Source organism: Clostridium tertium (genome assembly GCF_902652255.1).
Taxonomy (GTDB): domain Bacteria; phylum Bacillota; class Clostridia; order Clostridiales; family Clostridiaceae; genus Clostridium; species Clostridium tertium_A.
The window spans coordinates 1-57671 of sequence record NZ_CACRTO010000047.1 but is presented as its reverse complement, the minus strand read 5'-3'; the positions used below and the strand labels follow the sequence as shown (position 1 = coordinate 57671).

Sequence of the window (57671 nt, the reverse complement as noted above, 5' to 3'; positions counted from 1 at the left end):
TCATCTGTAGATTCTATATGAATTTCTATAATTCTATCACCATTTAATTGAACTATATCAGTTATTTTACCACCAATTAAGTATTTTCTCATTACCATTGCAAACATGGGTGCTTGAAGTGGGTTTGGTTTACTTATATTAGTAATATGAATTCTAGGGAATTTTGAAGATGCAGAGATTAGAAGCTTAATATTCTCTCTTCCCTTTCTTAATGTTAAAATTATTTCATCTTTTTCTGGTTGATTTATTTTATCTATTTTTGAATTTAATATTGATTTTTTAAAATCATATACTAAACTATATAAGTAGATACCATCTAATGCCATAAGTATCATCCTTTCTTTGGTAATAACATAATGATAGTATAACATTTAGTAATTAGATTTTTCAATGGCATATAAAGCTAATAGGAGGGGTTTTATGAATTTTATAAAGATGCAAGGCTTAGGAAATGATTTTATTTTTATAATGGATAAAGAAGAAAATTACCTAAAAGATGAACTAGAAATAGCTAAAAAGGTCTGCGATAGAAGATTTGGAATAGGTGCAGATGGTCTAGTTATTATCAGAAACTCTGAAATAGCTGATGCCAAGATGATAATTATAAATAGTGATGGTTCAAGAGCTAATATGTGTGGAAATGCTATTAGATGTTTTGCTAAATATTTATATGAGCGAGGAATTATTAAAAAGGATAATATAAGCATTGAAACTGGTGATGGAGTTAAGATTGCTGAGTTATTTATAAATGAAGATGATAAAGTTGATTTAGTAAGAGTTAATATGGGAAAACCTAGTTTTAAAGGTGAAGACGTTAAGTTAGATAATAAAGAGCAGTTAATTAATGAAGTTGTAAAGATTAATGATAAAGAATATAAATTAACTTCCTTACTAATGGGAGTACCTCATACAATATTAATTAATAATAATGATGAATATTCTATGGACGATGGAAAAATAATAGAAAAGTCTAGTTTATTTAGAGAAAATACTAATGTCAATTTAGTTAAAATAAATAATAAGGAAAGCATAGAAGTAAAGACGTGGGAAAGAGGGGCTGGAGCTACTCTTGCTTGTGGAACTGGCTGTTGTGCATCTTTAGTAGCTTTAAATAGACTTGGGCTATGTGAATCTAAAGCTAAAATAACTACATTAGGTGGAAATCTGATAGTAGAAATAATAAATGGCTATGTTTTTATGACTGGTGAAGCAACATTTATTTGTAGTGGGATAGTATTAATTTAAAGAGGGATAAAATGAATAAAAGAAGGAGAAAAAAAGTTTTCCTTAGTGGGTTTATTATTTTAATGAATATTTCTATTTTAGGTTGTAAGAACAGTACTGTGGTTGAGGAACCTACGATAGAGATTTCTAAAGGTGCAATTGCTATAGAAAACTCTGGTGAGTATAAGATATATAATTTAAAGGATAATAAGTATGAGATTTTAGAAACAGATTATATTATAACTTATTTTGATGAAATCTCTGGTACTTTTGTTTTTAATGACAATGGCGTTGTGAAGGTTCATAGTTCATCAAAAGAATATGCTATTGAAGAAGGTGAAGCTATTGTATCATCCAAGATATCTGTAGGAGGGAAATATCTTTCTTACTTTATAAAAGATGGATATTTAGATTTAAAAATAAAAGATATAGAAAGTGGTAGCTATGTTGATTTTAATAGTAATGTTGTAATATCTGGAGAGTTACTAGATTGGCTAGATGAAGATACATTAGTATACTATGGGATAGATGATAATAAAAATAATGGGATTTTTACATATAATATATCTGAAAAAAAAGAAAGCTTATTATTTAAATTAGACCTAGGTTATGTAGAGTACCTAAAAGCTATTGAGGAGAATTTAATTATAGTTCAAGAAAAAGATAATAAGGAAAGATATTTAAAAGTAATAAACAATCAAGGTGAATTAGTAGAAACAATTGATAAGATAGTTGAAGTAAGTGATGTTGAAGTTAGTAAATATGGTATATATATTTTAGGAAAACTTGAAAACAATAATTACTCCTTGTACAAATATAGTAATAATTCTATTAAAAGATTAATTTATGATTTTCCTAAATTAATTAATCTTGAAAAAGGATTATCAAGAGATAATGATGGAAATATAATATTTGTAGGAGGAGATGATGGTGATACAGAAAAACTATATGTTTCTGTAGATGAAACTATATCATCACTTGAAGCTAGTGAAGGAAAATATTATTTTATAGATTTTAATTAATTGATTAAAAGAGCTGCATTAATGCAGCTCTTTTATTTATATAGAATTTAATATAAATAGATATAAACTAGAAACTAAAATAATTATTAAAATTCTTTTAGATAATTTATTTAAGATATGTAAGCTAGATATTTGTATTAGAGTCCTATATTTTAATATAAATATTTATATAAATAATTGGATTTAAATTATAAAGACCTGTTTAAAAGCCTTAATAATGGACAGAATTTTAATGGTGATGTAATGAAAAAATTGGATATAAATAAAATTGATTTAAGTGTAACTAGAAAAATTAATAAACTTAAGGCTATGGAAAACTGTATTCTTCCTCTGTATATAGAAGGAGATGAAGTAATAGTATTAGTAGCTTCAAGTGAAGATAGTAAATTAAATAAAAACGAACTGGAGTTTCTATATAATAAAAAGATTAAAGCAATTATTAGTGATAAAGACTATGTTGTTAACCTAATAAATAATGTTTTTCTAGGTGAAGATGAAAATTTATTAGATAAGATAGTGGAAGAAGCAATAATGACTAATGCCTCTGATATTCATTTTGAGCCTCAAAAGAATGATATTCTAATTAGAATAAGAATTGATGGGATTTTAATTTCATATGGAAAGATAACAGAATTAGAATATCAAAGGCTTTTATCTAGGATTAAAGTGCTAGGTAATATGGATATAACAGAAAGAAGGCGTCCTCAAGATGGAAAATCAACAATTACAATAATAAGTAAGGTGTATGACTTAAGAATATCAACAATACCTATAACTTATGGAGAAAAGCTAGTAATAAGGATATTATATGGAGAAGTGTTTTGTCATGACTTAAAAACTTTAAATATGACTATGGACCAAAGAGAAAGGCTTAATAAAATTATAGCTTTAAAAAATGGCTTAGTATTGGTTAATGGTCCAACTGGAAGTGGTAAATCAACAACTTTGTATTCTATTTTGAAGGAAATTAATCGAGGTGAAGTAAATATCACAACTTTAGAGGATCCAGTTGAAGTTTTGATTAAAGGAGTTAATCAAGTAAGTTTAAATAGGAAGGCTAATATTACTTTTGCTAATGGACTTAGAAGTATATTAAGACAAGATCCAGATATTTTGATGATAGGTGAAATAAGGGATGAAGAAACGGCAAGTTTGGTAGTTACAGCTTCGTTAACAGGGCATAAAGTTTACTCAACTATTCATACTAAAACGCCTAGGGAAGTTTATTATAGGCTAGAAGATATGGGAATAAAGCAATATTTAATAAAGGACTCTATAGTCGGTATAATTTCTCAGAGATTAATTAGAGTATTATGTAATGAGTGTAAGGAAGTAGATAAAGAATTAATATTTAGGAATAGGAAAGTAAAGGCTTTTAAGAAAAAGGGTTGTAAGTTATGTAACTATACTGGCTATAAAGGAAGGACTGTTGTAAGTTCTGTAGTTTATATAGATGATAAAATTAAGAAAATAATTTCAAATATTTACCAGGAAATAATCGAGCTTAGTAATTATGAAATGATAAGCAATTTAGAGGACTTATTTATAAAAGGAGATATTACCTATCTGGATTATAATAATTTTTTATTAGAAGAAGGACTAAACTATGAGGAAAATAAAATTATCATTTAATAAAGTAAGCTATAGTAATTTATGTTTAATAGCTAGCAATATGGCTCTTTTACATAAAGAAGGTATTTCTTTGATTTTAATATTTGATTTGCTTAAAGAGCTTCCTTTAAATAAAAATTACTTGAAGAGTTTAGATAAAATTAAAGTTTCAGTATTAGAGGGCAAATCATTAAGTGATGCATTTAAAGATTATAGTGAATTGTATCCAGAGTTCTTTATAGGAATGATAGCATTGGGAGAAAAGAGTGGCAATCTCTATGAAGTATTAATAGGATTAGAAAAGTACTATGATAAAATTAGTTTTATAAGAAATACTACGAAGAATACTTTATCATATCCCACTTTTCTATTTGTAGCTACTATTTTAGTAGTTATCTTTATGATTCTATATACTATTCCAAGTCTTCATGAATTTTATATAAGCTTAAATATAGTTGAGCCTTTAATATCTAAGTTGTGTTATGATTTTTCTAATTTTATAAAGAGGGAGCCTCTTATATTTATAATATATTTTCTGTGTTGGGGAATAATAATACCTTATTTAATTTATAAATCATTACTTAAAAATAAGATAATTATTTTATTAAATAGTATTGGAATATATAAGGAGTTTATCGAATTTGTCTTTATATCTATTTTATCAATAATTATAAAAAGTGGAGTAAATTTATCTAATGGGTTAGTTTATTCATCTACAAGTTTTAAGAATAGAGATTTAAAAGATAGATTCATCTTTCTGAATTCAAGTATTTTAAAAGGTGAAAGTATATCAGATACTATCAAAAGGAAAGGAGAGTATTCAAACTATACTAAATCTATAATTAAACTTGGGGAAGAGGGTGGATCTATGGACGAAAGACTTGAATCTTTAAGTATGTACCTAGAGAAAAGATTGATTTCAAGGATTAATAGGTATATGGCTATACTGCAACCAGTTTCTGTAATTATCATGGGCGGTTTTGTAGTTATCTTCATGCTCATTTTTATAATGCCTTTATTTGGAGCCTTACTTGATGGAGGGTTTCAATGAAGAAGGGGTACACCTTAGTTGAATTAATAGTTGTATTATCTATAATTATAGTTTTAACTAGTTTATCTACTTTAGGATATAAATTTTATAAGAGTTCATTAGAAGAGATGAAGTTAAATAGCACGGTCTTAGAAGTAAGGGATTTATTAAGCTTTAGTAAGGCTTATTGTAGGAAAAATAAGATATATGGGAATCTTATAGTTGCTAGTGATAGAAAAAGTATAACTTTTACAGTAGATAATAGAAAAGCTCCTATTAAAAAAGTTATTGAGCTTGAAGATAGTCTTGAAATAGGAAGCAATTTTGGAGGAAATAATACTGTCAATGAAGAGGGATTTATTACAAAAGCAGGTACTATTAATATTAGAAATAATTTTAATAATAAATTTTTTGAAATAAAGGTATCAGTAGGAAATGATATTATAAGGGTTAGTGATAAGAATGAAGGAGATATTATAGATTGAAAAAAGGTAATACTTTAGTAGAAGTTATTGTTTCACTTGCAATTATTTTGATGGCTCTAACTATTGTAAGCCAAATTATAATAATGAGTACTAAAGCGTTAAATAAAAGAAAAGTGAAAGAAGAAGCTGAAAGAATAGCTTATGCTATAGAAAATGAAGCTAAATATAATAATAATTTTAGAGATTTAGGTGAAGAGTTAACTTTTAGATATTCAAAGGATATTTTAAATATATTAATTCAGGAACCTCTTACTGCTTTAGAAAGAGGAGATGATATAATTCTTAAAAGAATAAATGATATAACTAAAGAAGATAGTGAGGATAAAACTCTAATATATAAGTACTCTATTAAGGTTAAGGATGATAATGGAGGTGTTTTAGCTGAAAGGGAATTTATTAAGTCTTATTGGATGGAGAAAAAATAAGAAGGCTATGACACTTGTTGAAGTAATGATATCTTTGTTTATCCATCTTATTATTTTAACTATAGCTTCTAATACAATAAAGGCTGCCTATAATAATTACAATAAACTAATAGAGAACATAAAATACAACAATGCCTTTGATGATGCACTTTTAAACTTAGATAGATTATTGAAAACAGATATGATTACGTCTATTGATGTAGTAGATAATGCTATTAGTGATGAAATAATAATAAAATATAAGATAAATCATTTTCAAGAAAGTACTATTGAAAAAAAGATTATGTTAAGAGGCGATAATATAGTAATTATTACTAATGGTTATTTAGGTAATGGTGTAAATGTACTTATGAGAAAAGTATCAAATTTTGAAGTCTATAAAAAAGAAAATATAAACTATTTAAAAATAACCGATGTAAAAGGTGAAGAAAGAATAATATGCATATAAAAGTAATGAAAAAGAAAAAGGGATTTTCCTTAGTAGAAACAATAATTATATTTATGCTGATAATTGTAATATCAAACATATCTTTAAAGTTTATTTTAAACAATTATTTAAGATCACAGCAATACTATACATATTCAGATGTAAAGTCTTTAAGTATTGATGATGAAGCTTATTTAGACATATTGAATGTAAAAGTAAAAAATAATTCTGAAGTATTAAATGATATACAGAATCTGAATAAAGAAATAAAGGAAATTGATTCAAGTCTTAAAAAATATGCCTTAGAAAAGGTAAATAATAAATATTACATTACAAAAACTAAAAATAGTTCAAAAATATATATAGGTTTAGATGAAAATAGAGATAAGGAATATCTTTTTTCTCCATCAACTTATAAAACTCAGTATATTTATGGAGGAAGCTAATGGTTAGCAATATTGGAATATATAAAGATAATTATATTTATAAAGGGAATGAGTATAAGAAAAATAACTGTAAAGAACTAGTAGATAAGCTTTTGAACAAAAGAAATATAGTATTTTTATCACAGATATTATTAATTAAAAAATATAGTTTGAATTCTAATAAAGTAAAGATAGAAGATTTTATCGAAAAGAAGATTGATGAAGATTTTTCTGATATAGAAAATTTTTTGTTTAATTATGAGTATAACAAAAAAGATAGGATTGTCTATTTGTATTCCATTAGAAATAATAATGTAGGGCTACTATGTAATAATACTAAAGAATTAACTGTAGATTCTATTCAGTTTTACATTAAAAATAAAGTAATAAGAAAAAATAAAAACTTAAAAAACTCTATTATAGTATTTAAGATTAACAGTATATTTCATATGATTTTATTGAAAGAAGGATATATAGAAAACTCTATAATAGTTACGAATAAAGAGGAAATCTATGAAAATATTAAGTTACTAAATGATGTGAATATATTAATAATAGATAATACAGTAAATGAAGAGTTGTCTTTAGGATTAAGCGAAAGCTTTAAAGTATATAGCATTAATTTAGTCGAGGGTATATATGAGAAGATATATAAAAAATAAAGATTTTATTCCAAGAGAATATATAAATGAAAAGAAAAATAAGGAAAGATATAGAAATAGTGCGTATATTTTACTATTATTAATTATTAATTTTATAGCTTTACCAAAATCAATAGAAACTTTAAGAGATAATCTAAATAAAAATCAGTCAGTAGAGGTTATAAGTACTAATATAGAAGTTAAAGATCAAAAAAAAGATGATATATTGAAGTTTATCGATTATTTAAATGATGACATCATATCGCTTAGTTTTAGTAATGGATCTGCTTCTATAGAAGTGAAAAATAAAGAAATAATATATTACTTAGAAGAGGATAGTAATTTTAAAATTAATTCTATTAAAAAAATTAGTGAAGAATCATATATAGTTGAGGGTAGTATATGAAAAAAAGAGAACTTATATATTCAGTAATTTTATTTTTTACAGTTATTCAATGTATTCTATTATTTAATAATAGAAAATTAACAGAAATAAATAAAAATGAAACTTTAGAAACTAGTATAACAGAAGTGAAAAATGCAAAATATATTAAAGAAATAGAGAATGAATTTAACCTAATTAAAAATATAGAAATATTAAACTATAGCAAGGAAGATAATAAATGGAGAATTAAAGCAGAAGTTTCTGGTAAGAAAGATGAGATTCAGTATGCCTTAAATAGCTTATCTAGCTATAATGTTGAAAATTATAATTTGAAATATAGTAATGAAAAAATATTTCTCGAATTGGATTTAGTAAACAAGTAAATATAGATAATATAAATTAGGATAAGTTTATATAAAGAATTGCATTTATTTGTGAATTTTGATAAAATATTTTTGTTATATCATAATCAATGTTAAGATTATGACTATTTAGGTGAATAAATGTTATCCTAAATATGGAATAAAGTTTTTGGAGGGATATTTAATGATATCAGCAGGAGATTTAAGAAAAGGTACTACATTCGAGTATGAAGGACAAGTTTTTACAGTAATAGACTTCTTACATGTTAAACCTGGAAAAGGAGCAGCATTCGTAAGAACTAAGTTAAGAAACGTAATTTCTGGTGGTGTTACTGATACTACTTTTAACCCAACTACTAAATTACAAGAAGCTGTAATAGAAAGAAAAGAAATGCAATACCTTTATTCAGATGGAGAATTATACTACTTCATGGATCAAGAAACTTTTGAACAAATTCCACTAAATTATGAGAAAGTTGAAGATGCTATTAAGTTTATTAAAGAAAATATGTTTGCCGTAATTAAGTTTTATAAGGGTGAAGCTTTCTCAGTTGAAGCTCCTAACTTTGTTGAATTATTAATTACTCAAGCTGATCCAGGAATAAAAGGAAACACAGCTACTAATGCTATGAAGCCTGCTACATTAGAAACAGGAGCAGTTGTAAATGTTCCTATGTTTGTTAATGAAGGAGATGTAATCAGAGTAGATACTAGAACTGGAGAGTACATGGAAAGAGTATAATCTTACATAATAAGATTAATTCTTAATGTTTAAAGAGTGGAAGTATTAATGCTTCCACTTATTTTATATTAAAGAACATAGTTTTAACATAGATTGATTTTATTTAATTTAATTATTAAGGTATAATTAGATAAAATAGTTCTATTTTAAGGATGTGAAGAAATGAAAGATATAAAAAATAAAATTGAATTATTAAGAAAAGAAGTTTCTAATATTGAAGACAACAAGAATAAGGAAGTTTTTAACAGTATTCTATCTTTAATAAACATACTATCCGAAGAAGTAAGTAATCTATCTGATAGACAAGATTCTTTAGAAGAAAATGTTAAGTATATTGATGAAGATATTATTGGTTTACAAGATGAACTTTTTGAAGAAGTATCTATTGAAGATTTAATGGAAATTGAAGAAGAGTATGTAGAAATTAAATGTAAAAACTGCAATAAACCTTTATTTGTAGAAGGATCTACTATAAGCAATAGCAATAGTATACCGTGTCCTTTCTGTAATAAAAATGCCATTGAGAAATAGGAGTTAAAATTAAGAATTAACAATTTTTATGTAGCAATTAGATTGAAATTGCTGAAATGATTTTTTGAGTTGTAATTGTCAGATAAGATCTGTCGGTTACAGCTCCTTTTCATTTCAAAAATAATATTAAAGATTGCTTAATAAAGCTTTGAATAATATAGTCTAATTTACTTTGAAGAGATTTAATGTAGAGTTGACTAATATTATTTGAAGCTTTTTTATTTAAATTAAAATTAAATATTTTACATATTTAAATAAATGTATGAATATTATTTGATAGATAGAAATAATCTTAAATATAACTATAGAAAAGGAAGTGATAAAGTTTGAAAAATCAGGAGGAAGTATTAAAGTTACTACCTTTAAATTTAGTAGATGAACTAAAGGATACTTTTTTAAATAACTTAGCAGTTCAAGAGATAAGGATAAAAGCAAATAAACCGGTTATAGTAAACCTATCTGATAAGGAAATAATATTAAGATTTATTCCTAGTATAGATGATTTAAAACAAATATTAGTGAGGATTTCTAATTATTCTTTATATGCATATGAAGAGGAAATTAGGCAAGGTTATATCACAATTAAGGGCGGACATAGAATAGGTATTGCTGGTGAATGTGTGTTAAATAAAGGTGAAGTAAGGACTATTAGAAATATATCTTCATTAAATATAAGGATTTGCCATGAAGTAAAAGGATGCTCTAATGAAGTAATGAGATATATTACTAAAAATAATAGTATTTTAAATACTTTAATTGTATCACCACCTAAATGTGGGAAGACAACAATTCTAAGGGATATAGCTAGAAATATATCTAATGGAATGGCTATTAACAACTTAAAGGGAAAGAAAGTTTCTATAATAGATGAGAGAAGTGAGATAGCTTCTTGTTTTAATGGGGTACCCCAATTAGATATAGGGATGAGAACAGATATATTAGACAATTGTTTTAAGAAAGATGGAATGATAATGGCTATAAGAAGTTTATCACCTGAAATAATAATATGTGATGAAATTGGAACATATGGTGAGATAGAAGCATTAAATATGGCTTTTAATTCAGGAGTAAATATTATTGTAACTATTCATGGATATAGCATTGATGATGTATATAAAAGGGCTGTATTTAAAGATTTACTTGAAAATTCTATCTTAGATAGAATAATAGTATTAAGCAACAGAAGAGGTCCAGGTACTATAGAAAATATTTATTCAGTAGAAGGAAGTGGTGATGTAAAATGCTTAAAATAATAGCCGTAATTATTATATTCTTTTGTAGTAGTTTCATTGGATATTATTATGGAGAAACCTTTAAAAAGAGAAGTAAACAACTTAAAGAAATATTAAAGGCACTTCTTTTCTTAAATAATGAAGTGATTTATGCAAATACTCCATTGCCTGAAGCCTTAAGCTATATATCTCAAAAAGTCGAAGATCCTATTAAATTAACATTAAATAATGTATCTTCTAGACTTAACAATAATGAAGTAGAGAGTGTTTACTCTGCATTTGAAAATGAGTATAGAAATAATAGACAGCAGTATTTCTTAAAGGATGAGGATAAGGCTATTATAAAGGATTTCTTTAAGGGACTAGGAGAAACAGGAGTATATGGTCAAGATAAGATTTTTAACTTAACTATAGAGAATTTAAAAATAAATTGTAATATAGCTGAAGAGCTATCAAAGAAGAATTCAAAAATGTACAGGGTTATAGGTATGTGTGTAGGAGCAATGATATCAATTTTTTTCATTTAATTAGGAGGGGAATAAATGCTAGACATAAGTATATTATTTAAGATTGGGGCTATGGGTGTTTTACTAATTGTAATTGACAAGGTTTTAAAGGCAAGTGGCAAAGATGATATAGCAGTGATAACTAATATAGCAGGAATTGTAATTATATTAATCACAGTTATTGGGCTAATAACTGATTTATTTAATTCTGTAAGAACTATGTTTATGTTTTAGGTGATGATATGGAAATAATTAAAATTGTATCTTTTGCCTTAGTTGCCTTATTTTTATTTCTTATGCTGAAGGATAGAAGACATGATGTAGCTATTCTTGTATCATTGGCAGCTGGTATTCTTTTATTTTTATTTATTACGTCAAGTATTAGTGATGTTTTAAACTTTATAAAAGATATATCAAATAAGGCAAATGTAGATATTGTATATATTGGTTTAGTCATAAAGATACTTGCTATATCATATTTAGCAACTTTTTGTAGTGAGATATGTAAAGATGCAGGGGCTAGTAGTATAGCAAGTAAGGTTGAATTTTCAGCTAAAATATTAATATTAACCTTAGCGATACCTATCTTAATGGCTGTTCTTCAATCTATATTACAAATATTATAGGAGGAGATATGTTAAAGAGGGGACAAGGTAGTAAATTAATTTGCATCTTCATTTTTACCTGTATAATTTTTATTAATATAGGATTTAAAGAAGTTTTAGCTATTGAAGGTGGAAATAATAGTGAAAATAGTCAAGGTTTAAATGATGAAAGTTTTATTCAAGATGAACAAACTACTAATAAGCTAAATAATTTATACAATTATATAAATAATATTAAGTCTGATACAGAGATAATGAACGACTTAGATCCAGTTCAATACATTAAAGAATATATAAAAAATGGTGAAAGTAGTATATCTGTAAAAGAAATAAGTAATGCATTAATAAGTTTTATGTTTAAAGAAGTAAAAACTGTACTTGCTTTATCAATAAGTATAATAGTAATAGCAATTATATGTTCACTTCTTAAAAATTTACAATCAGCTTTCTCAAATGAAAGTATATCAAATGTTGCTTTTTTTGCTTGCTATTCCATACTGATAATTATTTTGTCAAAAAGCTTTATTGTTTCTATTTCAATAGCTGTTGATATAATTAAGAGCTTATCGGACTTTATGGGAGCTATAATGCCTGTATTGGTAATGATGCTTGGCACTATAGGAGGATTTACACAAGCAGCAACGATGGATCCTATTATTTTAGGAGCAACAATTTTTGTGCCTAGAATATATATGAGTATAATTATTCCATTAATATTAATTAATTTCGTATTAGAATTTACAAATAATATTTCAACAGAACATAAAATTAGTAACTTATGCAAATTAACAAAACAAATAACTATATGGCTTCAAGGAATAATTTTAACCCTATTTATTGGATTACTTACAGTAAGAGGAATAACCTCATCGACTATAGATGTAGTTACTTTAAAGACTGCTAAATTTGCAATAGATAATTTTATACCTATAGTAGGGAAAGCCTTTTCCGATGCTATTTCTTCTGTTGCTGGTTATTCATTAATTATTAAAAATGCAATTAGTTCTATAGGGTTATTAGTGATTGTTTTGATGATGTTATATCCAGTAATAAAGCTTTTATTAATTTCCTTTGTTTATAAGTTAACAGCAGCTGTAATTGAACCTATTAGTGATAAAAGGATAACAAGTTCTATAGCATCTGCGGGAGATTCATTAGTACTTATTATGTCATGTGTACTTTCAGTAAGTCTAATGTTTTTTGTACTATTAGCAATTATGGCATCTGCAGGAAAGTTTGTAGTAGGAGGTTGATAATCATTGGAAGAAATAAAAGGTTTTGTTATAACCCTAGTTACTATGCTTATATTAATATCTGCAATAGAATTGATTTCTCCTGATAATGGTATGAAAAAATATATTAGATTTGTACTTGGAAGTATTTTAATAGCTGTTATGATTTCTCCATTAATAAAATTAATAGGAAAAGGAGAAGAAGAGCTTACAAGTACAATAAATAACTATATTTCAATGCCAAAAGAAGATGTAAGTGTTTCTAGTACTTTTGAAAGTAATAAAGATAATAGAAATAAGGTTGTAATGAAAAATATAGAAGATAATTTAAATAGACTATTAAAGGAAAAATATAGTGATTCTGAATTTAAGGTTAAAATTCAAGGTGAAGTAGATATGGATAATATAGAATACTCCATTTATAAGATTGATGTTGGTGTAAAAGATAAAGGAATACTTAAGGTAGAGCAGATAATAATTAATGAAGAAGAAAGCACAGAGGTTTCTTCAAATAGTGAAAATGTTAAAAATAAGAAAGAAATAATTGAATATTTAAAAGAAACACTTAAAATTTCTGAAGATAAGATACTGGTATATAGATTAAATTAATGGGAGTGAGAAAATGGGTAATGGTGATCTTAAAAAAGATATAGCTAAAATAGTTAATGATAAAAAATTCTTAAATATTGTAGTTATAGTTTTAATTTTAGCTTTTGTATTACTAGCTATTAGTTTTTTAACTAATACAAGAAAGAAGCAATCAGCTGAAGATACAAGTACTAAGGTAAGCAGTAATGCTAGTAATGAACTAGAGAAAAAAGCAGAGTCAACAATCAATAGCTATGAAGAAAATGAAAAAGATGAACTTAAGAAACTACTTTCTAATATAGATAATGTTGGTGAAGTAGATGTAATGATTTATTTCAAAAGTGGAGATGTAAAAGTACCTGCGACAGAAAAAACTACACAAGAAACTATTACAGAAGAAACAGATAGTCAAGGCGGAAAAAGAACTAATGAAACACAGAATGGAGGAAGTAAAGTAGTAATGGCTGGTGATGGCTCTAAAAATGAACCATATATTCTTCAAGTTAATAAACCTGAAATTACAGGGGTATTAATAGTTGCAGATGGTGCTAGTAGTGCTAAGGTTAAGTATGATATACAAGTTGCAGTATCTAGTCTTTATGGAATATCTATAGATAAAGTGAATGTATATCCAATGAAAAGCTAGCATATAATAAAATGTAAAATAGATGGAGGGAAGATTTTATGACAAAAAAACAATTTGGAATTATTTTTACACTTATGGCTCTTATAGTTTGTGTAGGGGTTATAGCAGCAAGAATAAATAAGACTGGACTAAATGATCCAACAGATTTCAGTCAAGTAATTTCTCAGCAAGGAACTGAAGAAGAAAAGGATAAAGATAAGGACAAGGATAAGGAAACTTTAGGTAGCCAAGATTATTTCTTTGGATTAAGAAGTGAAAAAGATCAAAAGGATGCAATCACTATACAAAATTTAGATGCATTAATTGGAGATGAAAAAACTTCACAAGAAGCAAAAGATCTTGCAACTAATGAAAGATTAGAAAAGACAATGTCAATGGACAAAGAAGGAAGAATAGAAGTAAGTGTTAAAAATAAGGGCTATGAAGATGTATTATGTTCAATAGAAGGTAATAATGTAAGAATAGTAGTAAAAGCAGAAGAACTTACAGATTCAGATACAGCTTCAATCCAAGAAATTGCTGAAAATATATCAGGAATAAGTGACGTAATAATAGAATCTAAAAAATAAATACATTGTAATATAAACTTTGCTTTGTTATAATTAACATATGAAAGAGTTTCGGTTTTGAAACACTTAGGAGGTATTAGTATGAATAATATGAACTATGATGAAAACTTAGGAATTGTTAAAATTTCTGATGAAGTTGTTAGTGTTATAGCTGGAATCGCAGCAGAAGAAATAAATGGTGTAGAAGATTTACAGCACCTAGTTGGTAGCAACATATCACAATTATTAAAAGGTAAGAAAAACCTAGGAAAAAACGTAAGAGTAACACTAAATGAAGATTATGCTATAATTGATTTAAACTTAGCAGTTGAATATGGTGTTAAGATACCTGAAGTTGTAGGAGCAGTTCAAGAAAATGTTAAGAGAACGGTTGAAACTATGACGGGATTAAAAGTTTCTTCAGTTAATATAAATGTTCAAAGCATTTTTGTACCGAAAACTGAGAAAGAAGACAGAAAAGAAAATTAATTTAACCCTCTGATTTTTCAGAGGGTATTTTCTTGTACTTTAAATAAATTTGTTGTAGTATATTTATGATTAGAAAGTTTTAAAAGGTTAATAATTAATAATACTATTATTAACAACACTTAGGAGGATATAATGAATAGAAAAAAATCTAGAGAAATAGCAATGGAATTATTATTTGGAATGACATTAAGTAAAAACACATTAGAAGAAACTATTTCTACATTTAAAGAAGACTATGAAATGAAGTTAAGCACTATAGATTTAGAATATATAAATGAAATATTATCTAAAGTAGAAGAAAATAAAGCTGTAATAGACAAGAAAATTGAAGGAGCCTTAACTAATTGGAAGTTTGAAAGAATATCAAAGGTTAATCTTTCAATATTAAGATTATCAATTGCAGAAATGTTATACTTAGATGATGTACCAGGAAGCGTTGCAATTAACGAAGCAATAGAAATTACTAAGAAATATTCAGATGAAAAGAGTGTTTCTTTTATTAATGCAGTATTAGATAAAGTACTTAAAAGTTTATAGTAAAGATAATGGGGGCGATTTTATGGGAATGATTATAGATGGGAAAAAAGTAGCCTTAGAGGTTAAAGAAGAAATAAGAAATTTTGTAAATATGAGAAAAAACAATGGACTTAGAGTTCCAAGTATAGTTTCAATTCTAGTTGGTAATGATGGTGGTTCAGTATTTTACATTAACAATCAAGAAAAGATAGCAACTTCACTTGGGGTAGATTTTAAAAAGTTATTATTAGAAGAAAATATTTCAGAAGATCATTTAATTAATGAAATAGAAAGATTAAACAATGATGATAATGTAGATGGAATAATCCTTCAATTACCTTTGCCAAAGGGAATGAATGAAAAGAAAGTAATTAACACTATATCATCTTATAAAGATATTGATTGTTTAACATATGAAAACCAAGGTAAGCTATACTGTGGTGAAAAAGTATTTTTACCTTGTACTCCTAATTCAGTAGTAACCTTATTAGATAAGTACGAAATTAAACTAGAAGGTAAGAATGTAGTGGTAATTGGTAGAAGTAATATTGTAGGTAAGCCAGTTGCTCAACTACTATTAAATAAGAATGCTACAGTAACTATTTGTCACTCTAGAACTAAGAATCTTCAAGAGATATGCAAAAATGCAGATGTAATAGTAGTGGCTATAGGAAGAGCAAATTATTTAAATGAAGACTTTGTTAATGAAAATTCTATAGTTATAGATGTAGGAACATCATCATTAAATGGAAAAATTACTGGAGATGTAAACTTTGAAAGAGTTTCTGACAAAGTGAAAATGATAACACCAGTACCAGGTGGTGTTGGAGCGTTAACTACAACATTACTTATTAAAAATTCTTGTGAGGCGTTAGAAAATAATGAAAATTAAAGCTTTAACCGTTAGTGAAGTTAATAATTATATAAAAAAGATATTAGATAATGACTTCATTTTAAGTAACCTTGTTATAAAAGGTGAAATATCTAACTTAAAGTATCATAGTAGTGGACATATTTATTTTTCTTTAAAAGATACAACAAGTAAGATAAACTGTGTGATGTTTAAGGGAAATGCTTATTCTTTAGATTTTAAATTAGAGGATGGTATGCAAGTTGTTGCTAGAGCTAGATGTTCTATTTATCAAGGTACTGGATCTCTTCAATTATATATAGATAGCTTACAAAAAGAGGGTTTAGGTGAACTTCATATTAAGTTTGAAGAATTAAAGAAGAAGCTCGAAAAAGAAGGGTACTTTGACTTAATTAATAAAAAGCCTATACCTAGGTTCCCAAATAGAATAGGTGTTGTAACTTCAGAAACTGGAGCTGTTATTAGGGATATAATTAATGTAACTAAAAGAAGAAATTCGCTAGTTGACATTGTGCTATATCCTGCAGTAGTTCAAGGAGAGGGAGCTTATAATACAATAATTGAAGGAATAAAGTATTTTAATAAAGAAAAAAATGTTGATACTATAATTATAGGTAGAGGTGGAGGTTCTTTAGAAGAACTTTGGAACTTTAATGAAGAGAAACTTGCAAAAGAGATATTTAATTCTAAGCTACCTATAATATCAGCAGTTGGTCATGAAGTAGATTATACTATTTCTGATTTTGTTAGCGATTTTAGAGCAGCTACACCTTCTCAAGCAGCAGAAGTAGCTGTACCACTTGAAAGCGATATTAGAAATTATGTTAAAGATAGCTTTGATAAAATAAATAATATAGTCAATAGTGAAATAGATTATCAAAGGGAAAAGTTATTAAATATCAAAAGAATTTTAAATTTAAATAGTCCTGAAGTTTTAATATCTAATTCCTTTTTAGAAATTGATAGAACTCATGAAAAAATGAAAAAAATAGTTAGTAATAGAATAGAGAGAGAAAAGCTTAAAATTAAGGCATTAAATGATTTATTGGAAGCTCACAATCCTTTAAATGTATTAAAAAAAGGATATACAATTGTAGAGGATGACAGAGGAAATATTATTTCATCAAAAGAAAGTGTTAACGAAAATGATGAAATTCAAATAATGTTTAAAGATGGTAAGGTAAAAGCTAAAATTACTAATAATATTTAAATAATATATGCTTTCAATTATGATATTTTAGTTTATGAGTTTTTCTTATTTTAATTTATAGAACTTACATTGATTTAATATATTTATTGAAACATATATATAAAGGGAGTAGATTATTTATGGCTAAAAAAGAAAGTTATGAAGATATGTTAATTAGTATTCAGGAAACATTAGATAAAATGGAAAAAAACGAGTTACCTCTTGAAGAGTTAATGAAGGAATACGAAAGTGGAATAAAATTAATTAATAAATTATATAAGACACTGAATTCTTTAGAAGGAAAAATCACTGTAATTAAAGAAAATATGGAAGTGGAGCTAAAGAATGAGTAATAAAGTTAAATTATATAGAGATTATATTAATGAATATTTAAATTTGTATTTTAATGACAAAGGAAGTTATAATAAGATTATATATGATTCAGCAAGTTATAGTTTAATAATAGGTGGTAAGAGAGTTAGACCATTATTATTTTTATTAACTTCAGAGTTATATAATAATAGTTATAAAGATGTAATAGAAATGGCAGCAGCAATAGAAATGATTCACACTTATTCTCTAATTCATGATGATTTGCCATGTATGGATGATGATGATTTAAGAAGAGGTATGCCAACTAATCATAAAAAATTTGGAGAAAATATAGCTGTTTTGGCTGGAGATACTTTATTAAATGAAGCAATGAGCTTACTTATGAAGTTTTCTTTAAATAATGGTGAAAGAGCTTTACTTGCTTCAAGGGAAATTGCTGAAGCAGCAGGACCTGAAGGTATGATTGGTGGTCAAATTGTAGATATAATAAATGAAGATAAAGCAATATCTAAAGAAGAGCTTTTATATATGCATAGTAAAAAAACAGGTGAATTAATTAGGGTTTCAATAGTAGCAGCAGCAATTTTTGCTAATGCTCCTAAGGAAGATATTGAAATTCTAAATAATTTTGGATTAAAGCTTGGATTAGCTTTCCAAATAAAGGATGATATTTTAGATGTTGTTGGTGACGTAGAAAAATTAGGCAAAAACATAAATTGTGATGAGAATAAGAATAAGTCAAACTTCATTTCTCTTTTTGGATTAGAATATTGTGAAAGAGAATGTGTTAATTTGACCAATGAATGTATAGAGTTGTTAGACAGCCTTTCTGTAGAAGCTTTAGAATTAAAGGAATTAACTATAGATTTATTAAATAGGGAATTTTAACAGAAAGAAAGGTTTAAGTATGGGTAGAATATTAGATAATATTACCTCTCCTTTAGGAGTAAAAGATTTAACAAACGTTGAATTAGAAGTATTAGCATCAGAGGTAAGAGAATTCTTAATTGAGAGTGTATCAAAAACTGGTGGACATTTAGCTTCTAATCTAGGAGTTGTAGAACTAACTATAAGCTTGTTTAAAAGTTTTGACTTAGATAAAGACAAAATAATATGGGATGTTGGACATCAATGTTATATTCATAAAATCTTAACTGGAAGAAAAGACAAATTTGTAAGCTTAAGAAAATATAATGGCTTAAGTGGATTCCCAAAGAGATGTGAAAGTAAGTATGATGCCTTCGATACTGGGCATAGTAGTACTTCTATATCTGCAGCCCTAGGTATGGCTAGAGCAAGAGATATACGAAAGGAAAAAAATGAAGTCATTGCTGTAATAGGTGATGGAGCCTTAACAGGTGGAATGGCTTTAGAAGCTTTAAATGACGTAGGAGATAAAAAGACTAAAGTTATAATTATTTTGAATGATAATCAAATGTCCATAGCTAATAATGTTGGGGGATTATCAACACATTTAAATAAGCTAAGGATGGAGCCTAGATATAATAAGTTAAAATCAAATATAAATGAAACTTTAAAAACATCAAAAGCAGGTGAAAAGCTTGCTGATTATATTTCAAGATTTAAAGATAGTGTTAAGCAATTTGTAGTTCCTTCAATGTTATTTGAAGATATGGGATTGAAATATATAGGTCCTATTGATGGACATAATATAGAGACAATGAACGAAGTGTTAGAAAAGGCGAAAGAAATAGATGGGCCTGTTATTATACACGTAGTTACAAGTAAAGGAAAAGGATATGAGCTTGCAGAGAAGAATCCTAATAAATACCATGGAGTAAGTCCTTTTGACTTAGAAAGTGGAGAATCCAATACATCAAGCAAGATGAATTATTCAAAAGCCTTTGGAAATGCTATGATTGAAATAGCTAAGGAAGATGAAAGAGTTGTTGCTATAACAGCAGCAATGCCAGATGGAACAGGACTTAAAGAGTTTGCAAGTATTTATAAAGATAGATTCTTTGATGTTGGAATAGCTGAGCAACATGCAACTACATTTGCAGCAGGTTTAGCAGCTGCTAATATGAAGCCTGTTTTTGCTGTATATTCAACATTTTTACAAAGAGCTTTTGACCAAGTTATACATGATGTATGTATTCAAAATATGCCAGTAGTATTTGCTATTGATAGAGCAGGATTAGTAGGAGATGATGGGGAAACTCATCAAGGAATATTTGATATATCATATTTATCACAAATTCCAAATATGACTATACTTGCACCGAAGCATACAGATGAAGTAAAGCCAATGCTAGAATTTGCATTAAAACAAAATGGACCAGTTGCTCTAAGATACCCTAGAGGTGGAGATAGCTATAATGATATTACTCCTTTAAAGGAAATAAATTATGGCAAGTGGGAAAAGATAAATTCAGGTGAAAAAATAACTATAATAGCTACAGGTAAAATGTTACAACATACTTTATTAGCTAAGGAAATTCTTCTAAAAGAAGGAATTAATCCAACTATAATAAATGCTACATTTATTAAACCATTAGACATAGAAATGTTAAAGGAAATTGCATCGAGTGATAATGCTGTAGTTACTATTGAAGATAATGTTACAAATGGTGGTTTTGGTAGCTATGTTTTAATGAATCTTTATGAAAATGGATTTAAAAATAAATTTAAGGCTATGGGGTATATAAATAAGTTTGTTCATCAAGGTGATGTTAACTTATTATATAAAGAAAATAATTTAGATCCTGAAGGGATAGCAAGAGCTATTATAGAACTGAATAAATAAAGGAGATAAAGATGTCTGGGAAAAAAGAAAGACTTGATATACTATTAGTTGAAAAAGGAATATTTACATCAAGAGAAAGAGCTAAGACTAGTATTATGGCTGGGAAAATTTTTGTTGATGGGCAAAGAGTTGATAAAGCCGGAGAAAAAGTTTCTATAGATGCAGATATAATTTTTAAAGGTCAGGAAATTCCTTATGTAAGCAGAGGTGGATTAAAGCTTGAAAAGGCAATAAAGGAATTTGGGCTATCTTTAGAAGATAAGGTGTGCATGGATATAGGAGCATCTACAGGTGGATTTACAGATTGTATGTTACAAAATCATGCTACGAAGGTATTTTCAATAGATGTAGGATATGGACAATTTGCTTGGAAACTAAGGACAGATCCAAGAGTAGTATGTATGGAAAGAACTAATATAAGATATGTTACTACTGAAGACATTGGAGAGAAAGTTGACTTTGCATCTATTGATGTTTCCTTTATTTCTTTAAAGAAAATAATGCCTGCTACACTAAATCTTTTAAAGGATGATGGAGAAGTAGTTGCTCTAATTAAGCCTCAATTTGAAGCTGGAAGAGAAAAAGTAGGTAAAAAAGGCGTAGTTAGAGATATTGCTGTTCATAAAGAAGTAGTTACAGATATAGTAGATGCTTTAATAAAAGAAAACTTAAATATACTTGCTGTAAGCTACTCGCCAATAAAGGGACCTGAAGGAAATATCGAATACTTAGTTTATTTTAGTAAAGATAAAAATAAAGAATCTAATTTCGATATTAGTGATATAGATACAATAGTAGAGCAATCTCACAATTTATTGTAGAAATAGCTTTCATACAATTAAAATTATCAATAATGCAAATATAATTCTATTAAAGTAATTTGCATAAAATATATCTACAAATTTTAATTATTAATTGTTAATTGAGCTAAGAGTTTGCGAAGATAAAGTATAGGGGGCATGATTATGAGAAGCGTTGCCATTGCAATTAACTTGGCTAAAGATAAAAATAGTAAAAATGCTATTAAGGTAAAAGAAAAGCTTATAGAATATTTTGGAAATATAGAAATATTAATGCTAGATAGTTATAACATTATGAATTATGAGTTTAAACATTTATTAGATCTTATTATAGTTCTTGGTGGGGACGGAACTATATTAAGTGTAGCCAGAGGAATTAATGGAAAACTAGATGTTCCAATTTTAGGTATTAACATAGGGAATTTGGGGTTTTTATCTAGTATAGAACTTTCAGATATTGATTTAGCTTTTAAGAAACTAAAAGCTTCAGAGTATAGTATTCAAGAGAGAATTCTATTAACATCTAATATTCCAAAGGAGATTAATAAAGGTCAATCATTAGCATTAAATGATATAGTTATATCTAGAGGAAGCTTATCACGAATGATAAGATTTCAAATTTTCATTGATGGTAAGAGATATTATAATTTTAAGGGTGATGGCTTAATAGTAGCTACTCCTACAGGATCAACTGCATATTCTTTTTCTGCTGGAGGTCCTTTTGTTTATCCTACTGTAGACGCAATTACCTTAACACCTATATGTGCTCATACTACTGGAATTCAGCCAATAGTATTAAACAGCAACTCTAATATAGAAGTTAAGGTAGAAAACAATGAAGAAGAATTTAATATAATTTTTGATGGTCAAAAAGCAATAAGATATGTCAATGAAGCAACTATATGCATTAAAAAAGCAGAAGAACATGCAAACATTATTTTATTTGATGACTATGATTATTTTAAGGTCTTAAGGGCAAAAATTATAAATAATTGGAAAGATTGTGAAGGTGATTAATTTGAAATCAAAAAGACATACAAAGATACTAGAAATTATAAGTGAAAAGGATGTAGAGACTCAAGAAGATTTAGCTGATGAATTAAAAAGAGCCGGTTTTGATGTGACCCAAGCAACCGTTTCTAGAGACATTAAGATTTTAAAGTTAATAAAGATGCAAGGGGCATCAGGTAACTATAAATATGTAGCTTCATCTAAAGAATCTAAAGACATAAATGATAAGCTATCTAGTATATTAGCTAATGCTGCAGTTTCTGTAGAAAATGTAGATAATTTTGTTGTAGTAAAAACTTTAACAGGATCTGCATCAGCTGCTGCAGAAGCAATTGATACTTTATTTGATACTGAAGTTGCAGGAACTATTGCAGGAGATAATACTATATTTATTTTAGCTAGAAGCTTAGATAAGGCAGAAGAGCTTGTTGATAAAGTAAGAAAAATGATTTTATAAATAAGGTGATATTTTATGTTATTGCAATTAAATATAAAGAATTTTGCATTAATCAGGGAATTGTCTATTGATTTTAAAGAAGGATTTAATATATTATCTGGTGAAACTGGTGCTGGTAAATCTATATTAATAGATACTATTGACTATGTTTTGGGAGGTAAATTTTCTAAAGACTTAATAAGATATGGTGAAGATAAAACTTTTGTTGAAGCAGTTTTTTCTATTGAAAATGAAGATATTTATGAAGTTCTAAATGAATTAGAAATAACAGATGATATATTAATTATATCTAGAGAAACTACTATTTCAGGCAAGAGTATAGTTAAGTTAAATGGTAAATCTATAGTTCTTTCATATTTAAAAAGAATAAGAGAGAAATTATTAGATATACATGGACAACATCAAAATCAAAATTTATTAAATAAAGCTTATCATATTTTATATTTAGATGATTTTATAGGTAATGAATTAAATCATAATTTAAAGATTTTTCAAGAGTTGCAAAGTGAGTATAACTCTATAAATGAAAAGATTAAAGAGTTAAACGGAAACACAGATAGAGAAAAATTAATAGATTATGTTAAGTTTCAAATAGATGATATTGAAAAAGCAAATTTGAAAATTGATGAAGAAGAAAATTTAAAAGAAGAATTTAATTTACTTTCTAATGCTGAAAAAATCTCTTTAGCTTTAAGTAAGTCTTATGGTATTTTAGAAAGCCCTATGGAAGGAATTTCTGTTGTAGAAGGAATAGCTAAAGTAGTAAATGAACTATCAAAGGTTGAGGAACATTTAGATAAGATAAAAGAAAAGAGAGAAAAGGTAGAAGAGTCATTATATAATTTAGAAGAAATATCAAGGGAACTTAGAGATATGTCTTCAGAAATATATTATGATGAATTTGAATTAGAAAAAATTAATTCTAGAATTTATGAGATAAGTATATATAAGAAAAAATATGGTGAGTCTATTGAAGATATACTTAAGTATTTAGATAAGTTGAAAAATCAATATGATGAGCTTATAAATTCTGAAGAAATAATTAATGAATTAAATAATAAAAAAATCAAGATAGAAGAAGAAATGAATAGCATTTCAGAAGTAATGCATAATATAAGAAAAGAGAAAGCTTTGTTCTTAGAAGAAAAGATAAAGTCAGAACTAAATTATGTAGGTATGGAAAAGGCTGAAATTAAAATTTTAATTGAAAAATCAAATTCTTTTAATCAAAGAGGTTTTGATGATGTAACATTTATGATTTCAACTAATCCTGGTGAACCATTAAAGGTATTAGAAAAAGTAGTTTCTGGCGGTGAATTATCTAGAATTATGCTTGCAATTAAGTGTGTTTTTGTGGACAAGGACAGAATTCCAACATTAATATTTGATGAAATTGACACTGGTATAAGTGGAACTATAGCAAAGCGTGTTGGAGAAAAAATGTATGAGGTTTCAGTTAAGCATCAAGTACTATGTATTACTCACTTGCCACAAATTTCAGCTCTTTCTGATTGCCATTATTTTGTATCAAAAGATGTAGAAGATGGGAAAACATATACTAAAATCAGAACTTTGAATAAGTATGAAAAAATAAAAGAAATAGCAAAGATGACTAGTGGTGATGATGTCAGTGATGTTACACTGGAAAATGCTTCAGAAATGGTAGCCTTTGCAGATTTGAAAAAAGAAGAAATTAAAAAAATGCTTATGATTAATACATAAGTTAATAAAATTATGAACAGACTAAAATCATGGTTTATTACCATGATTTTAGTCTTTTATATTTTTAAAGTTATATATATTAAAAATTAAAATCTTTAACAATGTTATAACAGCATATAAGTTTTTTGATGAGGGAAAGTTAAATACAGAAGCAAAGGAGGAGAGATAAATGAAAAAGAAAAAAACTATATTAATTGCTACTATATTAGCTCCAATGTTGATTCTGAGTTTAATAACCTACGTAAATATATTTAAACTACCTGAGAAAATTTACATAAATGAAGGTGGTAATAACTCTAGTATTAAAGTATCAAACAGCTTTTTTATAAAAGATAGCAGTTCTAATAAAGATAAATTAGAATTAAGATTATTAGGGCTTATACCAATAAAATCTATTCCAGTTTCAAAAGTTAAAGACTTAGAAGTCTATCCTGGAGGTGTAAATATTGGTATAAAAATTAATACTAAGGGAGTTTTAGTAGTCGGACACTCAGATATAGAAGAAAATAACCAAAGGATAGAAAGTCCAGCCAAAACATCAGGTATAGAGCTTGGAGATGTAATAGTAAAAATCAACGGTGAAAATATAGAGAGTTCCCAAGATCTATCTACTAAAATAAAGAAAATTGGAAAGGGAAAAATAGAAATAGAATATATCAGAAATGGTGTAATTGAAAATAAAGAAGTTAATTTATTGAAAGAAAATGATGAGTATAAATTAGGATTGTGGGTAAGAGACTCTACAGCGGGAATTGGGACTTTGACTTTCTATGACAAGAATACTATGCAATTTGGAGCATTGGGTCATCCAATTACTGATGGAGATACAGAGAGGCCATTTATTATAAGTGAAGGAGAACTTTTAAATTCTTCAGTAATTAGCGTAAGAAAAGGTGAAAAAGGTTCCCCAGGAGAACTAAAAGGTTTATTTGTTAATGAGAAAGATAGCCTTGGAAAGATAGAAAAGAATACTGAAACTGGTATATTTGGAGAAGGAAATGATAAATTAATAAATCCAGTTTATAACAAGCCTTTAAAAGTAGCTTTTAGAAATCAGATAAAGGAAGGTCCAGCAAAAATTATAACTACAATAGATGAACATGGACCCAAATTATATGATATTGAGATAATAAAATTGTTGCCTCAAGATAAACCAGGTCCTAAAAGCATGGTAATTAGAGTTACAGATGAAGAATTATTAGAAAAAACTGGAGGGATAGTTCAAGGTATGAGTGGAAGTCCTATAATTCAAGATGATATGCTAATTGGTGCGGTTACACACGTTTTGATTAATAAACCAGATGTAGGATATGGAATATATATAGAATGGATGTTAAAGGATGCTGGTATAATTAATTAAAATAAGGGATATAAAGGAGTATATGATTTATATATAAAATTTTCAAAAAAATGTAAAAAAGCTATTTTCTTTAAATAATTTGTGATATAATGATATTAAATTGATTATAAAGTCATAGTTATTTAAAGGAATGTCTATAAATAACGCATATACGTGATTTTTTAAGGATAAACATATAAAATACCAAATATTTAATTGATGTAATATGGGAAGATGGGGGAGAAAAGTATGAATGATTCAAAAATTTCTGTTTTAATCGCTGACGACAATAAAGAATTTTGCAGTATATTAAATGACTACTTGTTAAACCAACGTGATATTATAGTTACTGCTGTGGCTAAGGACGGAAGGGAAGCCTTAGAATTAATAGAGGAAAAACAACCAGATTTAGTTGTTTTAGATATTATTATGCCACATTTAGATGGATTAGGTGTTTTAGAAAAATTAAACTCTATGAATATTGAAAAAATGCCAAGAATAATAGTGTTATCAGCTGTAGGTCAAGATAAAATTACACAAAGAGCTATAACATTAGGTGCGGATTACTATGTAGTAAAGCCATTTGATATGGATGTATTTACAAAGAGAATCAGAGAAATGTTTAATGGATCATCATCAGAAGTTGTTAAGAGAACAGCATCAGTAGTCGTTGAAACAGAAAGTAAGCCACAATCAAAAGGCCCTATGGATTTAGAAACAGAAATAACTAATATAATTCATGAAATAGGTGTACCAGCACATATTAAAGGGTATATGTATTTAAGAGAAGCTATAACTATGGTAGTAAAAGATATGGAATTACTATCAGCAGTTACAAAAGAATTATATCCATCAATTGCTAAGAAATATAATACCACAGCTTCAAGAGTAGAAAGGGCAATAAGACATGCTATTGAAGTAGCTTGGGGTAGAGGACAAGTTGATGCAATAAATAGATTATTTGGGTATACTATTCATAATGAAAAAGGTAAACCAACAAATTCAGAATTTATTGCTATAATTGCTGATAAGTTAAGACTTAAGAATAAGGTGTCTTAATTAATTTATAATATAATGTAAAAGTTTAAAATGTTAATTCTTTAAAAATCTCATAAACAAAGTGCTCCTATCTATTGATTAGTCAGTAGATAGGAGTTTTTTTACATTAAAAAAAGATAGTAAAAAAGGAGCTTTCAAGCAATGAATATATAAATATATAAATATATAAATATATCACTCCTATTTCATAGGTAAAATTTATGATTAGGAGTGATTTTTATATTTAAAATTATTAAAAGTAAAACTATTAAGAGTTAAAAAGTATATTTTTTTATAATAATACAACAATAAGAATGTAGACAGAAAGGAGAGATAAATATGGATAAATCATTAATTGAAGGTAATAATATTGGAAATTTCACAAAATTAGCAGTTGAAAAGTTTGAAAGCAATATAGTAAATAAAACAAATTACTTAGAAAGTATAAAAGAAAATAGATTAGAAGGGGAATATAGTTTTAAGGAGGATAAACATGAATAATACTTATCCTAATAAATTTCCAGCTCAAAAGCAAGCTGTACAACCTGGAATTGAGAAAGATATGAAACCTAGACCAATTTATAAAAATGATACTTTATTAAATCAAGGCAAACTTAAAGATAAGGTTGCTATAATTACTGGAGGAGACAGTGGGATAGGAAGAGCTATTGCAATTGCCTATGCTAAAGAGGGAGCCAAAATAGCTATTATTTATTTAAATGAACATAATGATGCTGAAGTAACAAAAAATGAAGTAGAATCTTTGGGATCTGAATGCATTTTAATTAGTGGAGATATTGGTAATGAGCAGTTTTGTATATCTGCAATTAATACTGTTAAAAGTAAGTTTAATAAAGTTAATATTATAATTAACAACTCAGCAGAGCAACATGTATGTAATGATTTAATGGATATAACTACCGAACAATTTCAACAAACTTTTCAAACTAATGTTTTTGGTGCTTTTTATATCACAAAAGAAGCGCTTAAACATTTATCTTATGGAGATTGCATAATTAATACAACTTCTATAACAGCATATAAAGGAAATGAAAAACTTATAGATTATTCTATGACTAAAGGAGCACTAACATCATTTACTCGTTCATTAGCTTTGAATTTAATTAATAAAGGAATTAGAGTAAATGCAGTAGCACCAGGACCAGTTTGGACTCCACTTATACCATCATCTTTCGATGAATTTCAAGTTTCAATGTTTGGTCAAGATAATCCTATGAAAAGAGCAGCTCAACCTATAGAAATAGCTGAGGCTTATGTTTTTTTAGCTAGTGAAGGAGCTAGTTTTATTACTGGAGAAACCATTCATATTAATGGAGGTGAGTTAGTAAATTCATAAATAATTTAAAATTATGATAAGGAATTTTCTTATGTATTCATTAAATAATTAATTATAAGATGAATTTAGCTAATAATTTTATCCTCTAAATCTTGAATAGTAAGCAAATATAATTTAGAATATTTTGATGTATAGAATGCTAATTATATTAAATATATTTTATTAATATAATATAAATTAATATTATTTTAGAGGTAAAAATGCAAAAAGTAAGTTTGAAGAAGGTTTTACTTGTAATACAAAAAGCTTTAGCTTCTATGGATAATAGGATGCTAGGACACGGAGAAGAAGTAGCATATATAATGTATAAATTATTGAAAGCATCTAATAACTATAATGATAATGAAATAGTTAGACTAATGGAAATTGCAATGTTTCATGATATAGGAGCATATAAAGTTGAAGAAAGAGATCAGCTCTTAGATATTGATTCCATTACTCCGATGAATCACGCTATATATGGATCCTTATTTATTAAATACTTTTCACCATTATCTGATTTAGCACCAGTGATTTTAGGGCATCACATGTATCCAAAAGATTTAGAAGATGAAAAGAATAAATTTATTCCTAAAGAGGCACTATTATTACATATTGCTGATTATATTTCAATTCTAAAGATAAATTGTGAAAAAATTGATAAAAACTGGATAATTGAGAAATTTGGTGATAAGGTACTTCCAGAGCATAAGAAACTTATTGAGATAGCTTGTACAGAGTATAAGTTATTAGAAAATATTATGGATAATAGTTATTTAGAAGAGCTATATGAGATTTTTGATGAAATTTTTTTAACAAGAGAAGAAATAATAGGTTTTATAAGGATGTTAACTTATGCTATTGATTTTAGAAGTGAATCAACAGTAGTACATACAATAGCAGTAGAAGAAATAAGCGCTCAAATAGCTAAAATGCTTAATATAGATGGAGATACAACAAGAAAAATTAAAATTGCTTCTATGGTACATGATATAGGTAAAATAGTAATACCTGTAAGTATATTAGAAAAGACAGGGAAGTTAATCGATGAAGAATATGAGAAGATAAAAGATCATGCTATAATTGGATATAAAATATTAAGTGACTTAGGAGTAGATGATTTAAGGGATATTGCTACATTACATCATGAAAAATTAGATGGGTCAGGATATCCTTTTGGATTAAAGGGAGATGAGATTTCCTTAGAAGTAAGAATAGTAGCAATAGCGGATGTAGTTAGTGCTCTTGTTAATAGAAGGAGTTATAAGGATGAATACTCTAAAGAGAAAGTTATATCAATTTTATCTGATATGGCATTAAATAATAAAATTGATAGTGAAATTAGCAATTTAGTAATAAATAATTATGATTATATAATGAATAAAGTAAGAATAAATACAGAAAAAATATTAAATATATATAATAATTTAATGGAAGAATATGAAGTGCTTTTAGATAAATATAAAATAGTTCATTATTAGTAAGATAATGTTTTTAAAAATATATGAAATAAATACAATCTAATCTAATCTAATCTCCTGTTTGCTTACTGATATGTTTGTAAATGGGGATTATTTATTTAGGGTTGATAAAGAAAAATAAAAAAGGAGCTATGCCAGTAGCTCCTATCTGCAACAAATGTATTGCTTTTAAGTATCAATCCCTCTTGGAGATCTTTAACCCGTAAATAGATAATAACAAAATAGTTAATGATGTTCAAGAGAGAATAGCTAATTACAATAAATTACTAAGTTTATAAAAATGAGGTTGCAGATAGAGTTTCATTTATTGGAACTTTATGTTCATCCTTCGGATATTTTTCTATGGTATTTTGTCCAGCCTATGTTCTTGTTAAGGGGGATAAATCAGTATCTAGTATAATTTTATGTGCAATAATAACAACTATTTGTCTCTTATCTGCTCCTATGTTTAAGGGCTTGGCTGAAGTTATAGAATTGTTACAAGATTTAAAAGATAAATAGGTGTATAAAAATATTTATTATAATTATAGAATACTTATTTTTTTATATAGCAATTTTACAAGATAGACATTTTTACTTTACTGCTAGTAATATTGTTTTAGATTTTAATAAGTGATATATTTAAATTAAAACAAAAAAGAATTAGAGGGTGTAAGTATGGATTTAGAAGAAAAGGTTTTAGAAGAAAAATTAATTCATAAAGGTAATTTCTTAGAATTTGTTAATGTAGATGTAGAGCTTCCTAATAAGGAAAAAGCTAATAGAGATGTTGTTAAACATCCAGGTGCAGCAGCTGTTTTAGCTTTCTTAGATGATGAAAATATTATCTTAGTTGAGCAGTATAGATTAGCTTTAAAGCAAGTTATGATTGAAATACCAGCAGGTAAATTAGATAAAAATGAAGATCCTAAGGTATGTGCAATAAGAGAACTAGAAGAAGAGACAGGCTACAAAGCTGGGGACATAGAGTATTTAGGTAAGATTGCTACAGCTCCAGGTTTTTGCGATGAGATAATTTATATTTATAAAGCTAAGAACTTAACTCTTGGTGAAAAACATGAGGATGAAGATGAATTTACTAATGTTAAAATAGTAAATATAAATAGAGTAAAAGAAATGATAAAGAAGGGTGAAATTATAGATTGTAAAACTTTAAGTGCTTTTGCTTTCTTATAATTTATCTGTACTTATATAAAAGTGCTTCCAATAATACAAGATTAAATTCTGTTATTGGAGGTGCTTTTTATTTTATAGCATTAAATATAAGGCTATGTGTTAATTTTGAAAGGTGTAAACTCATTAGGATTCCTAAAAATTAAATTTGTATATATATGTGAGTGTAATCAATAAATTATGTATAATATTCTATAAGAGAATTATAATGTTTTGAAACAGGAAGTGAAGAGAATGAGAGATTTTTTTATGGAAACTGAGCGTGTAGGATTTTCAAATTGGACTGAAGATGATATAGAACTTGCAATTCAATTATGGGGAGATAAGGATGTAACAAAGTTTATCTGTGCTACAGGAGAATTTACAGATGAGGATATTAGTAAAAGATTAGAAACTGAAGTTAATAATAATAAAAAATATAATGTTCAATATTGGCCTATATTTGAGTTGTTATCTTATGACTTAATAGGATGTTGTGGTGTACGTCCGTTTATATCAGAATATAATACATATGAAATTGGATTTCACCTTTGCAAAAAATATTGGGGAAAAGGATATGCTTTTGAAGCTTCTAAAGCTGTAATTAATTATTGCTTAAATGAATTAAAAGTCAAAAAACTTTACGCTGGCCATCACCCTAAGAACAACGCATCAAAAAATATTTTGTTAAGATTAGGATTTCACTATATAGGTGATAATTTTTATGAACCAACTGGATTATATCATCCATCTTATGAAATAAAGAATCCGAGATTATAATTATAAGGATTCTTAGCAATAATACTACCATTATAAATTATAATAAAAATTTAAAAAATATTATAGATTTAAGGAGCATACTATTTTAGATATAGCTCCTTTTATTTTTTTATCAAAAATAAAATTTACATATATTCAATTATGAATAATGATGGAACTTTAATCATATTATGTTCTATAGCAACTATGTAGGAGGAATAATATGAACTTAATGGAAAAGCTAAACTCAAATTTTAAGGAAAATAAATTATTTTATTTACTCGTATTAACATTTTTCTTTGTAGGTATACTACTGGGTGCATACACCATAAAATATATGGATAGAGTAGATGCAAAGGATTTATCAGATTATTTTACAGGATTCTTACAAACTATTAATACTAAAGAAGTTTTAACTAAAGATTTAATTATAAATGTGCTTACGAAGAATATATTTTTTATTTTATTAATTATTGCCTTAGGATATACAACCTTTGGAGCACCAATAATTCTTTTAATCGACTTAATAAAGGGATTTACCTTGGGATATACCTTTAGCTTTCTATTAACTACATTTGAAGGAAAAGGAATCTGGGTAGCTTTAGCAACAACAATCCCACAAAATTTATTGTATATACCATTTTTTGTAGGGATAAGTATTATTTCATTAGATCTTTCTTTTTCGAAAATGAAGGAGAAATTTTTTAATGGATCTAGGATGAATAAAGTAATGCTTAAGGGGAGTTTGGTTAAATATGGAATTTTTTTAATTATATTTGTTATTGGGGTCATTATTGAATGTTATGTAAGTCCAGGATTAATTAGGTTAGTAGTCACGAAAGCTTATAAATTAACCTAATCCAATGAAAATAAAGAAGGAATAATAAGTTATTTGTCGAATAAATATTATATTAGGATAGGGGAGAATTATGAAAGAAATTGTTAATAATTATAAGGAAGCTTTATTGCAAAGTCATAAAAGCGAAAATACTGTTTATGCATATGTAACAGATGTGAACCTTTATGTTAAGTATTTGAATAATAAAAATATTAATATTGATGAAACTGATAATGTTTCAGTTCTTGGTTATATACAACACCTTTTAAGTGAAGGGAAATCTGAAAGATCTATTAATAGAATAGTTATTAGTTTAAGAAGTTTTTATAATTACTTAAAGGACCAAGATGTTGTAAGGGAAATACCTAAGATTTATTATAAGAATACTATAACTACTAAGAAGTTACCTGAGATTTTAACTATAGAAGAGGTAGACAGAATAATTAAAATTGTAGATAAAGACTGTAATAAAGGTATTAGAGATAATGCTTTGTTGGAACTTATGTATGCAACTGGAATGAAAGTTTCTGAAGTAATTAATATTAAAGTATATGATGTTAATTTAGAGCTAGATTTCGTAAAATGTCTAGATAATAAGAACCTTGAAAGATTAATTCCTATTGGAAGAAGTGCTGTAGTAGCTTTAAAAGAATACTTTGAAATTAGAGATAGAGTTGCATCTGCTGGAGTTGATAATTTATTTGTAAATTTAAATGGAAATCAACTAACAAGGCAAGGTGTATGGAGAATAGTTAAAGAGTATTCACATAAGGCTGGAATCAAAAAAGAAGTCAATTTAAACACTTTTAGACATTCATTTGCAGTTCATCTTTTACAAAATGGAGCAAATGTACGAGCTGTTCAAAAGTTATTAGGTAATCAAGTTTTAACTTATATGGACACATATTATGAAATCATAAACAATGATAAAATAAATATTGTATATAAAAACTCCCATCCTAGAGCATAATAATATAGAAGTTAATTCTAGGCTTTATAATACGAAAGGAGAAGATTAAATGAAAAGAGTTATATTAGTAGTAATGGATAGTCTAGGCGTAGGTGAATTGCCAGATGCAAATCTTTATGGTGACGTTGGTAGTCATACACTAGATAATACCTATAAAGCCTGTGGGGGATTAAAGATTGATAATCTTGAAAAATTAGGATTTGGTAACATTGAAGGGGTTAAATATTTAAATAAAGTAAATGATCATATCGGAGCATATGGAAAACTTATGGAAAGATCTAAGGGGAAAGATACAGTAACAGGACACTGGGAAATTGGGGGAGTTATATTAGATACTCCATTAAACACTTATCCGAATGGTTTTTCTAAGGAAATTATTGATGAATTCCTAAAAAGAGTAAATAAAAAGGGAGTTCTAGGTAACTGTGTTGCCTCAGGTACTGAAATAATTGAAAGACTTGGAGACGAGCATGTTAAGACTGGATATCCAATAGTTTATACTTCAGCAGATAGCGTTTTCCAAATTGCAGCTCATGAAAATGTAATTCCTCTTGATGAGTTATATAATATGTGTAGCATAGCAAGAGAAATGCTAGTTGGTGAAAATATTGTTGGAAGAGTTATAGCAAGACCTTTTATCGGTGCAAATGGTGAGTATAAGAGAACTTCAAATAGAAGAGATTATGCTTTAGATCCATTCTCAAAAACTATGCTTGAATACATGTATGAAGACGGAAAAGAAGTAGCTGCTGTTGGTAAAATAGAAGATATATATAATAAAAAAGGTGTAACTAAGGCTGTTCATACTAAAAACAATATGGATGGAGTAGATGCTACTCTTAAGTATATGGACGAAGTAAAAGAAGGATTAATATTTACTAATTTAGTAGATTTTGATATGCTTTATGGCCATAGAAATGATCCAAAGGGTTATGGAAAAGCTATAGAAGATTTTGATAATAGATTACAAGAAATCTATAACAAGATGGGTAAGGATGATATTCTTATGTTAACAGCTGACCATGGTTGTGACCCAACTACTGAAAGTACAGATCACTCAAGAGAATATATTCCACTATTAGTTTATGGGGAAAATATTAAGCCTACCAATATAGGAACAAGAAAGAGCTTTACTGATATAAGTAAGACTATTTTAGATTATTTTAATATTGATAACAGCATTGATGGAGAAAGTTTTTTAAACAATATACTACGTTAATAGGAGGTCTATAATCCAATGAGGATGTATGACATTATTCTTAAAAAGAGAAAAGGTATTGAATTGACTAAAGAGGAAATTGAATTCTTCGTACAAGGGTTTACGAAGGGGGAAATTCCTGATTATCAAGCATCAGCATTACTTATGGCAATATTTTTTAATAAAATGAACAAGAGAGAAACTGCTGATTTAACTATGGCTATGGTAAACTCAGGTGATAGAATTGATTTATCATCAATTAATGGAGTAAAGGTAGATAAACACTCTACAGGAGGCGTTGGAGATAAAACTAGTATATGTTTAACTCCATTAGTTGCTTCTTTAGGTGTTCCAGTTGCGAAAATGTCAGGAAGAGGTTTAGGACATACTGGAGGAACTATTGACAAGCTTGAAGCTTTTAAAGGCTTTTCTGTAGAATTATCTGAAGAAGATTTTATAAATAATGCAAATAATGTAGGAATTGCATTAACAGGTCAAACTGGTAACATAGCACCTGCAGATAAAAAACTTTATGCTTTAAGAGATGTTACAGCTACAGTAGATAATATGTCTCTTATAGCATCAAGTATTATGAGTAAGAAAATTGCTTCAGGAGCAGATGCAATAGTTCTAGATGTAAAAGTTGGAGATGGAGCATTTATGAAGACTCCTGAAGATGCAAAATTACTTGCAAAAGAAATGGTTGATATAGGAACATCTGTAGGAAGAAAAACTATAGGTGTAATATCAGATATGGACCAACCTTTAGGATATGCAATAGGAAATGCCCTAGAAGTAAAGGAAGCTATTGATTTACTAAAAGGAAATGGACCAAAGGACTTATTAGAATTAACTTTAACTTTAGGAAGTTATATGCTTGTTTGTAGCAATAAAGCTAAGACTTTTGAAGAAGGAAAAGAACTTCTAATGAAGAATATAGAAAATGGAAAAGGCCTAGAGAAACTTAAAGATTTTGTAAAGGCTCAAGGTGGAGATGACTCCTTTATTAATGATACTGATAAATTACCAAAAGCGAATTTTATAGAAGAAGTTAGGGCTAAAGAAAGTGGATATATAAAGAAAATTCATGCTGAAGCCTTTGGATTAATTGCTATGGAATTAGGTGCAGGAAGAGAAACTAAAGAAAGTAACATAGATCTTGCTGTTGGTATAGTATTAAATAAAAAGAGGGAAGAAAAAGTTCAAGAGGGGGATGTACTAGCTTACATTCATAGTAATGATAGAAATAATATTGAAAGAGCTAAAGAAAAAATCTTAAACAATATTGTAATTACTAAAGAACCTTCAGAAAAACTTCCTTTAATATATGATGTAGTAGAATAATTTAAATATGATAAGAAGAATTTATTTCTTTTTATCATATTTTTATTTTTTATGGAAATAATAAGCTTGAAAGGAGGAACGGTTATGAATAAAAAATCGATGTTTCAAACAATTGCACTTACTTTAAGTTTATTATTTATGATATCTATACCTACGAAAGCAAATACTTTAGATGAAGAAGAAGAGACATATCAAGAATATGAGGAATATGAAGAATGGTCAGTAGAAACCTTTAGTGAAGAGGGGATAAATGTAGATGCTAAGTCTGCACTTTTGATTGAACCTATTAGCGGTAAGGTTTTGTATGAAAAAAATCCTGATGAAAAGTTTGCACCAGCATCTGTTACTAAAATAATGACAATGTTACTTGTAATGGAGGCTATAGATAGCAATAAGATATCACTTCAAGATAAAGTAACTTGTAGTGAAAATGCAAAGAAAATGGGTGGAAGTACTATGCTCCTAGATACTGGAGAAGTTAGAACTGTAGAAGAACTTTTAAAAGGGCTAGCAATTGCTTCAGGTAATGATGCAGCAGTAGCTTTGGCAGAATATATAGCTGGTACTGAAGAGGCTTTTGTTGAACTTATGAATAAAAGAGCACAAGAGCTTGGTATGACAAATACTACTTATAAGAATAGTAATGGACTACCTAAGGATGGTCACTTATCTACAGCAAGAGATATAGCCACTATGTCACTTGAATTATTAAAACATCCAACTATTTTAAAGTATTCAGGAATATATATGGAAACTATATCTGAAGGTAGAAAATCACCAATAGAATTAGTTAACCATAATAAATTAGTAAGATTCTTTGAAGGTTGTGATGGCTTAAAAACTGGATTCACACAAGAAGCTAAATATTGTATTTCTGCAACTGCAACTAGAAATGGAGTAAGAATGCTTTCAGTTATTATGGGAGCTCCTACATATAAAGTTAGAAATAGAGATGCAGGAATGTTACTTAACTTTGGTTTCTCTAAGTACGAAGGCAAGAAAATTTTAACTAAAGATGAAGATGTAGAAAATGTGTACTTAAGTAAAAATACAGATAAATTCTTAGTAGCCAAAGCAAAAGATGATTTAGTAGCTGTAGTTCCTAAGGGAGAAAACAAGGAAATTGAAAAGAAGATAGTTATGGATGAAATTAAGAAGGAATATAAAGCAGGAGATATTGTAGGTAAATGCGAAGTTTACTCTGGTGAAGATAAGATAGGAGAAGTTCTACTATATTCAGACAGAGATATTAAACTAGGTGGTATCTTTGAAAACTTTAAGTTCAATATGAAAAATATGTTTAGAAAAGGTGTTTAGTATAAAGAGCTGCTTAAAGGCAGCTTTTTATAATTAAGAATTAAAAATGAATAATGAATAATAAAGGATTAAACTAGGTTAAGCCTAGTTTTTTATATTTATAGTAAATATATAAAATATATTGGAGGATATTTATGCTCTTTGCATCTATTTTATTAAGTATAAGTTTAGTAAATAAAAAAGTTAGAGTGAATAAAAATTAATTTTGTAATTATTGAACTTTACTATTTCATTATTAAGTTCTACTTTCCTTTTAGAGAGTATCTAACAAAAAGTGTGTACTTGCTAGTAAATATATTTTAACTTATCATAAAGATAAGAAGGAATCTAGGAGGAGATATAATGAAAAAAGAAATAGAAGTATTTGATTATGCAAATGTTATAATGAAGGCTCTAAAGAATGGAGTTTTATTAACTACAAAAGCAGATGATAAAGTTAATTCTATGACTATATCTTGGGGGTCATTAGGAATAGAGTGGGGGAAACCTATTTTTACAGTCTTTGTGAGAGAAAATAGATTTACAAAGTATCAGCTAGAAAAGAATCCAGAGTTTACTATTAATATACCAGTAGGGGACTTTAATAAAAAGATATTAGGAGTTTGTGGTACAAAGTCTGGACATTTAGTTGATAAAATAAAAGACTTAAATTTAACCCTTGAATCACCTAATGAAATTTCAGTACCAGCTATTAAGGAGCTTCCACTTACCCTTGAATGTAAAGTTATATATAAACAAATGCAAGATAAAAATGAAATTTTAGAAGAAAATAAAACTAAATATTATCCTCAAGATGTAGATGGATCATTCCATGGGGCAAATAGGGATTATCATATAGCTTATTATGGTGAAATTGTAAGTGCATATATAGTTGAATAATATAATATTAAATATAGAAAAGTGCTACTATTTATTGAATTATAGGCACTTTTTTCTTGCTTATTTTTATTATTGTTACCTTTTATTAAAATTAAGAATAATTAGTTGTATAAATTCACAAATATAATGCTGCTATTTAAAATAGAAATGAACCTTATATTAAGAGTATAAACCTTATATTAAGGGTATAATTAGATAAATATTACAAGATATTTAAGACTAATATTCATAAATGTTAAATTCATTATAAATGAGATACTTATTATGATATACTAGTGATTGAAAATTATTATCACTACATAAATGAAAAGGATGAATTTAATGGAAAATATAAATAAGTTACAAAGCTTTATAATACTAGGTATGGTTAGTTTAGGAATATTAATTGGTCAAATAGATTTTATTAGTATATATTCTGAATACTTAATAATGCCATCACTTATGATAATGTTATTTTTAGTATTTATACAAATACCTATAAAAGAAATAGGTAAGTCTTTTAAGAATTTGAAGTTTACTATAACTTCAATTACTATTAATTTTATATGGACTCCAATATTAATATTTATATTAGGAAGATTATTTTTAAAGAATAAACCTGAATTATTAATTGGCTTTATAATGCTAATGGTAACACCTTGTACTGATTGGTATTTAATTTTTACAGGAATAGCTAAGGGAAATGTTGCATTAAGTTCCTCCATATTGCCACTTAATTTAATACTTCAATTAATATTATTACCAGTATATATATTTATATTTGGTGGGACAAGTATTGAAATAGATGCTATTAGCTTAGGTAAAGGAGTTATTTATAGTTTAATAATACCACTATTTCTTGCAATTATATGTAGATTTATTATTATGAGAAGGGTAAAAAGTAATGAACTTATTGGTAAACTAATGAGCAAGGCTTGTGACTACCAAGGGTATTTCTTAAATATAGCAATTATAGCTATGTTTGCCTCACAGGGGAAGGTACTTTTAAGTAATTTAAATACATTACTTATACTATTAATTCCTATATTACTATTTTTCTTTATTAATTTTATGGTGGGTAGGTTTATAGGAGGAAAATTAAATTTAAGTTATGAAGATAGTGTATCTTTAAACTTAACAACATTAGCGAGAAATTCTCCTATAGCATTAGCTATAGCTGTTGCTACTTTTCAAGATAAACCTTTAATCGCGTTAGCACTAATAATTGGACCATTAATAGAATTACCTGTGCTATTTATAATATCTAAAGTATTATTGAAAATAAGGTATAGACACATAACACAATAAATATGTATAATTATAATACAATAAGTGGAAAAGTTAAATAATGTAAATGAAGATGATATAAAAAATATACTGAAAGTATGGGAGTCATCAGTTAGAGCAAACCCATAACTTTTTAAGTGAAGAAGATATAGTATCACTTATACCCAATGTTGTAGAAGGTGCTAATTATGTTAATGACCTTTTATGTGTAAGAAATGATAACGGAATTATTAAAGCTTTTATGGGAGTACATAATAATAAAATCGAGATGTTATTTATAAGTGATGATTACAGGGGCATGGGTATCGGTAAAAAACTAATAGAATATGCAATAAAGATTTTAAATGTAATGTATGTAGATGTAAATGAGCAAAATATTCAAGCAGTAGAATTTTATAAACATATGAGGTTTGAAGTTTTTGAAAGATCAGACCTTGATGAGCAAGGAAATAATTTTCTAATATTTCATATGAGATTAAACTAAGGAGAGATTAAAAGTGAAAAAGAAAGTGGCGTTTATATGTGTTCATAACTCTTGTAGATCACAAATAGCAGAGGCATTAGGTAAATTATATGGTAGTGAAGTTTTTGAAAGTTACTCAGCAGGAACAGAAACTAAGCCACAAATAAACCAAGATGCAGTTAGAATTGTTAAGGATATATATAATATTGATATGAATAAAACTCAAAAATCTAAACTGTTGACAGAAATACCAGAGGTAGATATTGCTATAAAAATGGGATGTAATGTTATATGTCCTACAGTATTTGCAGAGCATATAGAGGATTGGGGATTAGAAGATCCTACTGGGAAAAGTGATGAGGAGTTTATTAAGGTAATTAATACTATAGAAGAAAAAATTAAAAATCTAGTATATAGAATTAATAATAGAGAAATTTAAAAATAAAATGACTGTCTTTAGGACAGTCATTTTGTTTAAAAAGGTTGTCCTTTAATCTCAATCTTGTTATTATATATTGGGAAGAAAGTTTATCCCATCGCTACCATTGCTAACACTCCCTCCTTCTATAAGTGAGAGCTAAGCACTGCTACGCGCATGGATTAGTTCTTCTATAGCCTTCAGATGGAGCACGGGGTATTCCTGTTAAGAAAACTCCACCTGAAGATAAGAATCACTTTATAAAATAGAGGTGGATGATTATAATGGAAATGCCACAAGTAAAACTAAATAATTTTGAAGGACCCTTTGATTTATTACTACATTTAATTAAAAAGAATGAGATGGATATTTATAATGTAGAAATATATAAAATAACTAATCAATATTTAAAACATCTAGATGAAATGAAGGTTATGGATCTTGAAATAACTTCAGAATTTATAGTAGTTGCTGCAACTTTAATTGAAATAAAGTCTAAGAAGCTTTTACCTGTAGTTAAAGTAGATGAAGAAAATGAAGAAGATATAGAAAAACGTCTTATGGAAAGGCTTATTGAATATAGAAAGATAAAGGGTGCTGCATTATTTTTAAGAGATAGGTTTATAGAATCAGGTGATATTTATACTAAGAAGCCTGAAATAATAGAAGATGTTAAGAATAATAGTAAAGAAGACGATTTATTTAAAAACACCACTTTATTAGATTTATATAATTTATATAATAGTCTAATAGAGAATTTTCTAATGAAACAAAATAAGGCTAATGTAATTCAAAGAAAGATATATATTGATAAGTACAAAATTGAAGATAAAATGAATGAGTTAGCAGAGAGAGTAGAAAATGAATCAATTATAAAATTTAAGGAAATAATTGATGCAAGTGAATGTAAATTAGAAGCTGTAGTAACATTTCTAGCACTTCTAGAACTTATAAAGATAAGAATTGTAAAGGTATATCAAGATGAAAGCTTTGATGATATCTTAATTGAAAGGAGAAGAGGAAATGAGTAAATTAGAAATTGGACAATATGAATTTGAAGAATTATCAAATAAGCCAAGAATAAAGTCTGCAATTGAATCATTACTTTTTGTAAGTGGTGATCCTCTTTCAATAAAAGATATAACTAATGCTTTAGAGTCAAACATAAAGTTAGTTAAAGAAGTATTAGATGAAATGGTTCTAGAGTATGATAGTGAAAAAAGAGGTATTAAGCTTATTTCAATAAATGGTGAATATCAACTAGTAACTAAGGCCGAAAATAGTGACTTTGTACAAAAATTATTAAAAAAGAATAAGAGACAATCATTATCACAAGCTTCTTTAGAAAGCTTAGCTATAATTGCTTATAAGCAACCGATAACGAGGGTTGATATAGACGAAATAAGAGGAGTTAAGTCTGAGAGTGCGATTAACAGACTTATTGAAAAAGACTTAATTAAGGAAGTTGGAAGATTGGAAGTTCCAGGTAGACCAATGTTATTTGGAACTACAGAAGAATTCTTAAGACAATTTGGTTTAAGAGAATTAAATGAATTGCCTTCACTAGATATATATAACAATGAAGACAATTCAATAATTGAAGAAATGAGCAATATAGTGCAAGGCAAGGAAGATAAAGAATTAGAGAGTAAAGAATAGTTTTAAATTATTAATGTATATTACCAGAAGAGGAATCACAATCATCTAAATCAGTATTTGAAGATGATGTGCTTCCTTTTTTCTTATCTTCATTGAAAAATCCTTTTATCATATCAATAACTTGAGGAACTGAATCTACAATTCTATCATATGTAGAATTTTGGTCTACAGGAAGTAGCCTTACTGCATCATTTCTTAACACTAAGAATGCAACAGGCTTTACAGTAATACCAGCTCCTGAACCTCCACCAAAAGGATGTTTAGTAACTTCTTCAAGTGGTGCTTTACATTCGTGACCAAATTCACTTCCACCAGAAACAAAACCAAATGTTAATTTTGAAATTGGAATAATGTAGCTTCCGTCTTTAGTTTCAACAGCATCTCCAATTACAGTATTAACATCTATCATATCTTTTAGATTTTCCATAGTACTTTTCATTAAATTTTCAATAGGATGTTGGTTTGTCATAGTTTTCTCCCTAAATTAGGGAGTCACCTCCTTATATTCTAAAGATTTATAAAATAAGAATAATATATATATAATATTGGCAAGATTAAAATAAAATATACCAGTTATGCCAAAAGATAAATGGGTTTTATTAAATCTAGGATTAATATTAAGTCCTAAATTAGTAACATCAAAAACTATAGATAAAATAAAATAAAGAAAACCGGGTAATATATTTAAAATTCCATAAAGAAGAGCACAAAGGGCTGCATCTTCAAATCCATAATCTAAATATCCTTTTATCTTTATTAATGGTTTGAATTTATTATTACTTATATAGTTATATAATTTGATAAAGGCTATTTTTCTTGACCTTTTCTTAGCTTTTATTCTTTCTTTCTTAGGGTTTTCTTTTTCCTTATAAGAATGATCAATATTATTCTTTTTACTTTTACTTTCAAGGAATTTTCTTAGAAGTTTAAGTTGTATGCCATCTTTTGAAGTAAAAATAAGTTTATTGAACAATTTAAAGAATAAGATATTATCAATAAAACTAACTTCTATTTTTATTGGTATTGGAAAAATAATTAATAATATAATAAGAGATAAAATAAATAGAAATATCATATGCAATCCTTTCTTTAAATCGTAATCATATCTGACATTTTAAGAAAAAAGTAAAAAAAATGTTTAAAAAATTTCTTTTGGAACAAACTACTCATAGATGGTTATTATAGAGGGTGATATTATGAAAATTAATAAAAAATTATCAATAGTCTTTTTATTAGTATTATTGACAATAAATATAAATGTTAATACAGTTAATGCGTTCACAGATGACGATATAGATTCAGATTTTGAAACCTTAGATATAGTCGAAGATGTAAGTGATATTTCATTAGAAGAAATAAATCCTAGTAAGCCTCTAAGAGTATCTGCTAGAAATGCAATAGCATTAGATGCGAAAACTATGGAAGTATTATGGGATCAAAATGGATATGAAATTGTTCCTATGGCTAGTACAACAAAAATATTAACTTGCTTAATAGCAATAAATTATGGAGATTTGGATAGAAAAGTAACCATCAGTAAAAATGCAGCATCTATTAGAGGTTCAACAGTAGGATTTAGACCTGGTGAAGAAGTGTCAATGAGAGAATTGCTATTTGGATTAATGTTTAGATCAGGTAATGATGCAGCTATAGCAATTGCCGAAGATATAGGTGGATCTATCGAAGGTTTTTCAAATATAATGAATGATTTTGCAAAATCCGTTGGGATATTAGATTCACATTTTGAGTCACCTCATGGACTTGATAGTGCTAAGCATTATTCTTCAGCTTATGATTTAGCTATCTTAACATCTAAGGCAATGGAATACCCAGAGTTTAGAGAATGTGTTGGAGAAAAAACTATAAGTAAGGATAAGTATAATTTTACTAGAGATTACAGTAATATAAATAAAATACTTTATAGAATACCTGAAGCTAATGGTGTTAAAACTGGTTATACTGGAGGGGCAGGAAAGTGCTTAGTATCATCAGTAAATCATAATGGTAGAAATATTATAATAGTTGTACTTAATTGTGTTGATAGATGGAATGTAACTGAAAATATATATAATTATGTCATTGCAAATAATGAATTTATCACAAAAAATAATAAAGACATATTAAAAGAAGAAAAACTAGCTGGACTTGGAGATGTAATTCAAGAAGAAGATATAACCTATGGCTATAAAGAAACAGATGCAGTTGAAGTAGAAGTATTCAACAATAATAAGATAAATCAAGGTGATATACTTGGAAAGATATCTGTTAAAGATAAGACATTTGAAAAGTTTAAATTCCCTTTAATAAGCAACATAGATATTAGCAAAGAAGAGTTAGAAAATATAATAATGGGAAACTAGTACAATTAAAAAGTAACAATTGATTTAAAAACTCCTTAGGGAGTTTTTTCTTTTCGACCTTTAGTTAATTATTTGGAATAAAATTACTTTTATGCTAAAATTATAAAACAGGAATACCTCAAAGGAGAGCGAGTGCTTTGGGGAAGATATTATTTTTATAAGGAGGCAAGAAAATGAAGATTAAAGTCAAAGGAATGGGAATATATTTACCTAAGAGAGTAGTCACAGGGGAAGAGGTAGATGAAATCATTGGTAAAAAAATAGGCTGGACAAGTAATTATGTTGGTGTAAAGGAGAGAAGGTATGCAAATAATGAAGAAACTGTATCGATAATGGGGAAAAATGCTATTTTAGATGCCTTAAAGGATGCCTCTATGTCATTAGATGATTTAGATGCAATTTGTTATGCTGGAGCCTCTGTTGAACAAATTATCCCATCTACAGCTTGTTTGATTCAAAGACATCTTGGATTGGGTGATAGTGGAATATCTTGTTTTGATATTAACTCAACATGTTTAAGCTTTCTTTCAGCACTTGATAATTTAAGCTATCTAATTGAAGCTGGTAGATATAAAAATGTTGTTATTATTGCTAGTGAAAAGGCATCTGCAGCAATTAATCCAAAGGAGCCAGAATCTTTTGCCCTTTTTGGAGATGGAGCTGTTGCAATGATTATAGGGAAAGCCTCTGAAAATGAGAGGGCAAGAATTATTAATGCAATGCATAGAACCTATGGTGATGGAGCAGACCTTTGTTCAATCCTTGCAGGTGGAAGTAAAATTCCACCTACTACTAAATCTGTAACAAAGGAAAGTGAAGATCAGTTTAAATTTCATATGGATGGTAAAAAATTATTAAAGTTATCTTTTCAAAAAATACCTAAATTCTTAGAAGACCTATTAGGAAAATCTAATTTAACTTTAAAAGACATTGATATGGTATGTCCACATCAAGCATCAACTAGTGCTATGAGGTTAATTAGAAAGAAATTAAATATTCCTGAAGAAAAGTTTATGGTTATTATCGAAAAGATGGGTAATATGATTGCTGCATCAATCCCTATGGCTTTTTATATAGCTGTTAAAGAGGGCAAAATTAAAAGAGGAAATAAAGTATTACTTATGGGTACATCAGCTGGACTTTCAATTGGTGGTGTAATTTTAGAGTACTGATTAATTTAATTGAGGGATGATATGAATATTTTGATTCTTGGGGGAAGGGCTCCTGTAGCAGTACATTTAGCTAGAATTTTATCCATGCATAGTGTTTATATAGCAGATAGGGTTAGCTTAGCTAAGAATAGTATGGCTATAAAAGAAAGTTTAAAGATAGTGAGTAAACCTAATAAGAATATAGAAGGTTATTTAAAAGAAATTAACGGTATTATTAATAAAAATAAAATTGATATAGTAATACCAACATGTGAAGAAACTATTTATATATCAATGATAAGGGATAAATTGCAATGTAAGGTTTTAGTAGACGACTTTCAAAAAATACTAACTCTTCATAATAAGTATGAATTCATTAAGCTATGCGATATGTTAGGGCTCAAAACACCTAAAACAGAAATTTATAGAAAAGATGCTTTTATAAAAATAACTAATAAAAGTATTATTAAGCCTATATTTTCAAGGTTTGGAACATTTGTAAAAGTGATTAATAATACTAATGAAATAGTTATTAATGAGGATAATAAGTATATAATTCAGGAATTTATTAAAGGTCAGCAGTATTGTACTTTTTCTTTAGTTAAAGAGGGGAACATATTGTTACATGTAAACTATAAAACTAAACATGCTATTGGAATGGGGACAAGTATCTATTATGAATATTGTGAGAGTAATAGACTAAAAGATATAGTATCTAAAATAGTTAAAGAATTAAATCTTTCAGGACAAGTTGCTTTTGATTTTATAAAGTTTGATAATGACTTTTATCCTATAGAATGTAATCCTAGATCAACTAGTGGACTTACTTTAATACCTTATGATACTGACATAATAGGAGCCTTCATAAATGGAGAGAAAATTAAAGTTGATAAGTTTAATATAACTTCTATGAAAACTAATATGTTTTTGCATGGAATATTTAAAGGGAAGTTTTTAAATAAAGAATACAGAAATGATTATAAAAACTCTAGGGATATTGTATATGATGGTAAAGACAAAATGCCCTTTTTAAATCAGTTTTGGGTAGTGCTTTATTTTCTTATCTTAAGCTTAATATATAGAAAAAGTATTACTGGTATAACAACATTTGATATTGAGTATAACGGAGATTAGGGGCGCTATGGTAAAGGTTTTTGATGAAAATAATTTAGATGAATATAAACAAAAGCATAAGGACGAATTTGTATATGAATATGCATATCCATTTCTCGCATTTGCTAGTGAAAATTTAATATCGAATCTTAAAACTAATGTTAAGGTCCTAGTGCTATCAACGGGAAGAGAAATAATTATAACTATAAACAAAAAGGAATACTCTAATACTTATACAGTGTCACCTTTTAGTCATTTTATAACTTATTGTTATGATGAATTATATTGTTTAAATAATAAGATTTTAGAGTTTGTATTAAGTCCTATAATATATTTACTTGGACTACTTTTTAAGGGTTGTAGAATTAATAATATAGTTATTGTAAATAGTTTAATGTTATCAACAAATTTAATTAACAATTTATCTTTTAAGGAGTTAGAGGAAATAAAAAAATATTTAATTAAAAACTATCCTAAAAGCAGCATAGTATTTAGAAGTTTAAATAATTATTTTTATTCTGCCATATCTGCTTCTTTGGAAAAATTAAATTTTAAGAAACTACCTAGTAGACAAGTATATTTATTGAAGAAAAGTGATACTTTAAATAAAAGTGCTAGAAAAAAGATAAATCAAGATTATAAATTAATATGGAAAAATAAATTAAATATTATAGATATAAAAGAAACTATGTATTCAACTGAAATTGTGAAGTTATACAATATGCTTTACATTGATAAATATTCAAAGTCAAATCCAATGATTAAAAAGACTTTTGTGGAATTTCTAATAAAAAATGATAAGTTTATTTTCAAAGGTCTGATTGATGAAGATAAGAAGCTAATTGGTATTATTGGGTGCTTTGTTGTAAATAATACTTTAACTACTCCCATTCTAGGCTATGACACATCTAAAGATATAAACTTATACAGAATGTTAACTTCTATGATTAATAAACTTGGAGAAGAGCTAAATTGTAATTTACATAGGAGTTCTGGTGTTGGAAAGTTTAAAAAGCTTAGGGGAAGCAAAAAGGATATAGAATATATTTACTATTACAATGAGCATCTTGGTTTTTATAGAAAGATGCCATATAAATTACTATCCATTTTAAATAGTAAAAGGATATTAAAGCTTATTATGGAGAAGGATTTTTAAGGAGAGAAGATGAAGATTTTAGTAACTGGAGCTACTGGTTTTTTAGGATACCACGTAGTTAAAAGGTTTTTAAATGAAGGTTATTTGGTAACTGCTATAGGAAGAAAAAATGAGGGGAAGTTAACGGAGTTAGATGTTGAATTTAAGAGAATAGATATTACAGATTCTTTAGATGAATTGGAGCATGATTACGATGTTATTATACATTCAGCTGCATTATCTAAATCCAGTGGAAGATATGACGAATTTTATAAGGTTAATGTAAATGGAACTAAAAATATGATAGCTTTTGCTGAAGAAAATAAAAATTTAAAAAGGTTTATTCATATATCAACACCGAGTATTTATTCAGGTTCTGAGGAAAGAGTAAATGTTAAGGAAAGTGATCCTATAACAAAAAACTTTTTAAATAATTATGCTAAAACTAAGTATTTAGGGGAAAAAGAAGTTATAGCTAGTAGCTTGCCATATATAATTATTCGTCCACGAGCTATCTTTGGTGAATATGATACATCTATTGTACCTAGTTTAGTTAATGCGGCTAAGAAAGGCTTTTTGCCTATGATAAATAATGGAAGTTGTTTAGTTGATGTTACTTATGTAGAGAATGTAGTACAAGCTATTTATTTAGCGGTAAATTGTGAGGATAAATACATTGGTGAATGTTACAACGTCAATAATGATGAAGCTTTAGAACTAAGAGAAGTTTTAGAAATGTTATTTGAAGCTTTAGATATTAGGCCTAAATATATTAAATTACCATATAGGATTATGTTTACAACTGGAAGGATAATAGAATGGGTATCAGAAAAGTTAAGTGTGGATTGCACCTTAAATAGATACACAGTTACGGTACTATCGAAAAGCCAAACTTTAGATATAAGTAAAATAAAAAATCAGTTAAATTATAAACCATTATTCACAATTAAAGAGGGATTAAATAAATATGCTGAATGGTATTTAAAGGAGGGAAAGTGATTGAAGGTTAGATTTATAGATTGTGGATATTGTAGCAATATTGAAAGATTAGTTAGAAAAAAGGGTAAGCTTAAAAAAATTAGATTTCCAGCATTAACTGTTTATATAGAACATCCAAGGGGAAATGTTTTATTTGATACAGGATATTCTAAGCATTTTTATGAATCTGTTAAGAAGTTTCCATATAATTTATATGGGTTATTAACTCCTTGCACAGTTAAAGAAGAGGAGTATGCAACAAATGTCTTAAAGGGTAAAAAAATAGATTTGATTTTACTATCTCACTTTCATGCAGATCATATAGCTGGGCTTAAAGATTTCCCTAATATACCTATAATATGCTCTAAAAAAGAGTATTTTCACTTAAAGAATAAGAAGAACTTCAAAGCATTAAAAGAAGGATTTATACCAAATCTTCTACCAAGTGATTATGAAGATAGAGTAAAGTATATTGAAGATTTAGAGGTAAGTAAAAATCCAATTAAGAACTCTGTTTTTACTAAGGTATATGATTTATTTGATGATGGGAAGTTGCTTGTGGTTGAATTACCAGGACATAGTAAAAATACATTAGGTTTAATTATTAATGATGAAAAGAAATATTTTTTAATTTCAGATTCAGCTTGGGTTAAGGAAAATTATTTAGAGGGAGATTATCCGAGTAAATTAACTAGACTTATTATGGATGATTATAAAGAGTTTATTAAGACATTACAAAAAATTGTGAAGTTTTCTAAGGAAACGAATAATGAATTTCAAATAGTAGCAACCCATGAAATGAGGTGAGATAATGGGCTATGTCTTAATAACAGGTGCTACAAAGGGGATAGGTAAAGCTTTTGCGAAAAGACTAGCAGGAGAGAATAAAAACTTAATTTTAGTTGCTAGAAGTGAGGACTTATTAAAAGAACTAAAAGAAAGTTTAGAACTTAAGTTTAATATTGATATTGTAACCTTTAGGATAAATTTAAGTAAGCTAGATGAGATTAATAGTCTAATTGAAAACATAGATGGTTATGAGATAGACATGCTTATTAATAATGCTGGATTTGGTGGATATAAATCTTTTGCAGATCATGATTTATCTTTTAATATGGACATGGAAATTACTCATAATACAAGTGTAATTATGTTAACTCATAATATATTAAATAGATTTAAGATGAAAAATAAGGGAGCAGTTCTTACCGTAAGTTCAATAGTAGGATTTGGGGCTTTTCCGAACCTAGGAATTTATTGTGCTACTAAAGCATTTTTAAATATATTTATGGAAACTATCTATTTAGAGAATCTAGGCAGTAATATTAATATCAAGTGCCTTTGTCCAGGTTTTGTTAGTAGTAGTTTTTATGACGGTATAAATATAGATAAAAAGTTACTTAAAAATAAAGGGGTACTAAGATGGATGACTACTGACGAAATAGCTAGCTATACTATTAAAAATATTAATAAAAATAAGGTGATTTTAATACCAGGGATATTAAATAAATTCTTATATGTACTGTTAACTAGGATGCCTAAAAAGATATATTACAAAATAGCAAATAAAAATTGGGAATACTTAAAATAGGTGTGATATGAAAGAAAAAATAAAATTATTTAGATATTATTTGGATAGAAAATATAACTATAAATTTAAAAGTAGAGAAGAACTAGAGAGATTTCAAAAGGATAAATTTAAAGAACATATTAAGTATGTAATGAAGAACTCTATATTTTATAAAGAATATTATAAAGGGTATAATATAAATAATCTAAGTAGCTTACCTTGTATAGATAAAAAGATTATGATGGACAATTTTGATTTATTAAATACAGTAGGATTAAAAAAAGACCAATGCTTTGAAATAGCATTTAAGGCAGAAAATAGTCGTGATTTTTCACCTATGATAAATGGTAATATTATTGGGCTATCATCAGGAACTAGTGGTAATAGAGGTTTATTCTTAGTTTCAGAAGAAGATAAAAGTAAGTGGACAGGAACTATTTTAGCTAAGGCTCTAAAGGAAAGTATATTAAAAAGGCAAAGAGTAGCCTTCTTTTTAAGAGCTAATAGTAATTTATATGAATCAGTAAAAAGCAATCATATTAAGTTTGAATTTTTTGATTTATTGCATCCCTTGAATGAGAATGCAAAAAGATTAAATAAATATCAGCCAAGCTTCTTAATAGCTCCACCATCAATGCTAATATTGTTAGCAAAAGAAATGGAATGGAATAGATTAAACATTTCACCTAAAATAATATATTCTGTAGCTGAAATATTAGAAGACAAAGACAAGGAGTACTTAGAAAAGGTATTTAATAAAAAGATTCATCAAATATACCAGGCAACAGAAGGGTTTTTGGGAATTACATGTAAATATGGGAATCTCCATTTAAATGAAGACTTTGTAATCTTCGAAAGAGAATATATAGATGAAGAGAGATTTTACCCTATAATTACTGACTTTGAAAGAAAAACTCAACCGATAATAAGGTACAAGCTTAATGATATTCTAATAGAGAAAAAAGAAAAATGTCCTTGTGGTTCTGTTAGTACTTGCATTGAAAAGATTGAAGGTAGAAGTGATGATATTTTTAAATTTATAAATAAAAAGGGTGATGAAGTTATTATTTTCCCTGATTTTATAAGACGAGCTATAATTAGTAGCAGTGAAGAGATTATAAGTTATCAAGCCTTCCAACAAAGCTTAACAAATATTGAAATTTACATTGAAATAGATGAAAAATCAGATAGAGAATTAATTCAGGATAATATAAGGTTTAGTCTAGATCATTTATTTGATAAGCAGGACATTGAAAAGATAAATATTTCTTTTAGGGATACTCTAGTTTTTATTCAAGGTAATAAGCTTAGAAGAATAAGTAGTAATGTACTATATGTCTGATATTTGGCAAAGTGCAATCTTGTAGCCAATACTATAGGAGTAAAGCCAATGTCTATTGTTTGCTTAAAAAACAATTCTAAATTGAAGTGGAATCTAAATTAGATTATTATATTTTAACATCAGGAAATAACTGGTAGAAGATATATATCAGCCAGAACAGGATAAAAATGTTTAAAAGAGTAATGAAAAGGGGGAAGCTATGAGCTAACTCCTTATTTTATTTATTAGAAAATATATTATTTATAAATAAATTTAATGATTAAGAAGAGTGGTTTTAAAGAAAGTTTTTATATGAATTTAATTTTTTAATAAGTGAATACTAATTTAGATACATTAATTATAAAACTATGAAAAATATGGTATAATATATAATGCAACTATGAGAAATAGTATTTTTACTAGTAGTGATTACATAAATAAGATGTTTCTATAATTATATGACTTTAATTCTGGTATAGAAAGTGAATTTGTTATAAAAAAATTGATAAATATCCAGCATGGATAAATGAAAATTTGCCAGGTGACTTTTCATTATGGAAAGAAAAATTTAATTTATATCATTTAGGAGGTGTTAATTTGAAATCTGTTTCTTATTCAAGTTTTATAATAGGACTGCTTTTACTTGGAATTGAATATATTTATCTTTTTGATGATTTGTTAGGTTATTTTATAACAACTTCAGGAGTGTTACTAATTATATTAGGAATTTTTATTAATAAAAGAGTACGTGAATTTCTTGTTAATATAGTAATTAATTTCTTATAGATAATATAGATTAAAGTGTAGCGAAATATGCACTAAACTATTTTCTTATAATAGACTACAAATAAATAATAAAAGTCAAGTTAAAGAAAAAGAAGAAATAATAGTTTATATTTTTAAGACTCAAACTTCCATGATTATATATAAATGAGGCGAAATTTACAAATAATTATAAATCTATAATAATTATGGTATAATTTTAATTAGAAGTATAATTTTATATTAATAGTATATTATAGGTAAAAAGTTTTATAATGTATTAATAAGTATAAATGATCTTCTATATTTATATATGTTAAAAAATACACAAAAATAGGGGAGATAACAATGAGCAAGATTACAAAAGTTATTCTTTGTATTGCTAGTGCTAGTATATTATTTCTATCTGGATGTAGTAACTCTACATCTAATAAAAATGAAGATAAGAATAGCGATACTATTATAACATCTTCAGAGGATAAAAATAATAAGCAAGATGATTCAAATAATAGACAAGATTCAGGTACAGCAAAAGAAGATGAGTCTACCAGAAACAATGATTATGAATCAATTAAGCAAATCTATCTAGATAAATTAAATGAACTACAAGCTAATTTAGATACATCCTTAAAAGCTAAGTATGATAGTGGAGTAACTCTTGAAATGGTAGAGGCTGCTTCTGAAGAATATGAAAAATGGGATGATATGTTAAATGAAGTTTATTTTAAATTAAAAGAACAGTTATCAGAAGATGAAATGGACAAGTTAACTCAGGAAGAGCTTAATTGGATTCAGACTAGAGACGAAAAGCGAGATGCAGCCGATGATGGGTACGAAGATGGATCAATTGCTCCTTTTTTAAGAATAGATAGTATGGCTAAAAGCACTAAAGAAAGATGTTATGAGTTAGTCAACAACTATATGAAGTAGGAGTGAAGAGTTTATGGAAGAGAATGAGAAGAAAAAGAAAGATTCCTATAATCTACCTATATTTATGGGATTAGGACTTACATTTGGAATCGTATTTGACAATCTGGCTTTAGGATTAGGTTTGGGTGTTGCTATTGGCCTGTTACTAGATAAAAGAAAAGATACAACTAATTAGATATTATTATTTTAATTAATGCGTAGTAAGATTTTAGTTAATTTAACTACGCATTTTTATTAAAAATAATAATTAAGTGTTAAAACAATCATTATAGAAAATAGGAGTAGATGAAGAAAAGATGGCAGATAAATTAAGAGTTTTAATAGAAGGTATCCCAGCGCTAATTTGGGGTCCAGATTCAGATAAAGTTTATATATACGTTCATGGAAAAATGGGATGTAAAGAAAATGCAGAGAGTTTCGCTGAAAATGCAATTTCAAGAGGGTATCAGGTAGTAAGCTTCGATTTGCCAGAGCATGGAGAAAGAAAAAATGAAAACTATCAAATCCTGGTATGGAATGGGGTTAAGGATTTAAAATCTATTAGTAATTATGTAACTAATAAGTGGAAAGAAATAAGCTTGTATGCGTGTAGTCTTGGTGCATATTTTAGTCTTTTAGCTTATAAAGATCTTGATTTAAAAAAATCTTTATTTCAATGTCCAGTTTTAGATATGGAAAATCTAATTAGTAATATGATGAGCTGGTTTAATATAACTGAAGAGCAGTTAAAGAGCGAAAAAGTAATTGAAACACCTATAGGGGAAACATTATATTATGACTATTGGATTTACACAAAGGAAAATCCTATTATTAAATGGAACTCTAATACTTATATCCTATATCCTTCAAAGGATGGATTAACTGATAAAACAACAGTATCTAATTTTGTAGATAAGTATTCTGCTAATTTAACAGTTATTGAAGGTGCAGAACACTATTTTACAGAGGAAAAATATTTGAAGCAATTAGAAAAGTGGTTTAATGAGTATATATAAGATTATGAATAGAGCTAAAAAGTGTGTAATAAGTTTATTATAAATGAGAAGTAGGTGATTAAATGGGATTTAATGTGATTAAGTTATCAGAAGAATATATAGAAGAATGTACTAATTTATTTATTGATACATTTTCTAGAGAACCTTGGAATGATGTATATGATTCGAGGGAACAGGTAAGGGATTTTTTTATAAACCATATGAAAAACAATTACTTTCTAGGATATATAGGATTAATAGATAATAAGGTGGTAGCTTTAAGTATAGGAATGAAAAAGCCGTGGATTTATGGGATGGAGTATTACATAGATGAATTTTGTATAGGTTATGAATTCCAAGGAAAAGGTATAGGTAGCATATTTATAAAAACTCTAGAAGAGTTATTAAAACATGAAAAAGTTGAAGGAATGATATTAAACACAGAAAGAGAATATCCTTCTTGTAGTTTTTATAAAAAAAATGGCTTTAAAGTCTTAGGAGATCTTATTGTTATGGGGAAGTAGTAAAGTATTTATATACGTAAAATAAATATATAAAGTAATATTTAAAAAAATAACTGGTATAAATTTATGTGGGGGGAAATAAGATGGGAATATTTAATAAATTTAAAAAGAAAGGTGAAACTAAACCAAACTTTTATGAAGTTGATTCCATAGAGAAAGTAATTGAATTAGCAAATAAGAATATTCTAAAACCATTATATTTAATGCCATTAAGATTTAATGGAGAGGAATCAGAAAGAAACAGATTGTTTGTTCCACAAGTTGTAGTTGAATTAAAGGATAGATACGATGATATAGTTGAAGAACTATTAGTTCAAGGAAAGGTTAATGGTTATAGTTGCAGTCCTGAATATAAAGAAAAAAGTTTTGTTCCATCAAAATTAACTATTATAGCAAAGCAAGATGGAAAACCTATTTTTACTGAAACTATTGAGATTTGGTAATTTTAAATTATATCAAAAAATTTTATATAAAAATATAAATGCAACTTAAAGTAGCATAAACGCAAATCAGTGTTGGTGTTATATTACTAACTGAATTTATATAATATGTCTTATAAATAGGAAAAAGAAATAGGGATATATTTATGAGTTTTGCTGAAAATTTAAAAATACTAGAAAGACAAAAAATATATCACAAGAACAATTAGCAGAAATGTTAGATGTATCGAGACAAGCAGTTTCAAAATGGGAATCAGGTAATGGTTATCCTGAAACAGAGAAATTGATTTTAATATCGAAAGCATTAAATGTATCAATAGACTATTTATTGCTTGATGAAGTAAATTTAGAAGATAATATAAAAGATGAAGATAAAAATAAAGTTATAATATCTTCAGGGAAGATATCAATACGAACCTTTGATGGAACTAATATAGTTACTTGTAATAAGGTAACTACTTCAAAAGTTTCATCAGCTAAGGAAAATGACCCTAAATTTATATTATATGGGGTTGATAAAGTTACATTTTGGGGAGAACATAAAACTGTTCTAGGGTGGTATCTAGACAAAGAAGACATAATAAAAGAAATTGAAGAGATAAGTGAGGCTATTAGTTTAGGAATGCCTACTTATGAATTAAAATATGCAGCTAATGTAGAGATAAAACTTTTTAGTGTTAAAATAGTAGAGAAATAAAATATTATTATTAGAAATACTATTAAATAAAAGATTCCTAATAATTAGTATTTATTAGTTATAGTGGAGATTTATATTGATAATACAATATTTAATAAATTGATATAAGAAGATTGGGCAGATATAAACTGCCCTTTTTTATTTAGAATTATTAAATTATAAATAATTATAATACAAGTAAATAGCATTGTATAAAAATGTTATAATTAAAAATTTAAGTGTGCAAAATATAGTTTAATTAATATTAAATTACAATCTGCGACAGTACTCATCCTTCTAAAAATGTTGTAACAAAAAGAAAAATAGAAAATAAGTTAATATTGTATAAGAAATCCTGGGGGAGATTATTTAATGAAAGAAATTGTTGAATGCATTGATGTTGGAACGGAGTTTTGTCCTTGTAAATTAGCTGAAAGCGGGGAGTGTATTATTTGTTCTCAGCTTCAGGGGGATTGTCTTTGCGATTGTTTAAATTGGAAGGGAGTATGTATTTACCATGAATTTATTAATAATGGTTCAAAGGCAAAGGAAGGCAGAAGGACCTACAATTGTTTAGTTGTTAAAAAGGAAGTATTAGAAGAGGATATTGTAGTAATTAAGTTTGAAGTTCCACATAAATTAGCTATTGATTTAGTTAAGCCTGGAAGCTTTATTTTCATTAGAACTAGTGAAAATATATATTATGATGTTCCTATTTCAATTTTAGAGTCAGATATTAATGAGAATATAGTATCAATAATGATCGAAATTAGAGGAATAAAGACAAAGCAATTATTAAGTATAAATGAAGGTGAAGAAATCACTATAAGAGGTGCTTATTGGAATGGTGTATTTGGAATTAGCAATCTTAATAAGCAAAAAGACAAAAATGTTTTAGTATTAGCTAGAGGGATTGGTATGGCACCAATGATGCCAGTAATTAGAAAATTATCTTTTAGTAATAATAAAATAATTTTGTTATTAGATAAGGAACCTTATAAAGAAATTTATGTAAAAGAATATCTAGAGAATTATAATGTAGAATTAAAAGAAGTATCACTTTTAGATAAGGGTAAATTAAGTGATGAGGCAAAAGTGATTGTTAAAAAATTAATAGATGATAATGATATAAATTACATCCATATAGCAGGAGCTGATATATTAACTGTAAATACTATAGATTACTTAAATGAAATAGATAAAAATAAAATTGATTTATCTTGCTGTAATAATACAAAAATGTGTTGTGGAGAAGGTATTTGTGCGCTATGTACAGAGATGCTACAAAAAGGGCAGCAGCTAAACTTATAGTGATAAATTCTTTAAAAAGCGAGGATGTAGAAAGATTTGTGTAAAAGCAAATCTACTACATCCTTTTATGTATTTTTAAGTGGTAGATTTGGAATAATATTCTTATAATTAAAAGGAGGATTCCAAATGAAAGAAATAAAAGTACCA

At 27.2% G+C, this 57671-nt stretch carries 67 protein-coding genes and 1 pseudogene (1 of these 68 running past the window's edge); 65 read left to right on the top strand and 3 right to left on the bottom strand.

Annotated features, from left to right (window positions below):
* On the bottom strand, window positions 1-326 hold the 5' end (the start) of the coding sequence (locus tag GPX08_RS15075; protein WP_156627650.1) for a DUF814 domain-containing protein. It extends 1411 nt beyond the left edge of the window; 326 of the gene's 1737 nt are visible here — the first part of the coding sequence; its start codon is at window positions 324-326; the stop codon falls past the left edge of the window.
* 94 nt (window positions 327-420) lie between these two features.
* Between GPX08_RS15075 and GPX08_RS15070 the strand changes: the two genes are divergently transcribed.
* The 50 genes and pseudogenes from GPX08_RS15070 to GPX08_RS14825 all read left to right on the top strand — a co-directional run bounded on the left by GPX08_RS15070 (window position 421) and on the right by GPX08_RS14825 (window position 42279).
* On the top strand, window positions 421-1245 hold the full coding sequence (locus GPX08_RS15070; RefSeq protein ID WP_156627649.1) for a diaminopimelate epimerase: 825 nt from the start codon (window positions 421-423) through the stop codon (window positions 1243-1245).
* An 11-nt stretch (window positions 1246-1256) separates the two neighbouring features.
* Complete coding sequence (locus GPX08_RS15065; RefSeq protein WP_156627648.1) at window positions 1257-2246, top strand: hypothetical protein; 990 nt, start codon at window positions 1257-1259, stop codon at window positions 2244-2246.
* A 243-nt stretch (window positions 2247-2489) separates the two neighbouring features.
* Window positions 2490-3878 (top strand): type II/IV secretion system protein, encoded by a 1389-nt coding sequence (locus GPX08_RS15060; RefSeq protein ID WP_156627647.1) that lies wholly within the window; start codon window positions 2490-2492, stop codon window positions 3876-3878.
* Window positions 3853-4908, top strand: coding sequence for a pilus assembly protein (locus GPX08_RS15055; protein ID WP_156627646.1), 1056 nt, complete (start codon window positions 3853-3855; stop codon window positions 4906-4908). The genes GPX08_RS15060 and GPX08_RS15055 overlap by 26 nt, the downstream gene beginning before the upstream one ends.
* Window positions 4905-5372 carry a prepilin-type N-terminal cleavage/methylation domain-containing protein gene (locus tag GPX08_RS15050; RefSeq protein WP_156627645.1) on the top strand — a complete coding sequence of 156 codons (468 nt, stop codon included), beginning with the start codon at window positions 4905-4907 and terminating at the stop codon, window positions 5370-5372. Before GPX08_RS15055 ends, GPX08_RS15050 begins: the two co-directional genes overlap by 4 nt.
* The gene (locus GPX08_RS15045) at window positions 5369-5797 is read left to right on the top strand and encodes a prepilin-type N-terminal cleavage/methylation domain-containing protein (protein ID WP_156627644.1); all 429 of its coding nucleotides are present in this window, start codon (window positions 5369-5371) and stop codon (window positions 5795-5797) included. The genes GPX08_RS15050 and GPX08_RS15045 overlap by 4 nt, the downstream gene beginning before the upstream one ends.
* Window positions 5798-5804: 7 nt before the next feature.
* On the top strand, window positions 5805-6245 hold the full coding sequence (locus tag GPX08_RS15040) for a prepilin-type cleavage/methylation domain-containing protein (RefSeq protein ID WP_156627643.1): 441 nt from the start codon (window positions 5805-5807) through the stop codon (window positions 6243-6245).
* Window positions 6236-6670, top strand: coding sequence for a hypothetical protein (locus GPX08_RS15035; protein ID WP_156627642.1), 435 nt, complete (start codon window positions 6236-6238; stop codon window positions 6668-6670). Before GPX08_RS15040 ends, GPX08_RS15035 begins: the two co-directional genes overlap by 10 nt.
* Window positions 6670-7311, top strand: a complete 642-nt coding sequence (locus GPX08_RS15030) for a hypothetical protein (protein ID WP_156627641.1) — start codon at window positions 6670-6672, stop codon at window positions 7309-7311. Before GPX08_RS15035 ends, GPX08_RS15030 begins: the two co-directional genes overlap by 1 nt.
* A complete protein-coding gene (locus GPX08_RS15025; protein ID WP_156627640.1) occupies window positions 7289-7696 on the top strand; it encodes a hypothetical protein in 408 nt (135 codons plus the stop codon). Before GPX08_RS15030 ends, GPX08_RS15025 begins: the two co-directional genes overlap by 23 nt.
* Entirely contained in the window at window positions 7693-8058 is a 366-nt protein-coding gene (locus GPX08_RS15020; RefSeq protein ID WP_156627639.1) for a hypothetical protein, read from the top strand. The genes GPX08_RS15025 and GPX08_RS15020 overlap by 4 nt, the downstream gene beginning before the upstream one ends.
* 163 nt (window positions 8059-8221) lie before the next feature.
* The gene (gene efp, locus GPX08_RS15015) at window positions 8222-8779 is read left to right on the top strand and encodes an elongation factor P (RefSeq protein ID WP_156627638.1); all 558 of its coding nucleotides are present in this window, start codon (window positions 8222-8224) and stop codon (window positions 8777-8779) included.
* 162 nt (window positions 8780-8941) lie between these two features.
* Window positions 8942-9310, top strand: a complete 369-nt coding sequence (locus GPX08_RS15010; RefSeq protein WP_156627637.1) for a hypothetical protein — start codon at window positions 8942-8944, stop codon at window positions 9308-9310.
* Between the two features lie 326 nt (window positions 9311-9636).
* Window positions 9637-10563 carry a stage III sporulation protein AA gene (gene spoIIIAA, locus GPX08_RS15005; RefSeq protein WP_156627636.1) on the top strand — a complete coding sequence of 309 codons (927 nt, stop codon included), beginning with the start codon at window positions 9637-9639 and terminating at the stop codon, window positions 10561-10563.
* Window positions 10551-11069, top strand: coding sequence for a stage III sporulation protein SpoAB (locus GPX08_RS15000; protein WP_156627635.1), 519 nt, complete (start codon window positions 10551-10553; stop codon window positions 11067-11069). Before spoIIIAA ends, GPX08_RS15000 begins: the two co-directional genes overlap by 13 nt.
* Window positions 11070-11084: 15 nt before the next feature.
* Complete coding sequence (gene spoIIIAC, locus GPX08_RS14995) at window positions 11085-11282, top strand: stage III sporulation protein AC (RefSeq protein ID WP_156627634.1); 198 nt, start codon at window positions 11085-11087, stop codon at window positions 11280-11282.
* 8 nt (window positions 11283-11290) lie between these two features.
* Window positions 11291-11674 (top strand): stage III sporulation protein AD, encoded by a 384-nt coding sequence (gene spoIIIAD, locus GPX08_RS14990; protein ID WP_156627633.1) that lies wholly within the window; start codon window positions 11291-11293, stop codon window positions 11672-11674.
* Window positions 11675-11682: 8 nt separating this feature from the next.
* Window positions 11683-12906 (top strand): stage III sporulation protein AE, encoded by a 1224-nt coding sequence (spoIIIAE, locus tag GPX08_RS14985; RefSeq protein ID WP_156627632.1) that lies wholly within the window; start codon window positions 11683-11685, stop codon window positions 12904-12906.
* A gap of 6 nt (window positions 12907-12912) precedes the next feature.
* On the top strand, window positions 12913-13494 hold the full coding sequence (gene spoIIIAF, locus GPX08_RS14980; RefSeq protein WP_156627631.1) for a stage III sporulation protein AF: 582 nt from the start codon (window positions 12913-12915) through the stop codon (window positions 13492-13494).
* 13 nt (window positions 13495-13507) lie between these two features.
* A complete protein-coding gene (gene spoIIIAG / locus GPX08_RS14975; protein WP_156627630.1) occupies window positions 13508-14119 on the top strand; it encodes a stage III sporulation protein AG in 612 nt (203 codons plus the stop codon).
* 38 nt (window positions 14120-14157) lie between these two features.
* Window positions 14158-14688 carry a SpoIIIAH-like family protein gene (locus tag GPX08_RS14970; protein ID WP_156627629.1) on the top strand — a complete coding sequence of 177 codons (531 nt, stop codon included), beginning with the start codon at window positions 14158-14160 and terminating at the stop codon, window positions 14686-14688.
* A gap of 81 nt (window positions 14689-14769) precedes the next feature.
* Window positions 14770-15156, top strand: a complete 387-nt coding sequence (locus GPX08_RS14965) for an Asp23/Gls24 family envelope stress response protein (protein WP_156627628.1) — start codon at window positions 14770-14772, stop codon at window positions 15154-15156.
* 132 nt (window positions 15157-15288) lie between these two features.
* Window positions 15289-15693 (top strand): transcription antitermination factor NusB, encoded by a 405-nt coding sequence (nusB, locus tag GPX08_RS14960; protein WP_156627627.1) that lies wholly within the window; start codon window positions 15289-15291, stop codon window positions 15691-15693.
* Window positions 15694-15715: 22 nt separating this feature from the next.
* Window positions 15716-16564 carry a bifunctional methylenetetrahydrofolate dehydrogenase/methenyltetrahydrofolate cyclohydrolase gene (locus GPX08_RS14955; protein WP_156627626.1) on the top strand — a complete coding sequence of 283 codons (849 nt, stop codon included), beginning with the start codon at window positions 15716-15718 and terminating at the stop codon, window positions 16562-16564.
* On the top strand, window positions 16554-17753 hold the full coding sequence (locus tag GPX08_RS14950) for an exodeoxyribonuclease VII large subunit (RefSeq protein WP_156627625.1): 1200 nt from the start codon (window positions 16554-16556) through the stop codon (window positions 17751-17753). Before GPX08_RS14955 ends, GPX08_RS14950 begins: the two co-directional genes overlap by 11 nt.
* A 119-nt stretch (window positions 17754-17872) precedes the next feature.
* Entirely contained in the window at window positions 17873-18085 is a 213-nt protein-coding gene (gene xseB, locus GPX08_RS14945; protein WP_156627624.1) for an exodeoxyribonuclease VII small subunit, read from the top strand.
* Window positions 18078-18953: a polyprenyl synthetase family protein gene (locus GPX08_RS14940; protein WP_156627623.1), complete on the top strand. Its 876-nt coding sequence runs from the start codon at window positions 18078-18080 to the stop codon at window positions 18951-18953. Before xseB ends, GPX08_RS14940 begins: the two co-directional genes overlap by 8 nt.
* A gap of 19 nt (window positions 18954-18972) precedes the next feature.
* A complete protein-coding gene (gene dxs, locus GPX08_RS14935; protein ID WP_156627622.1) occupies window positions 18973-20832 on the top strand; it encodes a 1-deoxy-D-xylulose-5-phosphate synthase in 1860 nt (619 codons plus the stop codon).
* An 11-nt stretch (window positions 20833-20843) separates the two neighbouring features.
* Window positions 20844-21653 carry a TlyA family rRNA (cytidine-2'-O)-methyltransferase gene (locus GPX08_RS14930; protein WP_156627621.1) on the top strand — a complete coding sequence of 270 codons (810 nt, stop codon included), beginning with the start codon at window positions 20844-20846 and terminating at the stop codon, window positions 21651-21653.
* A 144-nt stretch (window positions 21654-21797) separates the two neighbouring features.
* Window positions 21798-22649, top strand: a complete 852-nt coding sequence (locus GPX08_RS14925; RefSeq protein ID WP_156627620.1) for an NAD(+) kinase — start codon at window positions 21798-21800, stop codon at window positions 22647-22649.
* Window position 22650: 1 nt separating this feature from the next.
* Window positions 22651-23100, top strand: a complete 450-nt coding sequence (locus GPX08_RS14920) for an arginine repressor (protein WP_156627619.1) — start codon at window positions 22651-22653, stop codon at window positions 23098-23100.
* 15 nt (window positions 23101-23115) lie between these two features.
* The gene (gene recN / locus GPX08_RS14915) at window positions 23116-24822 is read left to right on the top strand and encodes a DNA repair protein RecN (RefSeq protein ID WP_156627618.1); all 1707 of its coding nucleotides are present in this window, start codon (window positions 23116-23118) and stop codon (window positions 24820-24822) included.
* 169 nt (window positions 24823-24991) lie between these two features.
* Complete coding sequence (gene spoIVB / locus GPX08_RS14910) at window positions 24992-26182, top strand: SpoIVB peptidase (protein WP_156627617.1); 1191 nt, start codon at window positions 24992-24994, stop codon at window positions 26180-26182.
* Between the two features lie 228 nt (window positions 26183-26410).
* Window positions 26411-27220, top strand: coding sequence for a sporulation transcription factor Spo0A (gene spo0A / locus GPX08_RS14905; RefSeq protein ID WP_156627616.1), 810 nt, complete (start codon window positions 26411-26413; stop codon window positions 27218-27220).
* 472 nt (window positions 27221-27692) lie between these two features.
* On the top strand, window positions 27693-28556 hold the full coding sequence (locus tag GPX08_RS14900) for an SDR family oxidoreductase (RefSeq protein WP_156627615.1): 864 nt from the start codon (window positions 27693-27695) through the stop codon (window positions 28554-28556).
* A gap of 200 nt (window positions 28557-28756) precedes the next feature.
* On the top strand, window positions 28757-30016 hold the full coding sequence (locus GPX08_RS14895) for an HD domain-containing protein (protein ID WP_156627614.1): 1260 nt from the start codon (window positions 28757-28759) through the stop codon (window positions 30014-30016).
* A 342-nt stretch (window positions 30017-30358) separates the two neighbouring features.
* A complete protein-coding gene (locus GPX08_RS14890; RefSeq protein ID WP_156627613.1) occupies window positions 30359-30517 on the top strand; it encodes a hypothetical protein in 159 nt (52 codons plus the stop codon).
* A 156-nt stretch (window positions 30518-30673) separates the two neighbouring features.
* Window positions 30674-31192 carry an NUDIX domain-containing protein gene (locus GPX08_RS14885; RefSeq protein WP_156627612.1) on the top strand — a complete coding sequence of 173 codons (519 nt, stop codon included), beginning with the start codon at window positions 30674-30676 and terminating at the stop codon, window positions 31190-31192.
* Window positions 31193-31423: 231 nt separating this feature from the next.
* Entirely contained in the window at window positions 31424-31948 is a 525-nt protein-coding gene (locus tag GPX08_RS14880) for a GNAT family N-acetyltransferase (protein ID WP_156627611.1), read from the top strand.
* A gap of 202 nt (window positions 31949-32150) precedes the next feature.
* Window positions 32151-32786, top strand: a complete 636-nt coding sequence (gene spoIIM / locus GPX08_RS14875) for a stage II sporulation protein M (RefSeq protein ID WP_156627610.1) — start codon at window positions 32151-32153, stop codon at window positions 32784-32786.
* Window positions 32787-32856: 70 nt separating this feature from the next.
* Window positions 32857-33735 carry a tyrosine-type recombinase/integrase gene (locus tag GPX08_RS14870; RefSeq protein ID WP_156627609.1) on the top strand — a complete coding sequence of 293 codons (879 nt, stop codon included), beginning with the start codon at window positions 32857-32859 and terminating at the stop codon, window positions 33733-33735.
* 49 nt (window positions 33736-33784) lie between these two features.
* Window positions 33785-34954, top strand: coding sequence for a phosphopentomutase (locus GPX08_RS14865; protein ID WP_156627608.1), 1170 nt, complete (start codon window positions 33785-33787; stop codon window positions 34952-34954).
* Window positions 34955-34972: 18 nt separating this feature from the next.
* On the top strand, window positions 34973-36277 hold the full coding sequence (locus GPX08_RS14860; RefSeq protein ID WP_156627607.1) for a pyrimidine-nucleoside phosphorylase: 1305 nt from the start codon (window positions 34973-34975) through the stop codon (window positions 36275-36277).
* A 138-nt stretch (window positions 36278-36415) separates the two neighbouring features.
* A complete protein-coding gene (locus GPX08_RS14855) occupies window positions 36416-37594 on the top strand; it encodes a D-alanyl-D-alanine carboxypeptidase (RefSeq protein ID WP_156627679.1) in 1179 nt (392 codons plus the stop codon).
* 342 nt (window positions 37595-37936) lie between these two features.
* Window positions 37937-38473 carry a flavin reductase family protein gene (locus tag GPX08_RS14850; protein WP_156627606.1) on the top strand — a complete coding sequence of 179 codons (537 nt, stop codon included), beginning with the start codon at window positions 37937-37939 and terminating at the stop codon, window positions 38471-38473.
* Between the two features lie 321 nt (window positions 38474-38794).
* A complete protein-coding gene (locus GPX08_RS14845; protein ID WP_156627605.1) occupies window positions 38795-39760 on the top strand; it encodes an arsenic resistance protein in 966 nt (321 codons plus the stop codon).
* 12 nt (window positions 39761-39772) lie between these two features.
* A pseudogene (locus GPX08_RS14840) lies at window positions 39773-40223 on the top strand (GNAT family N-acetyltransferase).
* 13 nt (window positions 40224-40236) lie between these two features.
* Complete coding sequence (locus tag GPX08_RS14835) at window positions 40237-40641, top strand: arsenate reductase ArsC (RefSeq protein WP_156627604.1); 405 nt, start codon at window positions 40237-40239, stop codon at window positions 40639-40641.
* A 263-nt stretch (window positions 40642-40904) separates the two neighbouring features.
* Complete coding sequence (locus GPX08_RS14830; RefSeq protein ID WP_156627603.1) at window positions 40905-41651, top strand: segregation/condensation protein A; 747 nt, start codon at window positions 40905-40907, stop codon at window positions 41649-41651.
* Complete coding sequence (locus tag GPX08_RS14825; RefSeq protein WP_156627602.1) at window positions 41644-42279, top strand: segregation/condensation protein B; 636 nt, start codon at window positions 41644-41646, stop codon at window positions 42277-42279. The genes GPX08_RS14830 and GPX08_RS14825 overlap by 8 nt, the downstream gene beginning before the upstream one ends.
* Before the next feature lie 10 nt (window positions 42280-42289).
* Here GPX08_RS14825 and ytfJ read toward each other — a convergent pair whose 3' ends face one another.
* Both ytfJ and GPX08_RS14815 read right to left on the bottom strand, forming a co-directional pair.
* Window positions 42290-42748, bottom strand: coding sequence for a sporulation protein YtfJ (gene ytfJ / locus GPX08_RS14820; protein WP_156627601.1), 459 nt, complete (start codon window positions 42746-42748; stop codon window positions 42290-42292).
* A 15-nt stretch (window positions 42749-42763) separates the two neighbouring features.
* Complete coding sequence (locus GPX08_RS14815) at window positions 42764-43354, bottom strand: DUF2953 domain-containing protein (protein WP_156627600.1); 591 nt, start codon at window positions 43352-43354, stop codon at window positions 42764-42766.
* A gap of 121 nt (window positions 43355-43475) precedes the next feature.
* On the opposite strand from GPX08_RS14815, the gene GPX08_RS14810 reads away from it, so the two are divergent.
* From GPX08_RS14810 to GPX08_RS14740, 15 genes are all read left to right on the top strand, one after another.
* On the top strand, window positions 43476-44639 hold the full coding sequence (locus tag GPX08_RS14810; protein ID WP_156627599.1) for a D-alanyl-D-alanine carboxypeptidase: 1164 nt from the start codon (window positions 43476-43478) through the stop codon (window positions 44637-44639).
* Between the two features lie 173 nt (window positions 44640-44812).
* Entirely contained in the window at window positions 44813-45811 is a 999-nt protein-coding gene (locus GPX08_RS14805; protein WP_156627598.1) for a beta-ketoacyl-ACP synthase III, read from the top strand.
* A 21-nt stretch (window positions 45812-45832) separates the two neighbouring features.
* The gene (locus GPX08_RS14800) at window positions 45833-46924 is read left to right on the top strand and encodes an ATP-grasp domain-containing protein (RefSeq protein WP_156627597.1); all 1092 of its coding nucleotides are present in this window, start codon (window positions 45833-45835) and stop codon (window positions 46922-46924) included.
* A gap of 7 nt (window positions 46925-46931) precedes the next feature.
* Window positions 46932-48059 carry a hypothetical protein gene (locus GPX08_RS14795; RefSeq protein WP_156627596.1) on the top strand — a complete coding sequence of 376 codons (1128 nt, stop codon included), beginning with the start codon at window positions 46932-46934 and terminating at the stop codon, window positions 48057-48059.
* Between the two features lie 9 nt (window positions 48060-48068).
* On the top strand, window positions 48069-49037 hold the full coding sequence (locus GPX08_RS14790; RefSeq protein ID WP_156627595.1) for an NAD-dependent epimerase/dehydratase family protein: 969 nt from the start codon (window positions 48069-48071) through the stop codon (window positions 49035-49037).
* Window positions 49038-49823: an MBL fold metallo-hydrolase gene (locus tag GPX08_RS14785; RefSeq protein WP_156627594.1), complete on the top strand. Its 786-nt coding sequence runs from the start codon at window positions 49038-49040 to the stop codon at window positions 49821-49823. It abuts the gene before it with no gap.
* Between the two features lie 4 nt (window positions 49824-49827).
* Complete coding sequence (locus GPX08_RS14780) at window positions 49828-50607, top strand: SDR family NAD(P)-dependent oxidoreductase (protein WP_156627593.1); 780 nt, start codon at window positions 49828-49830, stop codon at window positions 50605-50607.
* A gap of 7 nt (window positions 50608-50614) precedes the next feature.
* Complete coding sequence (locus tag GPX08_RS14775; protein ID WP_156627592.1) at window positions 50615-51928, top strand: hypothetical protein; 1314 nt, start codon at window positions 50615-50617, stop codon at window positions 51926-51928.
* Window positions 51929-52504: 576 nt separating this feature from the next.
* Window positions 52505-52693: a hypothetical protein gene (locus GPX08_RS14770; RefSeq protein WP_156627591.1), complete on the top strand. Its 189-nt coding sequence runs from the start codon at window positions 52505-52507 to the stop codon at window positions 52691-52693.
* A 324-nt stretch (window positions 52694-53017) separates the two neighbouring features.
* A complete protein-coding gene (locus GPX08_RS14765) occupies window positions 53018-53599 on the top strand; it encodes a DUF1311 domain-containing protein (RefSeq protein WP_156627590.1) in 582 nt (193 codons plus the stop codon).
* Window positions 53600-53895: 296 nt separating this feature from the next.
* Window positions 53896-54594, top strand: coding sequence for an alpha/beta hydrolase (locus GPX08_RS14760; RefSeq protein ID WP_156627589.1), 699 nt, complete (start codon window positions 53896-53898; stop codon window positions 54592-54594).
* Window positions 54595-54656: 62 nt separating this feature from the next.
* A complete protein-coding gene (locus GPX08_RS14755) occupies window positions 54657-55097 on the top strand; it encodes a GNAT family N-acetyltransferase (RefSeq protein ID WP_156627588.1) in 441 nt (146 codons plus the stop codon).
* Window positions 55098-55180: 83 nt separating this feature from the next.
* Window positions 55181-55540, top strand: a complete 360-nt coding sequence (locus GPX08_RS14750) for a hypothetical protein (RefSeq protein ID WP_156627587.1) — start codon at window positions 55181-55183, stop codon at window positions 55538-55540.
* A 187-nt stretch (window positions 55541-55727) separates the two neighbouring features.
* A complete protein-coding gene (locus GPX08_RS14745; RefSeq protein WP_156627586.1) occupies window positions 55728-56234 on the top strand; it encodes a helix-turn-helix domain-containing protein in 507 nt (168 codons plus the stop codon).
* A 351-nt stretch (window positions 56235-56585) separates the two neighbouring features.
* Window positions 56586-57524, top strand: a complete 939-nt coding sequence (locus GPX08_RS14740; RefSeq protein WP_156627585.1) for a sulfide/dihydroorotate dehydrogenase-like FAD/NAD-binding protein — start codon at window positions 56586-56588, stop codon at window positions 57522-57524.
* The last annotated feature ends 147 nt before the right edge of the window (window positions 57525-57671 follow it).

Coding starts and splice junctions, on each gene's coding strand:
- GPX08_RS14900 (WP_156627615.1), top strand. CDS start 27,693: ATGAATAATACTTATCCTAATAAATTTCCAGCTCAAAAGCAAGCTGTA.
- GPX08_RS14950 (WP_156627625.1), top strand. CDS start 16,554: ATGAAAATTAAAGCTTTAACCGTTAGTGAAGTTAATAATTATATAAAA.
- GPX08_RS14775 (WP_156627592.1), top strand. CDS start 50,615: ATGAAAGAAAAAATAAAATTATTTAGATATTATTTGGATAGAAAATAT.
- GPX08_RS14800 (WP_156627597.1), top strand. CDS start 45,833: ATGAATATTTTGATTCTTGGGGGAAGGGCTCCTGTAGCAGTACATTTA.
- recN (WP_156627618.1), top strand. CDS start 23,116: ATGTTATTGCAATTAAATATAAAGAATTTTGCATTAATCAGGGAATTG.
- GPX08_RS14810 (WP_156627599.1), top strand. CDS start 43,476: ATGAAAATTAATAAAAAATTATCAATAGTCTTTTTATTAGTATTATTG.
- GPX08_RS14940 (WP_156627623.1), top strand. CDS start 18,078: ATGAGTAATAAAGTTAAATTATATAGAGATTATATTAATGAATATTTA.
- GPX08_RS14895 (WP_156627614.1), top strand. CDS start 28,757: ATGCAAAAAGTAAGTTTGAAGAAGGTTTTACTTGTAATACAAAAAGCT.
- GPX08_RS14780 (WP_156627593.1), top strand. CDS start 49,828: ATGGGCTATGTCTTAATAACAGGTGCTACAAAGGGGATAGGTAAAGCT.
- GPX08_RS14790 (WP_156627595.1), top strand. CDS start 48,069: ATGAAGATTTTAGTAACTGGAGCTACTGGTTTTTTAGGATACCACGTA.
- GPX08_RS15010 (WP_156627637.1), top strand. CDS start 8,942: ATGAAAGATATAAAAAATAAAATTGAATTATTAAGAAAAGAAGTTTCT.
- nusB (WP_156627627.1), top strand. CDS start 15,289: ATGAATAGAAAAAAATCTAGAGAAATAGCAATGGAATTATTATTTGGA.
- GPX08_RS14930 (WP_156627621.1), top strand. CDS start 20,844: ATGTCTGGGAAAAAAGAAAGACTTGATATACTATTAGTTGAAAAAGGA.
- GPX08_RS14865 (WP_156627608.1), top strand. CDS start 33,785: ATGAAAAGAGTTATATTAGTAGTAATGGATAGTCTAGGCGTAGGTGAA.
- GPX08_RS15040 (WP_156627643.1), top strand. CDS start 5,805: ATGACACTTGTTGAAGTAATGATATCTTTGTTTATCCATCTTATTATT.
- GPX08_RS15065 (WP_156627648.1), top strand. CDS start 1,257: ATGAATAAAAGAAGGAGAAAAAAAGTTTTCCTTAGTGGGTTTATTATT.
- GPX08_RS14740 (WP_156627585.1), top strand. CDS start 56,586: ATGAAAGAAATTGTTGAATGCATTGATGTTGGAACGGAGTTTTGTCCT.
- GPX08_RS14860 (WP_156627607.1), top strand. CDS start 34,973: ATGAGGATGTATGACATTATTCTTAAAAAGAGAAAAGGTATTGAATTG.
- GPX08_RS14870 (WP_156627609.1), top strand. CDS start 32,857: ATGAAAGAAATTGTTAATAATTATAAGGAAGCTTTATTGCAAAGTCAT.
- spoIIIAG (WP_156627630.1), top strand. CDS start 13,508: ATGGGTAATGGTGATCTTAAAAAAGATATAGCTAAAATAGTTAATGAT.
- ytfJ (WP_156627601.1), bottom strand. CDS start 42,748: ATGACAAACCAACATCCTATTGAAAATTTAATGAAAAGTACTATGGAA.
- GPX08_RS15030 (WP_156627641.1), top strand. CDS start 6,670: ATGGTTAGCAATATTGGAATATATAAAGATAATTATATTTATAAAGGG.
- GPX08_RS14955 (WP_156627626.1), top strand. CDS start 15,716: ATGGGAATGATTATAGATGGGAAAAAAGTAGCCTTAGAGGTTAAAGAA.
- xseB (WP_156627624.1), top strand. CDS start 17,873: ATGGCTAAAAAAGAAAGTTATGAAGATATGTTAATTAGTATTCAGGAA.
- GPX08_RS14855 (WP_156627679.1), top strand. CDS start 36,416: ATGATATCTATACCTACGAAAGCAAATACTTTAGATGAAGAAGAAGAG.
- GPX08_RS15000 (WP_156627635.1), top strand. CDS start 10,551: ATGCTTAAAATAATAGCCGTAATTATTATATTCTTTTGTAGTAGTTTC.
- GPX08_RS15060 (WP_156627647.1), top strand. CDS start 2,490: ATGAAAAAATTGGATATAAATAAAATTGATTTAAGTGTAACTAGAAAA.
- GPX08_RS14755 (WP_156627588.1), top strand. CDS start 54,657: ATGGGATTTAATGTGATTAAGTTATCAGAAGAATATATAGAAGAATGT.
- GPX08_RS14795 (WP_156627596.1), top strand. CDS start 46,932: ATGGTAAAGGTTTTTGATGAAAATAATTTAGATGAATATAAACAAAAG.
- GPX08_RS14925 (WP_156627620.1), top strand. CDS start 21,798: ATGAGAAGCGTTGCCATTGCAATTAACTTGGCTAAAGATAAAAATAGT.
- GPX08_RS14890 (WP_156627613.1), top strand. CDS start 30,359: ATGGTATTTTGTCCAGCCTATGTTCTTGTTAAGGGGGATAAATCAGTA.
- GPX08_RS15050 (WP_156627645.1), top strand. CDS start 4,905: ATGAAGAAGGGGTACACCTTAGTTGAATTAATAGTTGTATTATCTATA.
- GPX08_RS14750 (WP_156627587.1), top strand. CDS start 55,181: ATGGGAATATTTAATAAATTTAAAAAGAAAGGTGAAACTAAACCAAAC.
- GPX08_RS14885 (WP_156627612.1), top strand. CDS start 30,674: ATGGATTTAGAAGAAAAGGTTTTAGAAGAAAAATTAATTCATAAAGGT.
- GPX08_RS14850 (WP_156627606.1), top strand. CDS start 37,937: ATGAAAAAAGAAATAGAAGTATTTGATTATGCAAATGTTATAATGAAG.
- GPX08_RS15055 (WP_156627646.1), top strand. CDS start 3,853: ATGAGGAAAATAAAATTATCATTTAATAAAGTAAGCTATAGTAATTTA.
- GPX08_RS14845 (WP_156627605.1), top strand. CDS start 38,795: ATGGAAAATATAAATAAGTTACAAAGCTTTATAATACTAGGTATGGTT.
- GPX08_RS14970 (WP_156627629.1), top strand. CDS start 14,158: ATGACAAAAAAACAATTTGGAATTATTTTTACACTTATGGCTCTTATA.
- spoIIIAD (WP_156627633.1), top strand. CDS start 11,291: ATGGAAATAATTAAAATTGTATCTTTTGCCTTAGTTGCCTTATTTTTA.
- GPX08_RS14805 (WP_156627598.1), top strand. CDS start 44,813: ATGAAGATTAAAGTCAAAGGAATGGGAATATATTTACCTAAGAGAGTA.
- GPX08_RS14825 (WP_156627602.1), top strand. CDS start 41,644: ATGAGTAAATTAGAAATTGGACAATATGAATTTGAAGAATTATCAAAT.
- spoIIIAC (WP_156627634.1), top strand. CDS start 11,085: ATGCTAGACATAAGTATATTATTTAAGATTGGGGCTATGGGTGTTTTA.
- spoIIM (WP_156627610.1), top strand. CDS start 32,151: ATGAACTTAATGGAAAAGCTAAACTCAAATTTTAAGGAAAATAAATTA.
- GPX08_RS14760 (WP_156627589.1), top strand. CDS start 53,896: ATGGCAGATAAATTAAGAGTTTTAATAGAAGGTATCCCAGCGCTAATT.
- GPX08_RS15035 (WP_156627642.1), top strand. CDS start 6,236: ATGCATATAAAAGTAATGAAAAAGAAAAAGGGATTTTCCTTAGTAGAA.
- GPX08_RS15070 (WP_156627649.1), top strand. CDS start 421: ATGAATTTTATAAAGATGCAAGGCTTAGGAAATGATTTTATTTTTATA.
- GPX08_RS15020 (WP_156627639.1), top strand. CDS start 7,693: ATGAAAAAAAGAGAACTTATATATTCAGTAATTTTATTTTTTACAGTT.
- spoIVB (WP_156627617.1), top strand. CDS start 24,992: ATGAAAAAGAAAAAAACTATATTAATTGCTACTATATTAGCTCCAATG.
- dxs (WP_156627622.1), top strand. CDS start 18,973: ATGGGTAGAATATTAGATAATATTACCTCTCCTTTAGGAGTAAAAGAT.
- GPX08_RS14830 (WP_156627603.1), top strand. CDS start 40,905: ATGGAAATGCCACAAGTAAAACTAAATAATTTTGAAGGACCCTTTGAT.
- GPX08_RS14765 (WP_156627590.1), top strand. CDS start 53,018: ATGAGCAAGATTACAAAAGTTATTCTTTGTATTGCTAGTGCTAGTATA.
- GPX08_RS14815 (WP_156627600.1), bottom strand. CDS start 43,354: ATGATATTTCTATTTATTTTATCTCTTATTATATTATTAATTATTTTT.
- spoIIIAE (WP_156627632.1), top strand. CDS start 11,683: ATGTTAAAGAGGGGACAAGGTAGTAAATTAATTTGCATCTTCATTTTT.
- efp (WP_156627638.1), top strand. CDS start 8,222: ATGATATCAGCAGGAGATTTAAGAAAAGGTACTACATTCGAGTATGAA.
- GPX08_RS15025 (WP_156627640.1), top strand. CDS start 7,289: ATGAGAAGATATATAAAAAATAAAGATTTTATTCCAAGAGAATATATA.
- GPX08_RS14965 (WP_156627628.1), top strand. CDS start 14,770: ATGAATAATATGAACTATGATGAAAACTTAGGAATTGTTAAAATTTCT.
- GPX08_RS14880 (WP_156627611.1), top strand. CDS start 31,424: ATGAGAGATTTTTTTATGGAAACTGAGCGTGTAGGATTTTCAAATTGG.
- spo0A (WP_156627616.1), top strand. CDS start 26,411: ATGAATGATTCAAAAATTTCTGTTTTAATCGCTGACGACAATAAAGAA.